General features: G+C 61.5%; 46 protein-coding genes (1 of these 46 running past the window's edge). 30 read left to right on the forward strand and 16 right to left on the reverse strand.

What is annotated here, in order from left to right; translation table 11 throughout:
• The first annotated feature begins 9 nt into the window (after window positions 1-9).
• The 3 genes from A0257_03725 to A0257_03735 all read left to right on the forward strand — a co-directional run bounded on the left by A0257_03725 (window position 10) and on the right by A0257_03735 (window position 4,825).
• A complete protein-coding gene (locus A0257_03725) occupies window positions 10-1,275 on the forward strand; it encodes an asparagine synthetase B (GenBank protein AMR26290.1) in 1,266 nt (421 codons plus the stop codon).
• 207 nt (window positions 1,276-1,482) lie between these two features.
• Window positions 1,483-2,586: a hypothetical protein gene (locus A0257_03730; GenBank protein ID AMR26291.1), complete on the forward strand. Its 1,104-nt coding sequence runs from the start codon at window positions 1,483-1,485 to the stop codon at window positions 2,584-2,586.
• Between the two features lie 175 nt (window positions 2,587-2,761).
• Window positions 2,762-4,825 carry a hypothetical protein gene (locus tag A0257_03735; protein ID AMR26292.1) on the forward strand — a complete coding sequence of 688 codons (2,064 nt, stop codon included), beginning with the start codon at window positions 2,762-2,764 and terminating at the stop codon, window positions 4,823-4,825.
• A 48-nt stretch (window positions 4,826-4,873) separates the two neighbouring features.
• Here the strand turns inward: A0257_03735 and A0257_03740 are convergent, their stop codons facing one another.
• Both A0257_03740 and A0257_03745 read right to left on the reverse strand, forming a co-directional pair.
• Window positions 4,874-6,112, reverse strand: a complete 1,239-nt coding sequence (locus A0257_03740) for a hypothetical protein (protein AMR26293.1) — start codon at window positions 6,110-6,112, stop codon at window positions 4,874-4,876.
• Window positions 6,113-6,385: 273 nt separating this feature from the next.
• Window positions 6,386-7,954 (reverse strand): two-component system response regulator, encoded by a 1,569-nt coding sequence (locus A0257_03745; protein AMR26294.1) that lies wholly within the window; start codon window positions 7,952-7,954, stop codon window positions 6,386-6,388.
• Window positions 7,955-8,177: 223 nt separating this feature from the next.
• Here A0257_03745 and A0257_03750 point away from each other — a divergent pair, with 223 nt between their 5' ends.
• Complete coding sequence (locus tag A0257_03750) at window positions 8,178-9,413, forward strand: phosphohydrolase (protein ID AMR26295.1); 1,236 nt, start codon at window positions 8,178-8,180, stop codon at window positions 9,411-9,413.
• Here the strand turns inward: A0257_03750 and A0257_03755 are convergent.
• From A0257_03755 to A0257_03780, 6 genes are all read right to left on the reverse strand, one after another.
• Complete coding sequence (locus A0257_03755) at window positions 9,410-9,886, reverse strand: hypothetical protein (GenBank protein ID AMR26296.1); 477 nt, start codon at window positions 9,884-9,886, stop codon at window positions 9,410-9,412. The two genes, A0257_03750 and A0257_03755, sit on opposite strands and share 4 nt — an antisense overlap.
• Window positions 9,887-9,924: 38 nt before the next feature.
• Window positions 9,925-11,460 carry a chromosomal replication initiation protein DnaA gene (locus A0257_03760; protein AMR26297.1) on the reverse strand — a complete coding sequence of 512 codons (1,536 nt, stop codon included), beginning with the start codon at window positions 11,458-11,460 and terminating at the stop codon, window positions 9,925-9,927.
• Between the two features lie 154 nt (window positions 11,461-11,614).
• Window positions 11,615-12,541 carry a metallophosphatase gene (locus tag A0257_03765; protein AMR26298.1) on the reverse strand — a complete coding sequence of 309 codons (927 nt, stop codon included), beginning with the start codon at window positions 12,539-12,541 and terminating at the stop codon, window positions 11,615-11,617.
• Between the two features lie 103 nt (window positions 12,542-12,644).
• Window positions 12,645-13,394, reverse strand: a complete 750-nt coding sequence (locus A0257_03770) for a hypothetical protein (GenBank protein AMR26299.1) — start codon at window positions 13,392-13,394, stop codon at window positions 12,645-12,647.
• A 400-nt stretch (window positions 13,395-13,794) separates the two neighbouring features.
• Window positions 13,795-14,223: a transposase gene (locus tag A0257_03775; protein AMR26300.1), complete on the reverse strand. Its 429-nt coding sequence runs from the start codon at window positions 14,221-14,223 to the stop codon at window positions 13,795-13,797.
• A gap of 65 nt (window positions 14,224-14,288) precedes the next feature.
• The gene (locus tag A0257_03780; protein AMR26301.1) at window positions 14,289-15,260 is read right to left on the reverse strand and encodes a hypothetical protein; all 972 of its coding nucleotides are present in this window, start codon (window positions 15,258-15,260) and stop codon (window positions 14,289-14,291) included.
• A gap of 150 nt (window positions 15,261-15,410) precedes the next feature.
• Between A0257_03780 and A0257_03785 the strand changes: the two genes are divergently transcribed.
• The 4 genes from A0257_03785 to A0257_03800 all read left to right on the forward strand — a co-directional run bounded on the left by A0257_03785 (window position 15,411) and on the right by A0257_03800 (window position 22,859).
• Window positions 15,411-17,219, forward strand: a complete 1,809-nt coding sequence (locus A0257_03785; GenBank protein AMR26302.1) for a hypothetical protein — start codon at window positions 15,411-15,413, stop codon at window positions 17,217-17,219.
• 151 nt (window positions 17,220-17,370) lie between these two features.
• Window positions 17,371-19,608, forward strand: coding sequence for a methylmalonyl-CoA mutase (locus A0257_03790; protein ID AMR26303.1), 2,238 nt, complete (start codon window positions 17,371-17,373; stop codon window positions 19,606-19,608).
• 969 nt (window positions 19,609-20,577) lie between these two features.
• Entirely contained in the window at window positions 20,578-21,960 is a 1,383-nt protein-coding gene (locus tag A0257_03795; protein ID AMR26304.1) for a hypothetical protein, read from the forward strand.
• Between the two features lie 113 nt (window positions 21,961-22,073).
• On the forward strand, window positions 22,074-22,859 hold the full coding sequence (locus A0257_03800) for an oxidoreductase (protein AMR26305.1): 786 nt from the start codon (window positions 22,074-22,076) through the stop codon (window positions 22,857-22,859).
• Between the two features lie 76 nt (window positions 22,860-22,935).
• Here A0257_03800 and A0257_03805 read toward each other — a convergent pair whose 3' ends face one another.
• Together A0257_03805 and A0257_03810 are read right to left on the reverse strand one after the other, a co-directional pair.
• Complete coding sequence (locus A0257_03805; GenBank protein ID AMR26306.1) at window positions 22,936-23,427, reverse strand: hypothetical protein; 492 nt, start codon at window positions 23,425-23,427, stop codon at window positions 22,936-22,938.
• A 33-nt stretch (window positions 23,428-23,460) separates the two neighbouring features.
• A complete protein-coding gene (locus A0257_03810) occupies window positions 23,461-24,924 on the reverse strand; it encodes a carboxypeptidase (protein AMR26307.1) in 1,464 nt (487 codons plus the stop codon).
• 239 nt (window positions 24,925-25,163) lie between these two features.
• On the opposite strand from A0257_03810, the gene A0257_03815 reads away from it, so the two are divergent.
• On the forward strand, window positions 25,164-25,604 hold the full coding sequence (locus A0257_03815; protein AMR26308.1) for a hypothetical protein: 441 nt from the start codon (window positions 25,164-25,166) through the stop codon (window positions 25,602-25,604).
• 4 nt (window positions 25,605-25,608) lie between these two features.
• Here A0257_03815 and A0257_03820 read toward each other — a convergent pair whose 3' ends face one another.
• Complete coding sequence (locus A0257_03820) at window positions 25,609-26,778, reverse strand: hypothetical protein (protein ID AMR26309.1); 1,170 nt, start codon at window positions 26,776-26,778, stop codon at window positions 25,609-25,611.
• 144 nt (window positions 26,779-26,922) lie between these two features.
• On the opposite strand from A0257_03820, the gene A0257_03825 reads away from it, so the two are divergent.
• The 5 genes from A0257_03825 to A0257_03845 all read left to right on the forward strand — a co-directional run bounded on the left by A0257_03825 (window position 26,923) and on the right by A0257_03845 (window position 33,861).
• On the forward strand, window positions 26,923-28,761 hold the full coding sequence (locus tag A0257_03825; GenBank protein AMR26310.1) for a glycoside hydrolase: 1,839 nt from the start codon (window positions 26,923-26,925) through the stop codon (window positions 28,759-28,761).
• 757 nt (window positions 28,762-29,518) lie between these two features.
• Window positions 29,519-30,625, forward strand: a complete 1,107-nt coding sequence (locus A0257_03830; protein AMR26311.1) for an ATP-binding protein — start codon at window positions 29,519-29,521, stop codon at window positions 30,623-30,625.
• Between the two features lie 100 nt (window positions 30,626-30,725).
• Window positions 30,726-30,953 (forward strand): hypothetical protein, encoded by a 228-nt coding sequence (locus tag A0257_03835; protein AMR26312.1) that lies wholly within the window; start codon window positions 30,726-30,728, stop codon window positions 30,951-30,953.
• A 165-nt stretch (window positions 30,954-31,118) separates the two neighbouring features.
• Entirely contained in the window at window positions 31,119-32,429 is a 1,311-nt protein-coding gene (locus A0257_03840; protein ID AMR26313.1) for a fumarylacetoacetase, read from the forward strand.
• Window positions 32,430-32,781: 352 nt separating this feature from the next.
• On the forward strand, window positions 32,782-33,861 hold the full coding sequence (locus A0257_03845; protein ID AMR26314.1) for a heptosyltransferase: 1,080 nt from the start codon (window positions 32,782-32,784) through the stop codon (window positions 33,859-33,861).
• Between the two features lie 125 nt (window positions 33,862-33,986).
• On the opposite strand, the gene A0257_03850 is transcribed toward A0257_03845, so the two are convergent.
• The 4 genes from A0257_03850 to A0257_03865 are packed head-to-tail and all read right to left on the reverse strand — an operon-like array spanning window position 33,987 to window position 37,670.
• Window positions 33,987-35,186 (reverse strand): hypothetical protein, encoded by a 1,200-nt coding sequence (locus tag A0257_03850; GenBank protein ID AMR26315.1) that lies wholly within the window; start codon window positions 35,184-35,186, stop codon window positions 33,987-33,989.
• Window positions 35,183-35,956: a lactam utilization protein LamB gene (locus A0257_03855; protein AMR26316.1), complete on the reverse strand. Its 774-nt coding sequence runs from the start codon at window positions 35,954-35,956 to the stop codon at window positions 35,183-35,185. The genes A0257_03850 and A0257_03855 overlap by 4 nt, the downstream gene beginning before the upstream one ends.
• The gene (locus tag A0257_03860) at window positions 35,950-36,954 is read right to left on the reverse strand and encodes a hypothetical protein (protein ID AMR26317.1); all 1,005 of its coding nucleotides are present in this window, start codon (window positions 36,952-36,954) and stop codon (window positions 35,950-35,952) included. The genes A0257_03855 and A0257_03860 overlap by 7 nt, the downstream gene beginning before the upstream one ends.
• The gene (locus tag A0257_03865) at window positions 36,951-37,670 is read right to left on the reverse strand and encodes a kinase inhibitor (GenBank protein AMR26318.1); all 720 of its coding nucleotides are present in this window, start codon (window positions 37,668-37,670) and stop codon (window positions 36,951-36,953) included. Before A0257_03865 ends, A0257_03860 begins: the two co-directional genes overlap by 4 nt.
• 227 nt (window positions 37,671-37,897) lie before the next feature.
• Between A0257_03865 and A0257_03870 the strand changes: the two genes are divergently transcribed.
• From A0257_03870 to A0257_03895, 6 genes are all read left to right on the forward strand, one after another.
• Entirely contained in the window at window positions 37,898-40,483 is a 2,586-nt protein-coding gene (locus A0257_03870; protein AMR26319.1) for an aminopeptidase, read from the forward strand.
• 110 nt (window positions 40,484-40,593) lie between these two features.
• On the forward strand, window positions 40,594-41,829 hold the full coding sequence (locus A0257_03875) for a zinc protease (GenBank protein ID AMR26320.1): 1,236 nt from the start codon (window positions 40,594-40,596) through the stop codon (window positions 41,827-41,829).
• Between the two features lie 132 nt (window positions 41,830-41,961).
• On the forward strand, window positions 41,962-42,429 hold the full coding sequence (locus tag A0257_03880; GenBank protein ID AMR26321.1) for a hypothetical protein: 468 nt from the start codon (window positions 41,962-41,964) through the stop codon (window positions 42,427-42,429).
• Window positions 42,430-42,522: 93 nt separating this feature from the next.
• Window positions 42,523-43,167, forward strand: a complete 645-nt coding sequence (locus A0257_03885; protein ID AMR26322.1) for a methyltransferase — start codon at window positions 42,523-42,525, stop codon at window positions 43,165-43,167.
• Between the two features lie 151 nt (window positions 43,168-43,318).
• Window positions 43,319-46,234: a hypothetical protein gene (locus A0257_03890; GenBank protein AMR26323.1), complete on the forward strand. Its 2,916-nt coding sequence runs from the start codon at window positions 43,319-43,321 to the stop codon at window positions 46,232-46,234.
• A gap of 153 nt (window positions 46,235-46,387) precedes the next feature.
• Complete coding sequence (locus A0257_03895) at window positions 46,388-48,214, forward strand: hypothetical protein (GenBank protein ID AMR26324.1); 1,827 nt, start codon at window positions 46,388-46,390, stop codon at window positions 48,212-48,214.
• A 242-nt stretch (window positions 48,215-48,456) separates the two neighbouring features.
• Here the strand turns inward: A0257_03895 and A0257_03900 are convergent, their stop codons facing one another.
• Entirely contained in the window at window positions 48,457-49,935 is a 1,479-nt protein-coding gene (locus A0257_03900; protein AMR26325.1) for a hypothetical protein, read from the reverse strand.
• A 151-nt stretch (window positions 49,936-50,086) separates the two neighbouring features.
• Here A0257_03900 and A0257_03905 point away from each other — a divergent pair, with 151 nt between their 5' ends.
• From A0257_03905 to A0257_03950, 10 genes are all read left to right on the forward strand, one after another.
• A complete protein-coding gene (locus A0257_03905) occupies window positions 50,087-50,902 on the forward strand; it encodes a 3-methyl-2-oxobutanoate hydroxymethyltransferase (GenBank protein ID AMR26326.1) in 816 nt (271 codons plus the stop codon).
• A 15-nt stretch (window positions 50,903-50,917) separates the two neighbouring features.
• Entirely contained in the window at window positions 50,918-51,127 is a 210-nt protein-coding gene (locus tag A0257_03910; GenBank protein ID AMR26327.1) for a hypothetical protein, read from the forward strand.
• The gene (locus A0257_03915; protein ID AMR26328.1) at window positions 51,124-51,843 is read left to right on the forward strand and encodes an RNA pseudouridine synthase; all 720 of its coding nucleotides are present in this window, start codon (window positions 51,124-51,126) and stop codon (window positions 51,841-51,843) included. The genes A0257_03910 and A0257_03915 overlap by 4 nt, the downstream gene beginning before the upstream one ends.
• A gap of 182 nt (window positions 51,844-52,025) precedes the next feature.
• Entirely contained in the window at window positions 52,026-52,799 is a 774-nt protein-coding gene (locus A0257_03920) for a fatty acid desaturase (protein AMR26329.1), read from the forward strand.
• Window positions 52,800-52,987: 188 nt separating this feature from the next.
• Window positions 52,988-53,542 carry a 30S ribosomal protein S16 gene (locus A0257_03925; protein AMR26330.1) on the forward strand — a complete coding sequence of 185 codons (555 nt, stop codon included), beginning with the start codon at window positions 52,988-52,990 and terminating at the stop codon, window positions 53,540-53,542.
• A 101-nt stretch (window positions 53,543-53,643) separates the two neighbouring features.
• Window positions 53,644-54,210 (forward strand): 16S rRNA processing protein RimM, encoded by a 567-nt coding sequence (locus A0257_03930; protein AMR26331.1) that lies wholly within the window; start codon window positions 53,644-53,646, stop codon window positions 54,208-54,210.
• Between the two features lie 84 nt (window positions 54,211-54,294).
• Window positions 54,295-54,969, forward strand: coding sequence for a tRNA (guanine(37)-N(1))-methyltransferase (locus A0257_03935; protein ID AMR26332.1), 675 nt, complete (start codon window positions 54,295-54,297; stop codon window positions 54,967-54,969).
• Window positions 54,970-55,129: 160 nt separating this feature from the next.
• Complete coding sequence (locus tag A0257_03940; GenBank protein ID AMR26333.1) at window positions 55,130-55,510, forward strand: 50S ribosomal protein L19; 381 nt, start codon at window positions 55,130-55,132, stop codon at window positions 55,508-55,510.
• Window positions 55,511-55,937: 427 nt separating this feature from the next.
• Complete coding sequence (locus tag A0257_03945; protein AMR26334.1) at window positions 55,938-56,816, forward strand: hypothetical protein; 879 nt, start codon at window positions 55,938-55,940, stop codon at window positions 56,814-56,816.
• 32 nt (window positions 56,817-56,848) lie between these two features.
• Window positions 56,849-57,671, forward strand: partial view of a hypothetical protein gene (locus A0257_03950; protein AMR26335.1) — the 5' portion only. 38 nt of this gene lie beyond the right edge of the window; only the first 823 of its 861 coding nucleotides appear in the window; it begins with the start codon at window positions 56,849-56,851; the stop codon falls past the right edge of the window.

The following is a 57,671-nucleotide window of genomic DNA, read 5'->3' on the forward strand; positions in this document are numbered from 1 at the left end:
CTCAAAAGTATGTTCTTAAAGCGTTTTGTCCTGCTGCTGGTCCTGCTGGCCCCTACCCTGGCGGCCCGCGCCAACCATATTTTCATCCCGATGGATGATACCCAGAAGGAATGCCTCAAAGCTTACGGCCTGTGCTACTGGGCGTTGAGCAAGCAAATTGAGATTGATTGGCTGCTGAATTACCGCGGCGGCTCGTTTGCCTGCGAATCGCAGCCGGCCCTCGAAAATGAGCTGAACGTGCGCGGCATCACGTTCCAGACCATCTCGGAGGCGCAGTACACCAGCATTTTGCAGCAGATAGCCGACCCCAATGCCAATATGGACGTGATGAAGCTGGAAAAAGTCCCCAAAATTGCGGTGTACACGCCCAAGGGCAAGCAGCCCTGGGACGATGCCGTGACGATGGTGCTGACCTACGCCGAGATTCCGTACGATAAAATTTACGACGATGAAGTACTGAGCGGCGTGCTGCCCAAGTACGACTGGCTGCACCTGCACCACGAAGATTTCACGGGCGAGTATGGCAAGTTTTACAGCGCCTACCGCTACTACCCCTGGTACCAGCAGCAGGTGCGCGATGCCGAAGCGGCCGCCAAGCGCAATAACTTCAAGAAAGTGAGCGAGATGAAGGCCGCCGAGGTCGTGAAGATGCAGGAATTTATCGCGGGCGGCGGGTTTATGTTTGCCATGTGCTCGGCCACCGATAGCTACGACATTGCGCTGGCCGGCCTGGGCGTGGACATGGTGGGGCCGATGTACGACGGTGACCCCGCCGACCCCAACGCCCAAAGCAAGCTCAACTTCAACCGCACGCTGGCTTTTCAGAATTTTCACCTGAAGACGAACCCGCTGGAGTACGAATATTCCGACATCGACATGCAGCCGCAGGAGCGCGGTTTATACGAGCAAAACGATTATTTTCAGCTCTTTACCTTCTCGGCCAAGTACGACCCGGTGCCGACCATGCTGACCCAGGACCACGAGCGGACCATTCACGGCTTCATGGGCCAAACCACGGCGTTCCGCAAAAGTCTCATCAAGCCCGACGTCGTTATCATGGGCGAAACCAAGCAGGATGGGGAGGTGCGCTACATGCACGGCACCCTCGGCAAAGGCACCTGGACTTTTTACGGCGGCCACGACCCGGAGGACTACCAGCACCTGGTGGGCGAAGAGCCGACCGACCTCTCGCTGCATCCCAATTCGCCGGGTTATCGCCTCATTCTGAACAACGTACTATTTCCGGCGGCCAAGAAGAAGAAGCAGAAAACCTAAACCCGGCTGGCTACTGCTCCCTACCCCCCTCCCTCCCGCTGGCGTTGTCAGCGGGAGTTTTTTTGTGAATAGGCTGCCATTTTACCAATCTAAGAGCCAGAAAATTATCAATAAAATACCATAATTATTTTAAATGTACAATTTTGTAAATTACATGGTTATCTTCGCGGCAGTACTATCCGCGTCCTACCCCTATTCCATTACGTTATGCGAGTTTTTACTACCCTGCTCGGCTGGGGCTGGGGCCTGGCCGCCGTGCTGAGCGCCGCGTCGGCGCGGGCTCAGGTTGACAGCGTGCGGGCCAGCACGCTGCCCGGCCGGCAAGTAGCCGAGAAGGCGTACAATGCCGGCCTGGCGTTTTTCACGGCCCAAAACTACCCGGCGGCGCTGGCCAGCTTCGACCAGGCCGTGACAACCAAGGCCGATTTTGCGCCCGCCTACGCCAATCGCGCCGCTACTCAGCTGGCCCTCAGGAACTACCCGGCCGCCGTGGCCGACTACGACCAGGCCCTGAAACTGGAGCCGGGCGCCTTCGCCAGCTACTACGGCCGGGGCCAGGCCCAGGAAGCCGCCGGCCAGACCCCGGCCGCCGAGGCCGACTACGGCGCGGCCCTGCAAGCCAACGCCGCCTACGCGCCGGCCTGGTACCACCGGGGCGTGCTGCGCTTCGAAAAGGGTGAATACCAGGCCGCCCACGACGATTTTGACGGGGCCGTGAAGGCCGACCCGGCCTACGCTTTTGCCTACCACGACCGCGCCAGCACCAGCCTGCGGCTGGGCAACTACCCGGCCGCCGTGGCCGATTATTCGCGAGCGCTGGAATTGCAGCCCACGCTGCTACCCGCCCTGCTCAACCGGGCGGCCGCCGAGCGCCACACCAACCAGCTGCCCGAAGCCCTGCGCGACTACGACGCCTACCTGACCCAGAGGACCGATAACCCGCTGGCTTTCACCAACCGGGGCAACGCGCGCTTCGAGAACAAGGACTACGCCGGGGCGGTGGCCGACTTTGACCGCGCCTTGGCCCTCGACCCCAAATACGCCTACGCCTGGAACAACCGCGCCGCCGCCGAGCTCAAGCTCAAGCAATACGCCAAGGCCAACGCCGACGCCACCGAGGCCCTGCGCCTGGCACCCCGCTACGCCGAGGCTTATCTCAACCGCGGCCACGCCCGCGAAATGCTGCGCCAGGCCGACGAAGCCTGCCAGGACTGGCGCCAGGCCGCCGCGCTGGGCCTGCGCGCCGGCAATAGCTACGCCGCCGCCGCCGGCTGCGCGGGCGCGGCTGCCGAAGAAGTGGGGGATAAATAGCCGCTAGGCCGGACCAGGAATCGGCTCGAAAGAAGAACGGTCATGCTGACGAAGGAAGCATCTCTACCGCTTCATTGACCAGTTCTGATGAAGCGGTAGAGATGCTTCCTTCGTCAGCATGACCGTTCTTCTGGGTCTGAATTTATAAAACAATTTTATAAAATATTTACCTTATATGAAACGGATATTTTTATCTAGTATTTTACTAACCATCAGCTTACTAGCAACCGAAACCCGCGCGCAAAGCGTCGATTTTTCCAAGGACGAGTTTGGGGCCGACAAGCAGGGGCTGAGGGAAGCGCTGCGCGAGCTGAAGGCCGGCGACGAGGCCTACCAGGCCGACCCGGCGCACTACGGGGCGGCCCTACCCCACTACCTGGCCGCCCAGCAGTTCAACGCTAATAACGCCGGGCTGAACGTGAAAATCGGCGATTGCTACCTGCATTCGGGCACCAAAACGCTGGCCCTACCCTACCTGCAAAAGGCCAAGACGCTGGACCCGGCCAGCGACCCGCGCCTGCACTACCTGCTGGCCCGCGCCCTGCACCTGAGCGCCAAGTGGGCCGAAGCCAGCAAAGAATATCAGCTCAGCAGTCCCACCAGCGCCCGCGACCAGGCCCGCGAAAGCGAGCCCGTGACGGCCGAGGACCTGGCCCGCCGCATCCGGGAGTGCCACAATGGCCAGGAGCTGGCGAAGAACCCGGTGCGCGTGTTTATCGACAACGCGGGGCCGGCCGTGAACTCAGCTTACTCCGACTACGGCCCCGTGGTGTCGGCCGATGAGGCGCTGCTGCTCTTTACCTCGCGCCGCCCCAACGGCCCCAACGCGCCCAAAGACCCCGCCAGCGATGGCTATTTTGAGGATATTTACCAGACCACCGCGCGGGGCCAGGACTGGCAGCCCGCCACCAACCTGGGCGCGCCCGTGAACACTGCCGGCCACGACGCCACCGTGGGCCTCGCCCCCGACGGCCAGCGCCTGCTGGTGTACGCGGACGAAAACGGCGGCGACCTGCGCGAAACCGAGCTACAGGGCACCACCTGGACCAAGACCCAGCGCCTGCCCGGCCGCATCAACTCGAAGTACCACGAGTCGTCGGCCGCGTACTCGCCCGATGGGCGCTACCTCTACTTCGTGAGCGACAAGCCCGAGGGCAGCCGCGGCGGCCGCGACATCTACAAAGTGGACCTGGCCGGCAAGGGCCTGCCCGAAAACCTGGGCCCGGTCATCAACACGCCCTACGGCGAGGAGGCCGTTTTTTTGATGCCGGACGGCAAAACGCTCTACTTTTCGTCGGAAGGCCACAATTCGATGGGCGGCTACGACATCTTCAAATCAACGCTGCGCGAGGGCAAGTGGAGCGAGCCCGAAAACCTGGGCTGGCCCATCAACACGCCCGACGACGACGTATTTTTCGTGACGTCGGCCTCGGGGCGGCACGGCTATTATTCCTCCGACCGGCCCGGCGGCCTGGGGGGTAAGGATATTTACCGCATCACGTTTTTAGGTCCCGAAAAGCCGCCCGTGCTCAGCGAGGAAAGCCCACTACTGGCCTCGCGGCTGGCCCCGCTGGCGCAGCCGCCGCTGGCCCCGCCGGTGGCGGTGGCCACGGCCCAGGTCACTATTCTGAAAGGCACCGTGACGGACGCGTTAACTAAGCAGCCGTTATCGGCTACTATCGAGCTGGTGGATAACACTACCAGCCAGACTATTGCGTCGTTTCATAGTAATGCCACATCGGGCAAATACTTGGTGAGCCTGCCCTCCGGCACCAACTACGGCATTGTGGTGCGGCAGGATGGCTACCTGTTTCACTCCGAAAACTTCGACCTGCCCGCCGGGGCCGCCTACGCCGAGGTAGTGAAGGATATTCCGCTGAAGAAGCTGGAAGTGGGGGTAGTCATCGTGTTGAATAACATCTTCTTCGACACCGGCAAAGCCATTCTGCGCCCCGAAAGCACCGCCGAGCTGGAGCGCCTGCAAGCCCTGCTGGCCGACCAGCCCGCCATTCGGCTAGAAATGGCCGGCCACACCGACAACGTGGGCAAGCCCGCCGCCAACCAGGACCTGAGCCAGCGCCGCGCCCAAGCCGTGGTGAGCTACCTCACCGCCCACGGCATCGCCGCCGACCGCCTCACCGCTGCCGGCTACGGCGACACCAAGCCCGTCACAGCCAACACTACCCCCGCCGGCCGCCAGCTCAACCGCCGCACCGAATTTAAAGTAACGGGCAAGTAGGCAGTATTTTAGCTAGCACTGACGTACGCTACCTGATGGATTAAGCACTCAAAACGACAGCTGGTCCCAGAAGACCACTTTGCCATCCTGGTTGTGCACGAACTGCACGTTGCCATCCTGCGACACCAGGATGGCCAGGCACTCGGGCGCGGCCAGGCACAGGCGGTAGGCGGCCCGGTGCCGGGTGCCGCCGTGGTCGGCCGGCACGGGTTGCAGGGTCTGGCCCTCCATATCCAGGGCGCGATATACCTGGCTGAGGGGTACCTGCGTGGCCTGAATTTCCACCCCAAAGCCCACCAGGTCAATCTGCTGGGTAAACATCAGGGCCCCATCGACGGCACCCATGTCGGCGATGCAGTCGGCAAAACGGTCTATTTCGGTCGCCAGGGCCAGCAGCTCCGGGTCGCGTGAGCATTGAAAGTGCGCCCAGCTCAGCTCGCCCAGCTCCAGCAAGCGCCGCACGCAGGCTTGTATCAGCGTGCGAAAGCGGGGGCCGGGTCCGGTAGATAGCAGCCGGTATTTGGGCCGCAGCACGCCGCCCGGCGCGGTCAGCGCGTCCGCCCGATGCGTGGGCACCAGCACCACCAGCACCCCGTGGCCGCTGGCCCGCGAGCGCGTGAGGGCCCGGCGCTGCATGTGCAGCACAAACCGCATAATGCATTCTTCCTGGGTGAACGTCCATTCGAGCCCGGCCGCCGCCGGCCCCGCCAGCTGCTGGTTCTCGAAAAACCGCCCCTCGCCCCAAGCCATCGGAAACTGCAAAAAGCCGTGCCCGTCGATGCGCCCGCGCTGCAAAGTGAGCAGGCGCTGGCCGCCGTAATAAAACACGAGGCTGCCCGGCCCACTCACCTGCACCAGCAGCGCCGACGGGGCGGCGGCCAGCTCCTGGCGCGAGCTGTCGGGCACCCGGTCCCATTCGTGCCCACTAAAAAGCATGCCCCACAGCCGAAGCTCCCCGTCGGCCGCGGCCTCTACCGCCAGCAGGCTACCGCTGTGCTGCACGGCGGGGCTAAGCCGGCGCACTTCCTGCTCGTTCCAGGCCCGCACCTCGTCAAAGCGCACCAGGTGAAAATCCGTTAGGGCCACCGGCTGCGCCTCTAGCTGAGCCTGCCCGGCCAGCACGGCGTGGCACTCTACGGCCCGGCCCTCCTCAAAAAGCAGGCTGGCCTGGTAAAGCACCGAGACGAACCGCGTGAGCACCTCCGGCGTCGGCAGCGGCGTGGCCCCGGCCGGCCAACGCAGCTGCAGGGCACCGGCCAGGTCACTTGGGTAGTAGTGCGTGGTCATTAGCGCGAGGTTATGCAACGTAAAAAGAGGTTACGCAAGGTAGGAGCAATAGGTGCCCTTTCGCTTTGCGTAACCTCTTTTTACTTTATTAGGACTTACGCAAATCGTCTGTCATTGCGAGCAAAGCGAAGCAATCGCCCCAGAACGACACCCGCGCCAGAACGACACCCGCGCCAGTCGTTCTGGGGCGATTGCCGCGACCTTGCTTAATGCGCAACATGCTCGCCATGACAGACGTCTTTTGCGTAAGTACTATTTATGCAGCTTCGCGTACTACCCCTTGGCCGTCAGGGTAATATACGGAATAATGCATTCCTCCAGCGATACGCCGCCGTGCTGGAACGTGTCCTTGTAGTAGTTCACGTAGTAGTTGTAGTTATTGGGGTAGGCGAAGAAATAATCGCCGAGCGTGAAGACGTAGGCCGTGCTCACATTTTCGCGGGGCAGGAAAATGCTTTCCGGCTTGCGCACCACAAAGATGTCGCGGCTCTCGTCGAAGCCCAGGTTGCGGCCGTGCTTGTAGCGCAGGTTGGTGTTGGTGTTGCGGTCGCCCACGATTTTGTAGGGGCGCTTCACCCGAATGGTGCCGTGGTCGGTGGTGATGATGAGCTTGCCTTTCTTCTCCGAAATAGTCTGGAGCATCTCGTAGAGCGGCGAGTGCAAGAACCACGAGCGCGTGAGGCTGCGGTAGGCGCTTTCGTCGGCGGCCAGCTCGCGTATCATCGCCATATCGGTGCGGGCGTGCGAGAGCATATCCACGAAGTTATAGACGATAACGTTGAGCTTGTAGTTGTTGTGCAGGTTAGCCATCTTGCCCAGCAAGTCCTTGCCAGCCTGCAAGTTGGTTATCTTGTGGTAGCTATGCTTGGCCTTCTGGTTGTTACGCTGGAAATTGATTTCCAGGAACTCGGCCTCGTGCAGGTTTTTGCCCTCCTCGTCCTCATCCCACACCCACAGGTTAGGATATTTTTTCTGAATTTCGCCGGGCATCATACCCGCGAAGATGGCGTTACGGGCGTAGGCCGTAGTGGTAGGCAAAATGCTGTAGTATAACTCCTCCGAATCGACGGTAAACAGCTCGGCAATAATGGGTTCGAGCACCTTCCACTGGTCGTAGCGCAGGTTGTCGATGAGCACGAAATACACCGGCGTGTCGCCGGTTTGTTTCATCAGCGGGAATACTTTGTCCTTGAAGAGCTGGTGCGACATCATCGGCGCGTCCTTGTCGCGGCCGTTCACCCAGTCTTCGTAGTTCTCCATGATGAAGCGGCCGAAGTAGGTATTCGCCTCGTCCTTCTGCATGTTGAAAACCTCGGCCATGCTCTTGCCCTCGGTTTCGTTGATTTCCAACTCCCAGTACACCAGCTTCTTATACACATCCACCCACTCCGAAGGCGAGAGGCGGTCGGAGAGTTGCATCCCCAACTGGCGGAAATCGCGCTGGTAGCCCGAGTTGGTGGCCTCGGTCACCAAGCGCTTGTTATCCAGCACTTTCTTCACCGACAGCAGAATCTGGTTCGGGTTGACGGGCTTGATGAGATAGTCGGCGATTTTCGCGCCGATGGCACCCTCCATAATGTGCTCTTCCTCACTTTTGGTAATCATCACGACGGGCACCGTGGGGCGCACTATCTTGATTTCGGTGAGAGTTTCGAGGCCGGTGAGGCCGGGCATGTTTTCATCGAGAAAAACCAGGTCATAAGTATGTTCCTGCACCTCTTCGAGAGCATCGGCCCCGGAGTTGACGGGCGTCACATCATAGCCTTTATCCTTGAGAAAGAGGATGTGCGGCTTGAGCAGGTCAATTTCGTCGTCGGCCCAAAGAATGGAGTAGCGTTGCATAAGCAGGGGCGCGCCAAAGGGGCGCGCGAAGAGAAAAATGGTAAGCGGTAACGGCTTTAACGGCCGGGCAGGCCAGGCTAGTATCTGGGGGGTAGGCAGGCCGTCCGTAGCTTTACCGGAAAACCGGGGTTTGGGTTCCTGAATGCGGAGCTTAGTCGGCCAACCGGCCCCAAACCCCGGCCAATGACCCCCTACCCCCCCCGCTTGGCCGCGCCCGCCTGCGATGAATAAAAAGAAGATTTTCAACGACCCGGTGTACGGGTTCGTGACCGTGCCGACCGAGCTGCTGTTCGACCTCATCGAGCACCCGTACTTCCAGCGGCTGCGGCGCATTCAGCAGCTGGGGCTCACTAACTTCGTGTATCCAGGGGCGTTGCACACGCGCTTTCACCACGCGCTGGGGGCCATGCACCTCATGCAGCTGGCCCTGCGCACGCTCAAAGACAAGGGGGTAGGGATTTCGGCGGCCGAGGGCGAGGCGGCCCAGATTGCCATTCTGCTGCACGACATCGGCCACGGCCCGCTCTCGCACGCGCTGGAAACCAGCATTTTCCAGGATGTGCCCCACGAGCAGCTGTCGCTGTATCTGATGCAGCGACTCAACGAGGAGTTTGACGGCAAGCTGAGCCTGGCCATCGAGATGTTTCAGGGCAGCTACGGGCGCGATTTTTTTCACCAACTGGTTAGCTCCCAATTGGATATGGACCGGCTCGACTACCTCAACCGCGACTCGTTCTACACCGGCGTGCAGGAGGGTAGGCCGGGTGCCGACCGCCTCATCAAGATGCTGCAAGTGGTGGACGAGCGTCTGGTGCTGGAAGAAAAAGCCGTGTACTCGGTCGAGAATTTCCTGGTGAGCCGGCGGCTGATGTACTGGCAAGTGTATCTGCACAAGACCGTTACGAGCGCCGAGCAAATGGTGATTCGCACCATGCAGCGCGCCCGCGACCTGGCCCGCGCCGGCGTGGCGGTGCCGGGTAGCAGCTGCCTCACCTTTTTCCTGGGCCACGCCGTGACGCTGGCCGAATTCGAAACGGATACCGACATTCTCAACCACTTCGTGGAGCTGGATGATACCGATATCTGGTCGGCCATCAAAAGCTGGAAAGGCCACCCCGATAAGGTTTTGAGCTTCCTGGCCAAGAGCCTGATAAACCGCCAGCTGTTCAAAATTATCATCGCGCCCGAGCCCTACGACGAAGAGTTCCAGCTAGGCATCGTGGAGCTGATTGCCGAGCGCTTCGACCTCACGCCCGCCGATGCGCGGCAGCTGATGATAACCGGCCGCCTCAGCAACACCGCCTACGACCCGGCTAGTAATGAGACGATTAACATTCTCACCAAGCTCGGCAAGGTCGTGAACGTGGTGGAGGCGTCGGATTTACCCAATATTCGGGCGCTGAGCCAGAAAGTGCAGAAGTACTATATCTGCTACCCCAAGGAGATTTTGCGGGACTAACTGAATAGTGGCGCTAGTTCCAACTCGATGCCGGTGGCGGGGTCTACTAATGTTTTGTGACGGTCGAATGACTGATAATCACCCACTTGAGTAGAAAGCACAATACTTTTAAACTCAGGTAGTACTATCCAACACGATTTGATACCAGCTTGCAAGTAACGCTCCGCTTTGGCCGTCAACTCAACAATACTCTGTGATGGCGAGATAATTTCAACGGCGGTAAGCGGCAGTTGGGTGGCAAACTGCTCATCATGTTCCAGAAACCTGGGAGTTCCCGCATACAACGCTAGGTCGGGCACAAGTTTTTCGCCGCCTATCAACAAATTCAACTCTGGTAGTGCGAAGAACTTTCCTTGGTAATTAAAGGCAATTCGTAATAGAATGCCTTGTTGAAGGAAAGCATGATTGAGAGTGGGCATAGGCTTTCCGCGTTCCAGCTCGTAATCGGATTTGACAATTTCCAGCGTTTCCATAGGGGCGGGGCTTTTGCTAAATATAACGCGGGGGCTGCCTACTTCTGCACGAATTTCTTGCGTAGCTCGCCAATCTGTTCCTTGAACTTCCGGTCCGAATCAATCAAATCGGATACCGTTTGCACCGAGTGGATGACGGTGGCGTGGTCCCTACCCCCGAAGTGGTAGCCGATGGTTTTGAGCGAGTGGTTGGTGTGCTCCTTGGTGAAATACATGGCCACCTGCCGGGCCGTAACTATCTCTTTCTTACGGGTTTTCTCCTTCAGCAAAGCCACTGGCACGCTGAAATAGTCGGCCACCGTTTTCTGAATGAAGTCCACGTTGACTTCGGCTTCGACCTCCTCGATGATGTGGCGCAGGGCACCTTTGGCCATTTCGAGGTCGATGTCGCGGCGGGTTAATACGCTCTGAGCCAGCAGGGTAGTGAGCACGCCTTCGAGCTCGCGCACGTTGGTGGGCACAGAGTGGGCTAGGTATTCCACCACCTGCGGCGCGATTTCCATGCCGTCTTGCTGGGCCTTGTTCTGAATGATGGCGATACGCGTCTCAAAATCAGGGCTTTGCACGTCGGCCGTGAGGCCCCACTTGAAGCGCGAGAGCAGGCGGTCTTCGAGGCCGCTTAGCTCGCGCGGGGGGCGGTCGGAGGTCATCACAATTTGCCGGCCGCCCTGGTGCAAGTGGTTGAAGATGTGGAAGAACATCTCCTGCGTCTTGCCCTTGTTGGCCAGAAACTGCACGTCGTCGAGGATGAGCACGTCCACGAGCAGGTAGAAATTGGCGAAGTCCTGCACGGCGTTGCGTTGCAGGCTCTCGATAAACTGGTTGGTGAACTTCTCGGCCGACACGTAGAGCACGAATTTCTCGGTGTTCGTGGCCTTGATGTGGTTGCCGATGGCTTGCACGAGGTGCGTTTTGCCCAGCCCTACCCCCCCGTACACCATCAGGGGGTTGAAGGCGGTGGTGCCGGGCTTGTTGGCCACGGCCAGGCCGGCCGAGCGCGCCAGGCGGTTGCAGTCGCCCTCTACGTAATTATCAAACGTGTAGGTGGTGTTGAGTTGCGAGGGCACGATGTTGCGGTCCATCGTTTTGACGGCCTCGAAGGGGTTGCGCAGCGTGTTGGCGGCCACCTGGGCGGCGGTAGCAGTGTTGCCGCCCGGCACCAGGTGGCGCGCCTGGGCCACCGGCCGGTTGGGCTGAATGCCGCCGGGCGCCGTGCCGTAGTTGGGGTGCGGGCGGCCTTCGGGGGGCACGGCCAGGCTGGGCGCCGTTTTGCGGGCGGGCGGCAGGTGCATGGTTTTGGCCGAAGCCTGGGCGTTGCCCTGGTCCACGACTACGCTGTATTCGAGGCGACCTTCGGGGCCAAGCTCCTGGTAGATAGCGCGTTTGAGCTCTTCTACGTAGTGCTCTTCGAGAAATTCGTAGAAGTAAACGCTGGGTACCTGAATGGTGAGCACCTTGCCTTGTAGCTCGATTGGCACCACGGGCTCAAACCAGGTGCGGAAGCTCTGCTCGCCCACCTCGGCGCGGATAACACGCAGGCAATTAGCCCAAACAGTGCGGAAATCCTGCGACATGAGGTGAAAGAAAAGAGAAGCGGGTGAGCGGCCGGCGGCGAAAAAACCCCCTCCAAATCGGGCCGGAGAAAAAGCCGGCCCGACTCGGGGGGGACAAATTTGCGCAAAAACCAGCAGACAAAAAAGCCGCCAAATGCTTGCTTTTATCGGGCCGCTAGCAGGTAGCACCCACGGGTAGCACCAGGGCCCCGGTAGCCCGCACGGGCTGGGCACCGCGGCGCAGGTCGTAGTCAATACGGCCGAGGTTGATGCCCGACCAGCCAACTTGGTTAATCAGCGTTACGTGGCCATTGGGGCCGGTTATGGGCTCGGGGGCGGGCATAAACGTGTGGGTGTGGCCGCCCAAAATTAGGTCGATGCCCCCGACCTGAGCGGCCAGTTTGCGGTCGTCAATTTTTTCACCTTCGTACTTGTAGCCGAGGTGCGAGAGGCAGATAACCATGTCGCAGCGCTCGCCCTGGCGCAGGCGCTGCACCTGGGCCTTAGCCACAGTTACGGGGTCGAAGTACTGGGTAGTGCCGAAGTTTTTGTCGGCCACCAGGCCTTTCAATTCAATGCCCAGGCCGAAAACGCCGATGCGCGCGCCGCCCTTCTCAAACACCTTGTAGGGCGCGAAGCGGCCGGCCAGCGGCGTGCCGCCGAAGTCGTAGTTGGCGATGAGAAAGGGGAAGCCGGCGTTGGGCAGCTGCTTTTGCAGGCCTTCGAGGCCGTTGTCGAAGTCGTGGTTGCCGAAGGTGCTGGCGTCGTACTTCATGCGCGACATCAGCTTGTACTCCAGCTCGCCCTGGAAGAAGTTGAAGTACGGCGTGCCCTGCCAGATATCGCCCGAGTCGAGCAGCAGCACGTTGGGCTCTTGCTTACGCACGCTCTCAATGAGGGCCTCGCGCCGGGCCATGCCGCCCAGCCCGGCCCACTGCGGGGCGTTGTCGGGGAACGGCTCGATACGCGAGTGCATATCGTTGGTGTGCAGAATAACCAGCCGCGACGAGCTGCCGGCGGCGTTGGCTACGAGGCTGGAGCCCAGCAGGCTGAGGCCAGCCGTGCCAACCAAGGATTTCTGAAGAAAGTCGCGGCGCTGCATACTATCAGTGAGTAATTACTAGTGAGTAGTGGACAGGTAGATAGACAAATAATTTATCAATGACTGTTCACTGCTCACTGATAATTGTTTCCTGATAAGCGATTTACCGCACCCTACCCTCCACCTGGGCCGTGACGGGCTGGCCGGCGGCGGTGAGGGCCTTGATGTGGTCGATGATGACGGTGCGCAGCAGCAGGCCGGTGTGGCGCAGCTTAGCGGCCTTGAGGAAATCCATGTGGTCGCCGCCGCCGCCCAGGTAGTCCGAAATGGCGATGCTGTAGGTGCGGGCCGGGTCGAGGGGCTGGCCGCCGATAAGGATGGCCTGGGGCTTTTTGTCGGGGCCCACCGTGTAGGTGGCACCCGAAATGGCCATGCGGATGGGCGCGGCGTAGTCGAACAGCTGCTGCACCACCGGGCCGGGCGCATCGAGCACAATCAGCTCATTCTCAAAAGGCATAAGCTCGAACACGTTGCCCATAGTGATAGTACCAGCGGGCAGCGCGTTGCGCATGCCGCCGTTGGTCATCACGCCCAGGTCGATGGGCTGGCCCTTGAAGTACTGGCTGGCGGCGGTGCGCTGCAGGTCGGCCACGAAGTTGACGATGGGGTTTTCGCCGGGGCTTTTGCCCAGCGCCACCGGGGCCGTGCCGATTACCTGTTGCATCTGGCGCTCGACCTGCTCGTGGTAGGGCTTGATGTAGTCGGCCGCGCCGGCATCGGGGGCGATGGTGCGGCCCACGGGCTGGCTGGTGCTGGGGGCCAGGTGGGCCGTGGCTTGCAGGGGGGCGCGCTGGCAGGCCGTGGCAAGAGTAAGCAGCATAAAGCCAGCAGCTACCGGGCGAAATGAGCGCATAAGCAAAAAAGCTATCCCAGGCCAATTGGCAGCCCAGGATAGCCAAAGTTACGCGTCAGGCACCGTGGGTTGCATAGCTGCCGCAAAACAGACGCCTCCTTATGGTTTGGTCAAATCGAAGCTTAGCAGCACTGACAGGCACGTATTCGTGCTACTTGTCATGTTAAAACTAGTCAGGCTCTTGGCCGTGGTCACGCGCGCTACTACGCCTAGCCGGCGCGGCGCGGCCACAGGAAAACTCGCGCCTACCCCCGCCACAAATCCGAACTGTCCGGTTTGGACGGGGTTGGTATCCTGCGCGTGCACTAAAAGACTATGGACTGTAAGTCCATAGGTTTAAGGGCGAATGAAATTCGGCGGTTTCGGCTAAAGCCGACTGAAAGCCAGCTACTAAAGTAGGTTATTCCAGAATGAAATTCTCGTCCCCGTTGGGCTGGTCTTTGTGATGGTTTAAATACGCCTCCAAGATGTCATCCGTGATATTTCCTACGCTCCACGCTCCGTAGCCAATACCCCAAAAATGCCCGCCCCAATACCGACGCTTGAGTTCGGGAAATTCCTGCAACAGGAGCTTGGCGCTTCGTCCTTTTAGCCGGCGCATGAGGTCACTCACACTCAAGAAAGGCGGATACGACACATGTAGATGAATATGGTCTTTGCTCACCACCCCTTTGAGAATCTGCACATCCAACGTATTACAGGTTTGCCGCAACAAGTCCCGACAACGCAGTTGCACCTCCCCCACCAAGACTTTGTAGCGGTACTTCGTGCTCCAGACCAAATGCACATCTAGCTTATGAACCGAGTGACTACCTGTGCGCTGCTTCATGCCGCAAAGCTACCCAACTGCCAAAAGGGAGTAGCAACTAAAGTCTTGCCCTAAAGGGCATAGCTTTAACTAGCGTACCTGAAAAGTAAATACGAATACACAACGCCGGCTTCGGCAAATGGGCGAATTACCCGGTTCCGCAGTAGCGTGTAGCGCAATTGCACGGGCAGGCTCAGATAGCTTTGGTTGAACTGGGTCTGCTTATACTGCTCGGCGCTATACAATGCTTCCAGGCGCACGCTAACGGTTTGCCGCGTGTGAGGCAAGGCCAGGCCCAACGCCAGGCCTCCTACTGGCCCCTGATGATTAAAAGAAGTTATCAGTGAGCCACTTCCGAACGATAAACTCCCGTACTGGTAGCCGCCGAGCAGGCTGAGCACGGGCCCGCGCGCGCGCGGGGCAAGCCGGGTAGAAACAGCGGCCGGACCACCCACGCACTCATTATAGCGCGTGATAACCCGGCCCAGGGCTGCCTGCTGAAAGGGCAACCGGGGCAGCGATAGCTGCACCGCGGGGCAGGCGCGCAGGGCGGCCGCCAGCGTATCGCGGTAGAGCGAACGGGTTTCGTAGGCCTCAAAGCCGTTGCTGAACGTCTTGACCCGGCGCTCGGCCAGCTCGCGCAACCGGGCACCGGCCGGCCCAACGGCCACGAAGTAGCGCGTGTGACCGTGGTCGCGGCACGTGTAGAGCTGGGCGGCGCCGCTCACCAGCACTTCTACGAAGAGCAGCGTGGGGGTAGGGCGGGCCGAATCGGCGGGCGGCACGAGCCGCGCCTCATACCGGGCGCTGCCGGTGAAGCCGTAGGCCCGCGCCGCGGTGGGCGCGTAGTCGGTGGGGGTAGCGGCCGGGCCGGGCCGGAAGCGGCAGGCGAGCGAGTTGCGCAGCTCGCTGAGCTCCTGCACCTCGCCGCGCAGGGTATCGCCGGCCAGCGGCACCACGTAGCCGGGCCGGAAAGTGGCTTGGGCGCGGGCCACCAAGGACCCGCTCAGGGTCAGGGCAATGCCAATAAGAACCTGGGTAAAGTACGTTTTTTGCATGGGCAGAAAAAAGGAGAAGAGGTATTTTATTCGGGCAAAGATATAGCCCTACCCCTACCTTTTTAGCCAGGCAGCGTATGCGGCAGGCACGGTATCTTGCAGGCCGCAGCGGGCTGGCTAGGCCTAGTGCGGCGCTAGCCGTTGACCCTTATGACTGACCCTTCCCCACCCGTTACCCCGCCGGTTTCGTTTCCCGAGTTTTCGCCCGTGAGCACGGCGCAGTGGCAGGCCCAGCTGGCCCGCGAGCTGAAAGGTGCCGACCCCGCCAGCCTGCGCTGGACCATGCCCGATGGCCTGGTGGCCGAGCCCTTCTACCACCGCGAAGCCCTGACGGCCCTCGGCGGGCCGCCCGCGCCCCTACCCCCCCGCCCCGTGCCCTGCCGCAACGTGGTGGCGCTGGCCGTGCCGGCCGGCACCGACGGCCGCCTGCAAATTGAGCAGGGTGCCGACGCGCTGGCGCGCGGGGCCGAGGGTCTGCACTTCAACCTGCAGGGTGACCCCGCCACCTTTGCCGTGGCCGAGCTGGCCGCCCGCCTACCCCTGGCCACTACCTGGCTGGGCTACTCGGTGCCGCAGCAGCCCGAAGCGCTGCTGGAGCGGCTGGCGGCGGCCAGCGGCGGCCAGCCGCTGCGGGGCTTCCTGCGCTTTGTGCCGCCTGCCGTGCCCGAGGGGGGCGAAATGCTGCCGTTTCGGGCGATGCTGCGGCGCTGCCTGGCGCTGGCCCGCGACTGGCCCGAGTTTTCGGCGCTGGCCGTCAATGGCATGTACTTCGGCAACCGGGGCGGCACGCTGACGCAGCAGCTGGCCTTTAGCCTGAGCACGGCCGCCGCCCTGCTGGCCGAGCTGCCCGACGAGGCCAGCGGCCTCAGCCTGGCCGACGTGGCGCGGGCGCTGCACCTCGACTTGGCCGTGGGGCCCAGCTACTTTCCCGAACTGGCCCGGCTGCGGGCCGCCCGCCGGCTGTGGGCCACGCTGCTTCATGGCTTTGGCCTACCCCCCCAAGGCGCGGCCACGCTGCCCATTCACGCCGCCACTTCGACCTGGACGCAGACGACCCTCGACCCGCACACCAACCTGCTGCGCCACACCACCGAGGCCATGAGCGCGATGCTGGGCGGGGCCGATTCCATTCAGGTCGCGCCGTTTGATTGTCTTTACCAGGCACCCAACGAGTTTAGCGCCCGCCTGGCCCGCAACCTACCCGTGATTTTGCAAGACGAGGCCCACCTCGACTGGGTGGCCGACCCGGCGGCGGGCTCCTATTTTATTGAAACCCTGACCGATGAGCTGGCCCGCGCCGCCTGGGCTGAGTTTCAGGCGCTGGAGGCCCAGGGCGGCATGGCGGCGGCCCGCGGCCGCGCCCTGGAAGCCGTGAGCCAGGCCGGGCTCGATAAGTTTAAGCGCGTTGCCACCGGGCAGGATGTGGTAGTGGGCACCAACCGCTTCCAGAACTTACAGGAGAAATTCGACTTCCAGCCCAAGCAATTGCTGCGCTCGCGCGAGTTTGACACTACCCGCGCCACCTACCCCAGCGAGGTGCTGCGCCTGGCAACGGCCCTGCACTTCGAGCGCCGCGCCAACCAGGACAAGCAGGCGACTCTCGTGCTGCTGGGCAACGCCCGCGTGAACGAGGAAATCGCCGAGGCGTTCCGCCAGCTCCTGCACCCCGGCCCGACGGCCGCCCTACCCCCTGCCGCCGAGGCAATCGCGCCCGACTCTTACTCGGTGCTGTTTTCCAAGCCCGACGAGGCCACGCTCATGTACGCCCGGCCCGAGCAGTTCGACCACCTGGCGCGGGTGGTGCAGCAAGTGCCGGCCGGCCACGTCTTCGACATTCCCTCGCTCATTACGTCCGATTTAGCCACGCTGTTGGAGGCCGTGCGGGTGTTTGGGTTCAAGGAATTCGTGGTGGAAGGGCATCACACGGAAGAGGTTTTGGCACGGTTGCAGGGGCGGTAGCGCGTATAGATAGAAAGCAAAAAGAACGTCATGCTGAGCTTGTCGAAGCATCTCTACCACGCCGATTGATTACTAAATTAATCGGCGTGGTAGAGATGCTTCGACAAGCTCAGCATGACAGACGTTATTCAAATCATTTCAGAAATAAGCTATGCGTCCCAATTTCTCCACTATCCCCTACGACGCGGCCGCGCTCCCTACCCCCCCTAAGCCGGCCGACTACCCCGCGGCCGGGCCGGCCGTGTACACGGCCGCCGACGTGGCGCAGCTGCCACACCTGGGCTTCGGGGCGGGCATAGCGCCTTATCTACGAGGGCCTTACGCCAGCATGTACGTGCGCTCGCCCTGGACCGTGCGGCAGTACGCGGGCTTTTCGACGGCCGAGGAGTCGAACGCTTTTTACCGGCGCAACCTGGCCGCCGGGCAGAAGGGCCTGAGCGTGGCCTTCGACCTAGCCACGCACCGGGGCTACGACTCGGACCACCCCCGCGTGGTAGGCGACGTGGGCAAGGCCGGCGTGGCCATTGACACGGTGGAGGATATGAAGATTCTCTTCGACCAGATTCCGCTGGGCGAGATGTCGGTGAGCATGACCATGAACGGGGCGGTGCTGCCCATTCTGGCCTTTTATATCGTGGCGGCCGAGGAGCAGGGGGTAGGGCCGGAAAAGCTCACAGGCACCATTCAGAACGATATTCTGAAGGAATTCATGGTGCGCAATACCTACATCTACCCGCCCGCGCCGAGTATGCGGCTCATCGCCGACATCTTCGCCTACTCGGCCGAGTTTATGCCGAAGTTCAACAGCATCAGCATCTCGGGCTACCACATGCACGAGGCCGGGGCCACCGCCGATATCGAGCTGGCCTACACCCTGGCCGACGGCTTGCAGTACGTGCGCGCCGGCCTGGCGGCGGGGCTGAAGATTGACGATTTCGCACCCCGGCTGTCGTTTTTCTGGGGCATTGGGATGAATCATTTTCTGGAAATTGCTAAGCTGCGCGCCGGCCGCCTGCTGTGGGCCAAGCTCATTCAGCAATTCAACCCGCAGAGCGCCAAGAGCTTGATGCTGCGCACGCACTGCCAGACGTCGGGCTACTCGCTCACGGCCCAGGACCCGTTCAACAACGTGGCCCGCACCACCGTGGAGGCGCTGGCCGCCGCGCTCGGCGGCACCCAAAGCCTGCACACCAACGCCCTGGACGAGGCCCTGGCCCTCCCCACCGATTTCTCGGCCCGCATCGCCCGCAACACGCAGCTGTACTTGCAGCACGAAACCGACATCACCAGCGTAGTGGACCCCTGGGGCGGCTCGTACTACGTGGAAAGCCTCACCGCCGACCTCGCCAACCAGGCCTGGGCGCTCATGGAGGAGGTGGAGGCCCTCGGCGGCATGGCCGCCGCCATCGAAACCGGCCTGCCCAAGCTGCGCATCGAGGAAGCCGCCGCCCGTAAGCAGTCGAGCATTGATACCGGCCAGGAGGTGATTGTGGGCGTAAATAAGTTCTTGGCTCCCGAGGGCGAGGCCCCGCTGGAAGTATTACAGATTGATAATGATGCGGTTAGAGAATCGCAGGTGGCGCGGTTGAAGCAAGTGCGCGCCGACCGTGATAATGCGGCCGTACAGGCGGCGCTGGCGGCGATTACGCAAGCGGCGCGGGCGGACCTCACCCCCCTAGCCCCCCTCTCCCGTGGAGAGGGGGGGACTAGTTCTAGTCCTAATTTAGAGCTAGAAGCTAGTCCCCCCTCTCCACGGGAGAGGGGGCTAGGGGGTGAGGTAAGCGCGGAGGGCGACCCCCAAAACCTCCTCGCCCTAGCCGTGACCGCCGCCCGCGCCCGCGCTACCCTCGGCGAAATCTCGGATGCGCTCGAAGCGGCCTGGGGCCGGCACCAGGCCACCAGCCGCACCGTGCAGGGCATTTATCAACAGGGCATGAGCGACAACGCCGACTTCGCGCAGGCCCGCCGGGCGGCCGAAGCCTTTGCCGCCGCCCACGGCCGCCGCCCCCGAATGCTGGTGGCCAAAATGGGCCAGGACGGCCACGACCGGGGCGCGAAAATCATCGCCACCAGCTTCGCCGACGTGGGCTTCGACGTAGACCTGGCCCCCCTCTTCCAAACCCCCGCCGAGGTAGCCCGCCAGGCCGTGGACAACGACGTGCACGTGGTGGGCGTGAGCAGCCTCGCCGCCGGCCACAACACCCTGCTGCCCCAGTTAATCAAAGAGCTGGCGAACGAGGGTCGCCCCGATATTCTGGTCATCGCCGGCGGCGTTATCCCGCCCCAGGATTACCAGCAATTATATAACGCGGGCGTGGCTGGTATTTATGGGCCGGGCACGGTGATAGCCAAGGCCGCACTGGAGATTTTGGGGAAGTTGGGGGAATAGTTTATATATTTTTAACTTTAAAAATCCTTCACGATGTCTGGCATAGTTGACCTTTATTCCAAAAATAATAATTCCCAGCAGGCAGTTATTAACTATGGACCATTACCTGAAAAGCTGAAAATACAAATAAATTATATTTTGCAGGACTTCTTCGATAAATTAAGTGATAGGTGGGGTAGTAAAGAAGATATAGGCACTCAGTTTTGGGACGAAATAGCAAGCACTCTGAGACGCGAGCACGGTCTTGAAACACTTTACTCAGAACCACTTAGGCGGTTAATGTCATGGTATAAGGTATGTCAGTATTTTAAAAATCTTGATGACATACAATACGAATTAGATGTTATACATGCAGCGTGCCTGAGCATTGAGGCATGTATAAATCCCGAACTAGGCTTGGGCTCTAGCTACAGCCCACAGCAGGCTTTGGCGGATATTAATACCCGTCTACAAGAGCACGGTGTAGGCTACCGCTATCAAGAGAAAGAAATAATTAAAGTGCCTACTGAATTTACCTATGAACAAGCTATTCAGCCTGCTTTAATACTACTCTATCAAGTAGGCTTTGAAAATGCTCAACAAGAGTTTATGAGCGCATTTGAACATTATAAGAAGGGGATTTCGGAGTATGAAGAGGCTTTAACAGATTGCCTAAAAGCAGTTGAAAGTACAATCAAAATTATTGCAACAATAAGAGGTTGGAAATTTAACCAAAATGACACTGCTCAGCCGCTTATCAAAGTAGCCTTAGACAATGGTCTTGTTCCTACATACTCTGTAAATTTCTTAAGTGGTGTTCGCAACACGTTAGAAAGCGGTATTCCTACCCTTCGCAACAAATTAGGTGGACATGGTAAGGGAGCAGAAATTAGAATTGTGGATGAGGCTTCAATGCACTATTGTATTAACCTTACTGCTGCTGTGATTTTATATCTGGTACAACGTCACCAAGAAATGCCATAAATTCTTATGTCCCTCTTCGCCAACCTCGACCGCCTGCGCGCTGACCTCGATGCCCTGCGCCCGCTCGCGCCTGAGCAGGAGGCGCGGGTGCTGCAAAAGTTTCGGCTGGAATGGAATTACAACTCCAACGCCATTGAGGGCAACTCGCTGACGCTGGGCGAAACCCGCTCGCTGCTGTTGCACGGCCTCACGGCGGCCGGCAAGCCCATGCGCGACCACCTCGACATCAAGGGCCACAACGAGGCGGTACACGCGCTGGAAGATTTCGTGCGGGCCGAGCGGCCCCTCACCGAGCACTTCATCCGCGAGATGCACCAGGTGCTGCTGGGCGAGGCGTATGAGGTGCCGGCCCAAACGCCGGATGGCCAACCCACGCGCAAGCTCATTCAGCCCGGCCGCTACAAAAGCAGCCCCAATAACGTGCTCACCACCACCGGCGAGATGTTTTACTTCGCCAGCCCGGAAGAAACGCCGGCCCGCATGACCGACCTCGTGGACTGGTATCGGCAGCAGGAGCCTACCCCCGCGCTGCCCCCCGTGGCGCTGGCCGCCGAGTTTCACTACCGCTTCGTGCGTATCCACCCGTTTGACGATGGCAACGGCCGCATGGCGCGCCTGCTGATGAACCTGATTCTGCTGCGCCACGGCTACCCCATGACGGTCATCAAAGCCGCCGACCGCAACCGCTACCTGGCCGCGCTCGCCGCAGCCGATGCGGACGAGTTTGAGCCGTTTTTAAGTTTTATTGCAGAGAACGTCGAGGATTCGTTGCGGCTGATGATTCGGGCGGCGCGGGGCGAATCTATTGAGGAGCCGAGTGATTTAGATAAGAAGCTGGCGCTGCTGAAAATTGAAGTGGAAGGCTATAGTGAGCATCCTCGTCGGATATGGAATGAGACTACACAAGCCAAATTCGCTCATTCTTTCTTATTGCATTGGTTTGACGATTTAATGGTTCAAACGGGAAAATTCGACTTTGCTTTTGAAAGCAAAATATTTAGACTATCTGCTTCTGAAACTGATTCTTATGATGTTGTTGGGTCAAGTATGTCCCCTTCATCTAAAGGTATTCGGAATCTTCTTGAACCACGTTTAAACTCAGGCAATATTCTTAATAACCTTGCGTTCTATATTGTATGGGATGTTTTTAAAAAAGAAAGCGCATTAATTGACCTCACATTGGGGATACGCTTCCGTTTTAATAGAAGAGAATTTTATATTTCTTATTCTTTGCTTATGACTGGCTCAAAAGAATACTATGGTTTTGATGATAGTCTACAACTTTTCGCCTCACCTTATCTTATCGAATACGACCACGCCCAAATTCACGAAATCAACCTGCAACTCGCTAACAAAGTCTATGACTTCATCGCCGCCAAGCTAGCCTAGGCCGATACGCCACCCGCCTAACAATCAGGCCCGCCCAACCCGGCGGACCTTTTCAATTAATCAAAATCCCTACCCCACCCGTTTACAGCCGAACCAACCCCCTACCCCCCCGCATGGACCTCGAACTCACGAACAAAACTGCGCTTGTCACCGGCTCCACGGCGGGCATTGGCCTGGCTATCGCGCAGCGGCTGGCGGCCGAAGGCGCGGCCGTTATCATCAACGGGCGCACGCAGGCGCGGCTGGATGCGGCCAGGGCGGCTATTCTTCAGGCAACGCCGGGGGCGGCGGTGCGGGGCGTGGCCGTCGATTTTGGGAAGGTGGATGAAGTGGATAACCTGCTGCGGGAAGTGCCGACGGTGGATATTCTGGTCAACAACGTGGGCATTTTTGAGCCTAAGCCGTTTGTTGAAATCCCGGATGCCGACTGGCTGCGCTTTTTTGAGGTGAACGTGCTGAGCGGGGTGCGGCTGGCGCGGCAGTATTTCCCGCTGATGCTGAAGCAGAACTGGGGCCGCATTATCTTCATTTCCAGCGAGTCAGCTTTGCAGATTCCGGCCGAGATGCTGCACTACGGCACCACCAAAACGGCGCAGCTGGCCGTGGCCCGCGGCCTGGCCGAGCTGACGAGGGGCACCGCCGTCACCGTCAACTCGGTGCTGCCCGGCCCCACGGCTTCGGAGGGGGTAGCGGACTTTTTGCAAAAAATGAGCGGCGATAAAAGCCCCGCGGAAGCTGAAGAGGCGTTTTTCCGCGACGTGCGCCCCTCGTCCCTGTTGCAACGCTTCATCACGCCCGCCGAGATTGCCAACACGGTGGTTTATCTGTGCAGCCCGCTGGCAGCGGCTACCAACGGCGCATCGGTGCGCGCCGATGGCGGCGTGGTGCGGCACATTTAAGAATGAGTGATGAGTAGTAGGTAATGGGTAATGTCGTTCTTATAGCCAAACGGCATTACCCATTACCTACTACTCATTACTCATCATCTTCCCCGCCACCAAGCAGCGTCCAGGCTTCTTCATTGCCTTGCTGGCCGGCGAGGTGCAGGGCGGTGAGGCCTCGCATATCGCGCAGGGAGGCATCGGCACCGGCTTCTAAAAGCAGCTTTACCAGCTCGTTGCGGCCGAAGAGCGTGGCGAACATGAGGGCCGTGCCGCCGTTGCCGTTGGTAAGATTGAGGGCCGCGCCGCGCTCGATGAGCAGGCGGGCGATGGTGGGGTAGCCCTTGAAGCTGACGCCCATCAGGGCCGAATTGCCGCTGGCATCCTGCACGTTGGGGTCGGCCCCGGCGTCGAGCAGGGCGCGGGCGGCGTCGAGGTGGTCGTCGTAGGTGGCCAGGATGAGGGCGGTGTAGCCCTTGCCGTTCTGGCCGTTGAGGGCTAGCTGCGGGTCTTGCAGTAGCTGCCGGATGGCGGGCACGTCGCCGCGCCGGGCGGCCTCGTGGAGTAATTCTAGGGATTGGGGCATGACGTTTTTTTGGGCCTTACTACGAAAAGAAGCCTACCCTACGTTGCGAATCAGGGCGGCGTAAAACCGAATTAAAGTCAAATACGCGGCCGGGCTCAGGCGCTCGTTCGTGCCGTGCAGGCTTTCGATGGCGGCCTGGTCCATCAGCACCGGCATGAAGCGGTAGGTGGCCTGCGGGCAGAGGGCGGCGTAGGCGCGGGCATCGGTAGCCCCGACCACCACGTAGGGAGCCACCAGCGCCGTGGGAAATATGCTTTTAATGGTGCGGTGCAACGCCGCGAACGCCGCGTTATCGGTGCCCGACACGGGCGAGGCGTCGCGGCCCTCGCCGAGCATTTTCAACTGAATTTGTGGGTCGTTGATGATTTCCCGGACCCGCCGCACCACCGCGCCGACCGAGTCGCCGGGCAGCAGCCGGAAATTGACGGTGGCCGTGGCGCGGGCCGGCAGCACGTTGTCCTTGTCGCCGCCGCGGATGATGGTGGGCGCGGTGGTGGTGCGCAGGGCGGCGTTGCCGGAGGGGGTAGCAGCCAGCGACTTCCTAATCAGACTGCCAAATAGCCACTGATTGGCAAAAACCAGCCGCTTACTGAATGGCACGGCCGGAGCCAGGTAGGCCAGCAGGCCGCTCACGCCGCCGTCGAGGCGGGCCAGAAACGGCTGCGCTTCCAGCCGGGCCACGGCGGCGGCCACCCGGCCCACGCTGGTCAGGGCCGGCGGCATGGACGAGTGGCCACCCGCCCCGGTGGCCGTCAGCTCCAGGCTGAGGTAGCCTTTTTCGCTCACGCCCACTAGCGCCACGGGCTGCGCGAGGCCCGCTACCCCGTCGGCTTTCACCAGGCCGCCTTCATCGAGCATCATTTCCAGGCGGGGGTAGCGTTGCTGGATGAGGGCGGCCAGGGCGGTGGCCCCGCGTCGGCCCTGCGTTTCCTCATCGTGCCCAAAGGCCAATAGCACCGTGCGCCGGGGCTGGTAGCCGGCGCGCAGCAGCGCCTCCACGGCTTCGAGCTGGCCCACGAGGTTGAGCTTGTCATCGAGCGCGCCGCGACCGTAGAGGTAGCCGCCCGCCTGCTGCCCCGCGAAGGGCGGCCGCGCCCACTGCGCCTCGGTGCCGGGCAGCACGGGCACCACATCCTGGTGAGCCAGCAGCAGCAGCGGCTTCAGCGAGGCATCGGTGCCGGCCCACTCGTAGAGCAGGCCGTAGTGATTGACGGTCTGTAATTTAAGCCGCTGTTGCACGAGCGGAAACGTGCGCTCCAAATACGCCGCGAGCTGGTCGAAGGGTAGGGAATCCGTTTCGGCGTACACGGTGCGCGACACGGTGTGAATGCGCAGCGCGCCCGCCAGGTGCGCCGTCATCGAGTCGGGCACGAGGGGTAGGGCCGGGGCGGCGGGCACCGCGGCCAGCTGATGGTTGGGCAGGCGGAAAGTATTGGCCAGCAGCACGGCGGCGAGGCCCAGCAGCAGCAGCAGAAAGAGGCGAAAAATCAGACACATGAGGAAGAGCCTGGCCGCGACATTCGCCGTCAGCCGCCCTAAGTTTACGCGACTGGTTACTTTTGCGCCCCTATCCCCTGCTCCGGCTACCCACCCTACATAGGATTGGCCTGCTAATTCAGTACAAATACTGACGTCAGAATAGTACTAACCCGCAGTTAATAAGCGGGAAGTTTTCGTCTCCTTTGCCTTACTAAAATTTTTTTAAATAAGCTAATTTTACTTCATACCTTTGCCCAATGCTAATTAGCTCGTTACCAGACCGTGACGGCAGCCGCTGCACGCTTACGCTCGACGAAGAAGCGCATTGGATGCGCGCCACCTGGCGCGGCTTTATCGACCCGGAGGAAGCTTTGCGAGGCGCCCAGAATTACCTCGATAAACTAGCTGGTTTTCGCTGCCCCTTGCTACTCAACGATAATACCGCCCTGTGCGGACCCTGGTTTGACAGCCTGGACTGGCTAACGCGGGTTTGGGTGCCGCAGGCCGCAATTCTGGGCCTGCGCTACGTAGCCCACGTGGTGCAGGCTGATACGCTGCACGACGTCATTACAGAAACACCGCGCTATTCAGCCGCGTGCTTTTTTAATTTGCAGGTATTCGACCAGGTAGCCGAAGCGGAGGATTGGCTGCACCAGTGCTGGGCCGCCACCCAGCTCACCGGCGTTGCCGGCCACTAGCTCCCTACCCCACCAGCCGCCGCGCCCAGCGGCCCAGGCCGGGCAGGCGGGCCAGGCGGGTGCCCAGGTTCAGGAGCCACGGGCGGGTGCCCAGCAGGCGCATGAGGCGGTAGCTGCGCGCCAGCTGCGGCCCCAGCTGCTGGTGCAGGGCCGCATCATAACGCTGCATTTGCTCGGCGCTAAAGTCCTGGCTTGCCACGCATTGCTTTGCCTGCTCCGCCGCCAGAATGCCGCTGCGAATGGCCAGGTCGATGCCGTGGCCCTGCAAGGGGTCGATGAGCGAGGCCGCGTCGCCGCACAGCAGAAAGCGCGCCCCGCTGGCCGGCCGCTGCCGCCCGCCCCCGATGGGCAGCCCAAAGCCGCGCACCGGCCCCAGCTGCCGCGCACCGGCAAAGCGGCCGGCCAGCGCGGGGTGGGTAGCGAGGTTGTCGAGCAGCAATTGACGCAGGTCAATCTTGTGCTTGGAAACCAATTCTGACAACATGCCCAGGCCCACGTTGTAGCGCCCCGCCCCCACCGGAAACAGCCACAAATAGCCCGCCAGGTGGCTGCGGCTAAAGAAAAACTCGGTGGTGCCGCTTTCGCTACCCCCCACGTTTTCGAAGTAGGCGCGCACGCCGGCGCAGTGGTGAGCGCGGGCCAGGCGCGCCTCGGGCAGCAGCCGGCGGCCCACCACCGACTGCGCGCCGTCGCAGCCGATAACGAGATGGGCCGTGATTTCAGAGCCGTCGGCCAGCCGCAGGTGGGCGCAATCGGGCGTTATTTCCACATTTTTCAGGGCGGCGTTTTCCCGAATTTCGGTGGTGGTGTGCTGCCGCACCAGGGCCAGCAGCGCGGCATCGAAGTCGAGCCGGGGACTGTTGAAAGTGGGCAGCTTCCAGTGCAGGTAGAAACTGCCGCCGCCGGGCGCTACGAGGCGGCTGCGGCGCACATCGTCGCGCGGCTGCAGCTGCCACAGCGCCTCGGTGTAAATGGGGTCGAGCTGGCGCAACGCCTTGAGGGCGTGGCCGGGAATGGCATCGCCACAGATTTTATCACGCGGAAAAACCGCTTTATCGAGCAAGACTACCCGCAAGCCGCTGCCCCGCAGGGCCAGCGCGCAGGCCGTGCCCGCCGGCCCCGCCCCCACGATGGCCACGTCGTATTCAGGCAGGAAATTTGTAACAGGCAGCACCGGACAAAGGTAGGCCGCCGCCCGTTTTTTGGCAGTAAGTTTGGCCCGCGCTACGTTTAGTAAACTTACTTATCGCACGTATTTTTTCTAACTTTTATCCTGGTTGGCACCTTATTAACCTTCGCCAACCGTTATCCTAACGCAATGGAAGAATTCACCCCCGCCAACTTCGGCCTTTCGGCAACCCCCGAAGCCGAGCTGGCCCAAGAAGCCGACAACGAGCTGCCCCGCGCCGTGCTGCGGCCGGGCCACCACTTCTTGCTCGACGGCACCTGGCGCTTCGCCATCGACCTCGACGATATTGGCCTGACCGAAGAATGGGAGCAGGGCTACGACTACCACCACACCGCGCAGTGGCCCGGCTCAATTGAGGCCCACATGGCGGCGGCTCACACCGGCGGCTCCACGGCTTGGCAAGACAAGATAGTGGCCTGGTACGAGCGCGCGTTTACGCTGCCCGAAGTCGCGGAAAACAAGAGCCGAACGCTTTTTCAGCTCACCTTTGGGGCCTGCGGCTACGAAACGCGGGTGTGGCTCAACGGCCATCTGCTGACCACCATCGAGGGCGAGGCCGTGCATTACGGCGAGTACACGTCCTTCACCTACGAGCTGCCCGAGGAGCACCTGCGCGCCACCAACCGCCTCACCGTGCGCATCGCCGACACGATGGATGCCGAAACGACCCGCGGCAAGCAGGAATCGCGCGTGTACAAGCGTGGTGGCATCTGGTACCAGACGCAGTCGGGGGCCGTGCGCTCGGTGTGGCTCGAAACGGTGGAGCGCAACCGCCTGCGCTCGCGGGTGGGGGTAGTGAGCACGATTGAGGACTGCCTGGTGCGCTTCAACCTGACGCTGCGCATCCACGACGCGGGCGACTACCAGGTGCGCCTGCAGGTATTCGGGACCGATGGCGCGACCGGCACCGCGCCGCCGCTGGCCACCTCCGACTTTCCCCTTACCCTGGCCGAGGGCCAGCACGAGCAGCGCCTGAGCCTGGAGGTGCCGGGGGCCGAAGTCTGGTGCCCCGAACATCCCCACCGCTACCGCCTGGTGGCCCAGCTGATTGACAACACCGGCTACGCGGCTCAGATTGAGGCCCGCTTCGGACTGCGCAAAATCGAGGCGCGCGGCCGCAAGGTGTATCTCAACAACGAGCCGATTTACCTCGACGGTATTCTCTACCAGCCCGGCACGGCCACCTACGCTGAGATGCGCCGCCACATGCACGCCATGAAAAAGCTGGGCTGCAACCTGGTGCGGGTGCACATTGCCGGCATCGACCCGCGCATCTACAACCTGGCCGACGAGCTGGGCCTGCTGCTGTGGGTAGAAGTGCCCAGCCCGCACAGCAGCACGCCCCGCAGCCGCGAAAACCACCGCGCCGAGCTGCTGCGCATGCTCAGCCTGATGGAAACCCACCCCAGCATCATCATCTGGAGCCTCTATAACGAGGACTGGGGCGCCCAGGACATTGCCACCAACCCGGCTACCCAACGCTACATCGTGCAGATGTACAACTTTATGCAGCTGGCGCACCCGCAGTTTCTGGTGATTGACAACGACGGCTGGCACCACATTTCCTACCAGGGCCAGCTGAAGAGCGACCTGCTCACGGCCCACCTCTACACCCCCGACCTGGGCCGCTGGCGCGAGCTGCTCGACCGCCTCATTCACGGCGAGCTACAGGGAACGGCCGCCTTCCCGCTGGTCGTCGGCGACCCTTATTTCTACCGCGGCCAGCGCCCGCTGCTGGTGAGCGAGTGGGGCGGCTTCGGCTTCTCCGACTACGGCGGCCCGCAGGATGCCGAGGCCCGCACCAACAGCATCTGCGATTTCAAGCGCGAGCTGCGCGCCCGCCCCATCGCCGGCGACGTCTATACCCAGGCCACCAACATCGAGGACGAGCGCAACGGCCTCATCGGCTTCCACTCGGGCGAATTGGAGGTGCCGGCCGGCCTGCTGCACTCGGAGCCGGGGCAATAGGGGTAGAAGATTTTAACAAGGAATCTTTAAGACGAACTCGTAAAAAGCAATGACCTAAAGTCGTCGCTTTTTACGAGTTCGTCTTTTTCCAATAAATCGTTGGTTGGCAAACAACTAACAAAAACCGAAAAAACATGCCTGATTATTATAGATAAGGAAAATTTATTTAATTTCCTTGTAGTATCTAACTCATTCTTCAGCAATTTTTTATATCATAAAACATAAAGAGTTACTTTAAAATTTTTGCTACCTTCATTAGCATTATAGAAAACTGCCTTATTTTTCTTAACAGACTATGTACTTTTGACATATCGCACGGTTACTTCACCTCACCACACGGCTATCCCTGAAAAGGTGAAGCCCGACTGTGGGGACAGTCGGGCTTCGAGAAGCAGGTGATTCAGCACCTAACTTCTTTCCGGCAATGAAAAAAGAACGTGCGAAACCGGAGTTTGATTTCAAAGTCAGACTCCGAATGCCACCGGAGCTAGCTAAATGGCTCCTGTGGTTTCTAATGGGTGGCAGTGCCGTGACGGCCGCCGCCCATTGAATTAAGTAGGTTGCAGAGGCCGTGCCGCGAGGTGCGGCCTCTGTTTTGTGAAATCTACGAACAAATCTAAGCAATGTTTACAGAATTCTGTAAACATTGCCCCAACCTATCGAGACAGCAATAAGCTAACAGACCAAGGGCCCCCGAAACCCCTACCCCCCTGCCTGGGTTACCTTTGCAGCTACGCCCCTTGCGGCGCACTTGCTTATGCCCGAACTAACAATAGATGCCGTCCGCCACGCCCTGAGCTTCGTGGAAGAGCCCGATTTGGGCCAGGACCTGATTACGCTCAACATGGTGGAAGACATTAAAGTAGAGGGCCGCACGGTGTCCTTTACCGTGGTGCTCACTACCCCCGCCTGCCCGCTCAAGCAGCTCATCCACGATGCCTGCGAGCGGGCCGTGCACACGATGGTAGATAAAGACGCTCAAGTAGTTATCACCATGACGTCGCGCGTGACGACCATGCGTAACAACAACACCATCCTGCCCGGCGTGAAGAACATCATCGCCGTTGCCTCGGGCAAAGGGGGGGTAGGGAAAAGCACCGTGGCCGCCAACCTGGCCGTGGCCCTGGCCACCACCGGCGCCAAGGTGGGCCTGGTCGATGCCGACATTTCGGGGCCGAGCATGCCCACGATGTTTGGCGTGGAAGACGCCCGGCCGCACGTGTTTCAGGGGCCAGACGGCAAAAACCTCATTCAGCCCATCATCAAATATGGCGTGAAGCTGATGAGCATCGGCTTCCTGGCGCCGAGCGAAAACGCCATCGTGTGGCGCGGGCCGATGGCCTCGTCGGCGCTCAAGCAGTTTATTACGGAAGTGGAATGGGGCGAGCTGGATTACCTGTTGCTCGACCTGCCGCCCGGCACTTCCGACATTCACCTCACGCTGGTGCAGACCGTGCCCGTGACCGGCGCCATCATCGTGACCACGCCGCAGGCCGTGGCCCTGATGGACGCGCAGAAGGGTTTGCAGATGTTCCGGCAGCCGCAAATCAACGTGCCGGTGCTGGGCATTATCGAAAACATGGCCTGGTTTACGCCGGCTGAATTGCCCGATAACAAGTACTATATTTTCGGCGAAGGCGGCGGGCAGCGCTTGGCCACCAAACACGACGTGCCGCTGCTGGGCCAGCTGCCGCTGATACAAGCGGTGCGCGAGGCTGGCGACGACGGCCAGCCGGCTGTTATTCAGGACGTAAATTCGCCCCAGGCCGCCATTTTCCGCGACCTGGCCGAGAGCCTGGCCCGGCAGGTGAGCATTCGCAACAACGTGGCCCCCAAGACCTCAGTCGTTACGATGAATCGGTAGCAGCGCAGCGCTTAGATAGCTGACTAAAGCTACTGGCGCATTGCACACTCTGCCACCCAAAGCTGTTAATTGCTCCTTGTTACCTGTTAATTGATTGAAGATGGATTCTGTTCTGACTCGTGTGGAAGCTGCCCTTGACTCGCTGCGGCCCTACCTGGCCACTGATGGCGGCAACGTGCGCGTGGCCGAAATCACCGACGCCGGCGTGTTGAAGCTGGAGTGGGAGGGCTCGTGCGGCGCCTGCCCCATGTCGCCGATGACGCGCGCCGGCCTCGAAGATTCGGTGCGCAAGGCCGTGCCCGAAATCACGGCCGTGGAGGCGCGGTAAGTAATTCACGCTGATTGAATAAATTAGCTTAGTAGCGTATAAGAACGTCATGCGGAGCCCCGCGAAGCATCTCTACCACGCCGTTCAACGAATCGGTAGAGATGCTTGGCGGGGCTCCGCATGACGTTCTGCTTTCCTTCCTTAAGTTATTATTAGCCAGCATTTATGCCCGCTTCGCCCGCCAACGACCCTACCCTTCGCTCCTGGATTGATATTCGCCCCGGCGACGATTTTCCGATTCAGAACCTGCCCTTTGGGGTAATGGATGTGCCCGAGTGGGGCCCGCGCCTGGCGGTGGCCATCGGCGGCTACGCCCTGGATTTATACGCCTGCGCGCAGCTGGGCTATTTTGAGGCCATTGGCAACGATGTGCCCGAGCTGGGCGCGGCATTACCCAAGGTGTTTCGGCGGCGCTCGCTGAATGCGTTTTTGCGGTTGGGGCCGGCCGCGTGGCGGGCCGTGCGCGAGTGCGTGAGCGAGCTGCTGCGCCACGACAACCCCGCCCTGCGCGACAATGAGCTGGCCATGCGCACCTGCCTGCTGCGCCAGCGCGACGTAACCCTGCTGCGCCCGGTGAAGCCCGCTAACTACGTCGATTTTTACAGCAGCCTGGAGCACGCTACCAACGTGGGTGCTATGTTCCGGCCCGATAACCCGCTGCTGCCCAACTGGCGGCACCTGCCCGTGGCCTACCACGGCCGGGCCAACTCCATCGTGGTCGGTGGCACCGACGTGCGCCGGCCGCAGGGCCAGTATCGCCCGGCCGGGCAGGAAGCGCCCGTTTTTGGCCCGACCCAGCAGCTTGATTTTGAGCTGGAAACGGCTTTTATCGTGGGCCAGAGCACGCAGCAGGGCGACACGGTGCCCATCGCTGAAGCCGAGAGCCACATTTTCGGCCTCGTGTTGTTTAATGATTGGAGTGCCCGCGACATCCAGAGCTGGGAGTACCAGCCGCTGGGGCCGTTTTTGGGCAAGAATTTCGCCAGCAGCGTGTCGCCCTGGGTGGTCACGCTCGATGCGCTGGAGCCCTTTCGGGTGGCCGGCCCGGCGCAGGACCCTACCCCCCTCCCCCACCTGCAAGCCGAGGGCGCGCACCACTTCGATATTGAGTTGGAAGTATTGGTGCAGCCGGCCGGGGCCACGGCCGCCCCGCTGGTCATCAGCCGCACCAATATGCGGCATTTGTACTGGAGCATGGCCCAGCAATTGGCGCACCACGCCAGCAACGGCTGCCCGCTGGAGGCCGGTGACATTTATGCCTCGGGTACCATCAGCGGCCCTACCCCCGGCTCGCTCGGCTCTTTGCTGGAGCTGACGCAGCGCGGCACCGCGCCCCTGAACCTGCCGGACGGCTTGCAGATGGGCTTCCTGCGCGACGGCGACACGGTTATCCTGCGCGGCTTCGCGGAGCGGGAGGGCCTGCGCATCGGGCTGGGTGAGGTGAGCGGCACGGTGCTGTCGGCCCTGGATTTGTAGCTTTAGGACTCCGCTTGGACCGCGCGGCCTCCCACAATACTAGAGCAGTTCCCAGGTCGGTATATGTGGCGGGCTGCCGGCTTTTCGCCGGCTGTCCGCTCTTTGCGAGAACAAACGGCGCGCACGACGAGCGGACAGCCGGCGAAAAGCCGGCAGCCCGCCCCCTACACCGGCTTGGGAACTGCTTTAGCTGACAGCTCAGGTAAGCGAGATTTCATTTCACCCACGGCAGCGGCCGGCCGCGTGTGGCTGCTGCCCCGAGCGAAGCGGGCTGACGTGCTAAAGCCCGGCAGCGCCGGGCTTTTTGCAGCGGGTTCTTTTTACGGTCCAGGCCTACCTTTGGCTCCTGCCCATGCCTACCCCGCCGCCCGCTACCCTGCTCATCCAAACCGCCTTTATTGGCGATGTTATTTTGGCTACGGCGCTGGTCGAATACCTGGCCGCCCACGAGCCCGGTGCGCCGCTGGATGTGCTGGTGCGGCGCGGCAACGAAGGTTTATTGGCTGGCAACCCGCACATTCGGCGGGTTTTAATCTGGGATAAAAAGGATAAGAAATACCCGAATCTGCTGCGCCTGCTGCGGCAAATCCGGCAGGCAAAATACGGGCGCGTCGTCACGTTGCAGCGCTTTGCCAGCACGGGGTTTCTCACGGCTTTTTCGGGTGCGGCAGAGCGGGTAGGGTTTGCGGAAAACCCGTTCAGTCGGTTTTTTACGCGCCGCGAGCCGCACGTAATTGGCGACGGCACGCACGAGGTGGAGCGCAACCTTGCGTTAGTGAAGAGTGAAGAGTTAAGAGTTAAGAGTTTGGTGGAAAAAAACGCGCTTTTACCTCTCCGCTCTCCACTCTTAACTGATAAACCCCGCCTCTACCCTACCCCTGCCGATGAAGCTGCCGCCGCGCCCTATGCGGCCGTGGGCGAATATATCTGCATCGCGCCCACGTCGGTGTGGTTTACCAAGCAGTACCCGGCGGAAAAATGGCTGGAATTATTGGCGGCCCTACCCCTCTCCTTGCCGGTGTACCTGCTCGGTGGGCCGCCCGACACGGCCGCCTGCGAGCGGCTGGCCGAGGCGGCCCGGCCGGGACTGGTAAATTTAGCGGGTAAATTATCCCTACCTGCCTCGGCGGCGCTGATGCGCGGGGCCGTGCTGAACTACGTCAACGATTCGGCCCCGCTGCACCTGTGCTCGGCGGTGGATGCGCCGGTGTGCGCCGTTTTTTGCTCCACGGTGCCGCGGTTTGGGTTTGGGCCGCTGAGCACGTTTTCGCGCGTGGTCGAGCATCCGGGACCGCTGGCCTGCCGGCCGTGCGGGCTGCATGGGCACGCCCGCTGCCCGCTGGGGCATTTCCGCTGCGCGCTGGAGATAGAGATGCCGCAGCTGCTGGCGGCGCTGGCCGAGGCGCGGACGTGGCAGGCGCGGGCAGTTTAGCCTCGTCGCAAAGTCTTTTGTAGGGTGCGGGGCTTGCCCCCGCCCGTCGTTGAACGATTGGCGCGCGAGTCGTGCAACGACGGGCGGGGGCAAGCCCCGCACCCTACTTCGTGAAAAGCTATTTATCAGCCTAACAACATGCCCAGCTGCTCGCGAAAGACCACCACGCTCAGCCAGGCCAGGCCCAGCACCACTACCCCCCCCAGCGCGGCCAGCCAGCCCGGATGCCGGTAGCTACCCACGATAGCCGGCCGGTACGCCGCTACCAGGATGGGACCCAGCGTGAGCGGCATGATGAAGCCATTGAGCGCGCCGGCCAGCACCAGCAGGCGCACCGGCTTGCCGATAGTGATGAAAATTAGCGTCGAAATCAGGATAAAGGCGAGGGTGACCGGCCGCTCGTGCCGGCTGACGACCGGGCTCAGCGATTTCATAAACGACACCGACGTGTAGGCCGAGCCGATAACCGACGTGATGGCCGCCGAAAACATCACGACCCCGAACAATTTGTAGCCCAGCGGCCCGGCCGCCAGCCCAAACACCGACGCCGGCGGATTGGCCTTATCGATAATCAGCCCCTGGCTCACCACGCCCAGCGACGCCAGAAACAGCAGCACCCGAATAACGGAGGCCACCGAAATGCCCATAATGGCGCTGCCCGTGGCCTGCGGCACGGCGGCCGGCCCGCGCACGCCGGCATCGAGCAGGCGGTGGCCGCCGGCAAACGTGATGTAGCCGCCCACCGTGCCGCCCACCAGCGTGATGATGGCCAGCAGGTCGATTTGGGAGGGTAGGACCGTGCGGCGCAGCGCCTCGCCCACAGGCGGATGCGAGGTAACTACCACGTACACAATGACAAGGAGCATGAGCGCGCCCAGCGCCTGGGTGGCGCGGTCCATTGCCCGGCCGGCTTCTTTGACCAGAAAAATGGCGATGGCCAGGCCCGCCGTGAGCAGCGCGCCCACCGGCAGCGCCAGGCCAAAGAGCACGTTCAGACCCAGCGCCGCGCCAGCCACGTTGCCGATATTAAAGGCCAGGCCGCCGAGCACAATCAGCCCCGACACAAGGCCGCCCAGGCCGGGCAGCACCGCGTTGGCAATGTCGGACGCCCGGCGCTCGGCCACCACAATCACGCGCCAGATGTTGAGCTGCACCACGAGGTCAATCAGAATCGACACCAGAATAACGAAGCCGAAGCTGGCCCCGAGCTGCTGGGTGAAAACGGTGGTCTGAGTGAGGAAGCCGGGGCCGACGGCCGAGGTGGCCATCAGAAAAGCGGCCCCGAGCAGCACGCCCCAGTTTTTGGTGGGGGTAGGGGCGCTCATGAGCCGGGGGCGCGCACGTCCACGCTGGCGGCGGCGAGGGCCGTGCGCAGCTGCCGCGCAAACTCCAGGGCGTGCGCGCCGTCGCCGTGCAGGCACACCGTATCGGCCCGGATGGCCACTTCCTCACCGGACTGCGCGCGCACTGTGCCTTCGGTTATCATCTTGATTACCTGGCTTATGGCCGTGGGTGCACCGGTAATCAGAGCGTCGGGCTGGCGGCGCGGCGTGAGCGTGCCATTGGCCTGGTAGGTGCGGTCGGCGAATACTTCGTGGGCAGTTTTGAGGCCGATTTTCTCGCCGGCTCGGGTCAATTCGGAGCCGGCCAGGCCGTAGAGCGTCAGCTCGGGCTGCACTTTGTAGAGGGCTTCGGCAATGCTTTCGGCCAGCCGGGCGTTGGTGGCGGCCATGTTGTAGAGCGCGCCGTGGGGCTTGAGGTGGTGCAGCTGGCCGCCCTCGGCGCGCACCACGGCGGCCAGCGCGCCGAGCTGATACACCGTCATATCGAACGCTTCTTCGGGCGAAATATCCAGGTTGCGGCGGCCAAAGCCCACCAAATCGGGCAGGCCGGGATGCGCGCCAATCGCTACCCCCCGCGCCAGGGCCAGGCGCACGGTTTGGCGCATCACGCCGGGGTCGCCGGCGTGGAAGCCGCAAGCCACGTTGGCGGAGGTGATGAGGGGCATGAGGTCGGCGTCCTGGCCCAGGGTCCAGGTGCCGAAGCTTTCGCCCATGTCGCAGTTCAAATCAACGGTAGCGGGTGGTTTCAGCATAATGATTTCAGGTAAACCGCGCGCGTCAGGTGCCGCAGGCGCTGTTCCCGCGCAAGATACTGCGCCTGCGCCTCGGCCATCGCCACCAACTGGAAGCGCAGCCGCGCGCCCGGCAGCGCCTGAGCCAGCCGGCCCACATCGGCCCCGATAACCTGCGCCAGGCGGGGGTAGCCGCCGGTGGTCTGGCAGTCAGCCAGCAGCACAATGGGCTGCCCGCCCGCCGGCACCTGCACCGTACCGAACGTGACGGCGCTCGACAGCAGTTCCGCCTCCGTGGCGCGGTGCAGCGCCGGGCCGCTGAGCCGGCAGCCCATGCGGTCGGCCTCCGTGGTCACGGTGAAGATTTCCTCCCCAAAAGCCCGCTGGCTCGCCGGCGTGAATTGCGCGTATTCGGGGCCAGGCAGGGCGCGCAGCACCATTTCGGCGCCCGGCCGGGGGGTAGGGGCTACCGCGGTGCGCCACGGCGCGGCGGCCCAGCCAGCCGCCTGCGTTGGGGCAATTTGGGTAAATAAGCGCTGGCTGAGCGCCGACCACTCGCCCACCGGCAGCGCGTCGCCGGCCCGCAAGGCGCGGCCCGCGAGCCCGCCCAACCCGGCGCGCAGGTAGGTGGCGCGGCTGCCCAGCACGAGCGGCACGGCCACGCCGCCCGCCACCGCCAGCCAGGCCCGGCCGGCGACCGGCGCGGCCCCAAATGCCAGCACCGCGCCCGCCCGCACCGCCACCGGACGGCCGCGCGGCACCGGCTGGCCGTTGATAGTTGCTGCCAGGTCGGCCCCGGTGAGAGCCAGCAAAGCATCGACCCCAAACCGGAGGGTAGGGCCGCGCAGCGTACCCTCCAAACCCGCCGCAGTTTCGGCATTGCCCACCAGCAGGTTGGCGGTGCGCAGGGCCACGGCGTCGAGCGCACCGCTCACGACGAGGCCGGTTTTTTGGTAACCGAAGCGGCCCAGGTCCTGCACGGTGGTCAGCAGGCCGGGTTTTAGAACGCCGATGCTCATGCGTTCAAGCGTTGAAAATCAGCCGCCGAGATGGGCACGAAGCGCAGCCGGTCGCCGGCTTGCAGCAGGCTGGGCCGGGCGCGGCCGGCATCGAAGAGCCGGCGCGGCGTGCGCCCGATGAGCTGCCAGCCGCCCGGCGTGGGCAGGGAATAAATACCCGTTTGCAGCCCCGCGAGGCCCACCGCGCCGGCCGGCACCAGCGGCCGGGGCACGGCCCGGCGCGGGGTGGCCAGCCGCGCGTCGAGCCCGCCGAGGTAGGGAAAACCCGGCGCGAAGCCGACCATATACACCAGGTATTCGGCCGCCGAATGAAGCTGAATTACCTCCGCCGCGCTCAGCCGCGTGTGCTGCGCCACGGCCGCCAGGTCGGGGCCAAACTCGCCGCCGTAGCACACCGGAATTTCCACTAGCGGGCCGGGCGCGTAGTGGGCCGCGGCGGCCTGGGCGGCGGGCAGCAGACTTTGCAAGTAGCTGGCTACCTGGTCGTAAGGGGAATTTTCAGGGTTTTGACTTAATTGCCACGGGTCGTAGTACACGGTGAGCGTGGTGAAGGCAGGCACGTACTCGCGCAGGCCGGGTAGCGGGCTTTGGTCGAGCAGCCGCGCCAGCGCCTGGAGGAGCCGGTGCGTGGCGGGGTCGATGCGTTGGCCCAGCTCCAGCACCACGGCCGCGTCGCCGAGCGGGTACAGACGGATGGGGGGGGTAGGGTCGGCCATGCGGGGGAAGTTGCGGGAGAGTTGTATTTTTCGCGGAGCAGGCTGCGAAGAAGAACGTCATTTCGAGCTTGCCGAGGAATCTCGCGCGCGGTCGTTCGGGTTTCGTTCTACTGATGCGGGCGAGATTCCTCGGCAAGCTCGGAATGACGTTCTTTTTCGTGATTCACTTCGTAACGAGTATATCCTGACGTCAAGGGCGAAATTGCGCATAATATTCTTCCCTGCCCATGCCTTCGCTCCCTACTTACGCCGCGCTCGGCGGCCTGCTGCTGGCCGCCGCCTGCCAGCGCGCCGCCTACCCCACCACGGCCGCCCTGCCCCCCGCGCCGCCCGTGACGACCGGCGTGAGCCGCGAGCTGGCCGAGTTTCGCAAGCAAATCCTCAGCCGCGTGGCCTACGACCTGCGCCTGACCGTGCCCGGTAATAAAGCCGCGCCGGTGCGCGCCGAGGAAATCGTCAGCTTCCAGCTGCGCGACAACCGCGACCCGGTGCAGCTCGATTTCAAAGGCCAGGCGGGCCAGCTGCATAGCCTCATCATCAATGGCCAGCCCGCCGCCCCCGATTACCGCAAGGAGCATCTGGTGCTGCCCGCCGCCGCGCTGCGGGTTGGCCACAACGTGGTGCATATTGGCCTCGATGCCGGCGACTTATCGCTGAATCGAAACCCCGACTACCTCTACACGCTGCTCGTGCCCGACCGGGCGCGCACGGTGGTACCGGTGTTCGACCAGCCCAATCTGAAGGCGACCATTACGCTGTCGCTCACCGTGCCGGCGGCGTGGCGGGCAGTGGCCAACGGCCCGCTGCACGACTCGCTGCGCGCCGACGGGCAAACGACTTACCATTTCCTACCCTCCGACTCTATCAGCACCTACCTGTTTTCGTTCGCCGCGGGCCGCTTCACGCACGTGCGCCGCACGGTGGGGGGTAGGCCGATGAATTTCCTGCACCGCGAAACGGACTCGACCAAAATCCGCCTCAGTATGCCGGTTATTTTCCGGCTGCACGGCGAGGCGCTGGCTTTCTTGGAGAATTACACGGGCCTGCCCTACCCCTTCCAAAAGTTCGATTTTACGGCCATCCCCGACTTTCAGTACGGCGGCATGGAGCACGTGGGAAACATTGATTACAAGGCTTCTAGCTTGTTTCTGGATGAGGGCGCGACCAAGGACCAGCTGCTGGCCCGCCAGAACCTCATCGGCCACGAAACGGCCCACATGTGGTTTGGCGACCTCGTGACGATGCAGTGGTTCAACGACGTGTGGATGAAGGAGGTATTCGCCAATTTCATGGCTGATAAGATGAATCCTGAGGCGTCGGCCGGCCCGGCGCAGCTGCTCAAATTCGTGACCGACCACTACCCCGCCGCCTACGCCGTGGACCGCACGGCCGGGGCCAACCCCATTCGCCAACCCCTTGATAACTTGCAGGATGCGGGCTCGCTCTACGGCAACATTATTTATCATAAAGCGCCCATTATGATGCGGCAGCTGGAGCGGCTGATGGGCGAAAAACCCTTTCAGGACGGCATCCGGGAATACCTCAAAGAGTACGCCCACGGCAACGCCACCTGGCCCGACCTCATCGCCATTCTGGACGCCCACACGCCCGCCGACCTCGTGGCTTGGAACCAGGTGTGGGTGAACCAGCCCGGCCGCCCGGTGTTCGACTACGAGCTACAACCAGCAACTAATCAGCTCGTTATTCGGCAGCACGCCGAGGATGGCTCGGACCGCCTCTGGCCCCAGCAGTTTGAGGTGACGGCCATGTACCCCAGCGGCCCCAGGGAGCTGACCGTGAACATGAACCAGCGCGAGGTGCGCGTGCCGCTGCCCGCCGGCCAGCCCGCGCCCAGCTACGTGCTGCTCAACTCGCAGGGCCTGGGCTACGGCGTGTTTCCGGTGGCCCTGGCGGTAGCCGACCACCTGGCCAGCCTCACCGACCCGGTGGCGCGGGCCAGCACCTACATCGCGCTGTATGAGAACATGCTGGCCGGCCGCGGCCTGGCTCCGCGCCCGCTGCTCGACCGCTACCTGGCCCAAACCGCCCACGAAACCAATGACCTCAACATCAAGCTCCTGACCAATCAGCTGAGCGATATTTTCTGGAAGTTCCTACCCCCCGCCGAGCGCGTGGCCCTGGCCCCGGCCGTGGAAAAAGCCCTCTGGCAGGCCATGCAAAACCAGCCGCGCCCCGGCGAGCAAAAGCTCTATTTCAAAGCCTACCAGAGTATTGCGCTCACGCCCGAAGCGCAAAAGCGCCTCTACGGAATCTGGCTTTCGCAACGAGCGCCCGGCTTGGTGAAGCTGACGGAGGACGACTACACCAGCCTGGCGCTGGCGCTGGCCGTGCGCGATTACCCCGCGCCGCAACTCATTCTTAGCCAGCAATTAGCGCGTATTAAAAACCCCGACCGCCGCCAGCGGCTGGAATTTATGATGCCCGCGCTCTCGCCCGACGTGGCGACCCGTGATGCCTTTTTTGCCTCACTCAAAGACGAGAAAAACCGCGAAAAAGAAGCCTGGGTTACGGCCGCGCTCGGCTACCTGCACCACCCACTGCGCCAGGCCACGTCGGAAAAATATTTGCCCGCAAGCCTCGACCTGCTGGCCGAAATTCAACTGACGGGCGATATATTTTTCCCGGCCTCGTGGCTGCAAAGCACGCTCGGCTACTACCAGTCGCCGGCGGCGGCGCGGGTGGTGCGCGAGTTTCTGGCGGCGCACCCTACCCCCGGCTACAACCCGCAGCTGCGCGCCAAGCTGCTGCAAGCGGCTGATGATTTGCTGCGGGCCGAAAAGCTGGCGCCGTAGCGCGGACTCCGCGCGTCCGCGCGGGGGTTTGGTTGGCCTTGTTCACGCGCGGACGCGCAGAGTCCGCGCTACGGGCGCGAACTTTGTCTCTTTCGCCGGTTATAGCATCCATGTCTGATTACCACCAATTCGAATATCCCAACGGCATTCGCCTGCTGCACAAGGAAGTACCACACACTAAAATCGCGCACTGCGGCTTTTTGCTCGACATCGGCTCGCGCGACGAGCAGGCGCACCAGCAGGGGCTGGCCCATTTTTGGGAGCACATGGCCTTTAAGGGCACCCACAAGCGCAAGTCGTTTCACATCCTGAATCGCCTCGAAACCGTGGGCGGCGAGCTGAACGCCTACACTACCAAGGAGAAAATCTGCTTCTATGCCACGCTGCTGAGCACGCACTTTGAGCGCGCGTTTGAGTTGCTTACTGACCTGACGTTCAACTCGATATTTCCCGAAAAGGAAGTCGAAAAGGAGCGCGGCGTGATTCTGGAGGAGATGAGCATGTATCAGGATGCGCCCGAGGATGCCATCATTGATGACTTCGACGCCGTTATCTACGGGCAGCACCCGCTGGGCATCAACATTCTGGGCACCCGCGAGAGCGTGAGCGGCTTCCAAACGGCTGACTTTCACACGTTTTACGACGAGAACGTGCGCACCGACCGGCTGATTTTCAGCTCGGTGAGCAACCTGCCGTTCAAGGAAGTGAAGCGGCTGGCCGACCAGTTTCTGGCGCCCATTCCGGCCCGGCTGGGGCCGCGCGCGCGGCTGCCGTTCAGCGGCTACGTGCGCCACGACCGCACCGAAACGCGGCCCATCTCGCAGGCGCACTGCCTGGTGGGCGGCCCCGCCTACCCCCTCACCGACGAGCGACGGGTGCCGTTTTTCATGCTCAATAATATCCTGGGCGGGCCGGGCATGAACTCGCGCCTCAACCTGGCCGTGCGCGAAAAATACGGCCTCGTGTACACCATCGACAGCTCGTACTCGCCCTATACCGACACTGGTTTGTTTGGCATTTACTTCGGCACTGAGGCCAAGCAGCTCAACCGCACGCTGGGCCTGGTGCAGAAGGAACTGAAACTGCTGCGCGACAAAGACCTGACCACCAGCCAGCTGCACGTGGCCAAAAACCAGCTCATGGGCCAGCTCGCCATGAGCGAGGAGAGCAACTCGGGCCTGATGCAGCTGCTGGGCAAAAGCACCCTCGACCTGGGCCGCGTGGAGCCGCTAGCCGAGATTTTTGGCAAAATCGAGCGCGTCACGGCCGCCGAGTTGCGCGAGCTGGCCAACGAGGTGCTGACCGAGGAGAATTTGAGCATTCTGCAATACGTGCCGGAAAAGTAGCGCGAACTTTCCAGTTCGTGCGCGAGCGCAGCGAGCAACTCGCGCACGAAGTCGCTTGATACCGCCTGCTCGCTGCTGATACCGCCTGCTCGCTGCGCTCGCGCACGAACTGGAAAGTTCGCGCTACTTCTTATGTCCCTACCCCCCTTCGGCCACGTGGGTTCGGCCCGGCCGGGCGACTTGTTTCATTCGCGGCTGGAATTGTCGCTTCTTAAGCAGCACCGGCCGCCGCGCGCGGGCGTGTGCGCCACCGCTGCTGCCGGCGCGGAAAGTATTATTCTGGCCGACCAGTACGAAGACGATGAAATTCACGAGGACTATTTCTGGTATGCCGGCCACGGTGGGCGCGACGTGCAGACTGGCCGCCAGGTGGCTGACCAGCAACTCGATGCGCGCAACCAGGGCTTGCTGCGCAGCCAGGAAACCGGCCGGCCGGTGCGCGTATTTCAGCGCATCAACGTGGCCCCCGCGCCGTGGCAGTTTCGCTACGAAGGGCTGTGGCGCGTGGTGGCGCACGCGTACGTACCTGGCAAATCGGGCTTCCAGGTGTACCGCTTTCGGCTGGAGCCTTTTCGAGTTGAAATAGAACGGTCATGCTGAGCTTGTCGAAGCATCTCGCTCGCATCACCCGGACGACTCACGCGAGATGCTTCGACAAGCTCAGCATGACCGTTCTATAGTTTTGACTTTCTTATGACTGACGACGCTATTCAAGCCTACGCCGACCAGCACTCCGAGCCCGAACCACTACTGCTGTACCAGCTCTGGCGCGAAACGCACTTGCAGCTGTTGATGCCGCGCATGGCCACCGGCCACTGGCAGGGCCGGCTGCTGAGTATGCTTTCGCATCTTACGAAGCCGCGTAAGATACTGGAAATCGGCACGTTCACGGGCTACGCTACGCTGTGCCTGGCCGAGGGGCTGGCCGAAGGCGGGCACCTGCACACGCTCGAAGTCAACCCCGAGCGCGAGCGCCGCATCCGGCGCTACGTGGCGGCGGCGGGGCTTTCGGCGGCCATAACGCTGCACCTCGGCACCGCGCGCGATAGTTTGGCGGGGTTGGTCGGCGAAGTGTGGGACTTAGTCTTTATTGACGCGGATAAAATCAACAATAACCTTTACTTTGAGCTAGTAATCAACCAGGTGCGGCCGGGCGGGCTGCTCATCGTGGACAACGTGCTTTGGGGGGGTAAGGCGCTATCGACTTATTCGCTCAAGGCCAACGACCACGATACGCGGGCCGTGCGGGCTTTTAATGACCAGGTGCAGCACGACCCGCGCGTGGTGCCGCTGCTGCTGCCCGTGCGCGATGGGCTGCTGCTGCTGCGCCGGGTATAAATAATGAAATCGGTTGTCATTGCGAGCGAAGCGCGGCAATCTTTCCTAATCGTTGGATTAGTAAACCACATGATGCAAACGACAAGGAAGAATTGCCGCGCTTCGCTCGCAATGACAACCGATTATTGTTTCAAAAATAAATTTATTCCTTATGCGCATTCTACTCCTCACTGGCCTGGCCTGGCTCCTGACATTCAGCGCGTTCGCGCAAAGTGCTGTGCGGGGGAAGGTGCTCGATGGCAAGGACCAGAGCCCGCTTATCGGGGCCAACGCGGTGCTCATTCACCTGCCCGACTCGGTGCGCACGGGCACGGCGGTGGGGCCTGATGGCAGCTTCCAGCTGGATAACGTGGCGCCGGGCCGCTACGTGTTCGTGGCGTCCTACATCGGCTACCAGGACCAGCGCCAGCCGGTGACCGTGCCGGCGGGCGGCGCGCCCGTGACGGTGGGCAGCGTGGCGCTGCGATCCGGCGGCGTGACCCTCAAAACGGTAGTGGTGACCGGCCAGGAAGTGGCGGCCGTGCAGCACGGCGACACCACCAGCCTCAATGCCAAAGCCTTCAAGGTGAACCAGGATGCGACAGCCGGCGACCTCATTGGCAAGATGCCGGGCATCTCGGTTGATGCCTCGGGCAAGACCCAGGCCCAGGGCGAGCAGGTGCAGCAGGTGCTGGTGGATGGCAAGCCGTTTTTTGGCACTGACCCCGACGCGGTGCTCAAAAACCTGCCCGCCGAGGCCATCGACCGGGTGGAGATTTTTGACCAGCAGAGCGAGCAAAGCCGTTTTTCAGGCTTCAACGATGGCAACACGCAGAAGACGCTGAATATTATTACCAAGCCCTCGTTTCGCAATGGGCAGTTTGGGCGGGCCGTGGTGGGCGCGGGCCCCGACCGCTACAAGGCCAGCCTGAACCTTAACGACTTCCACGGCGACCGGCGCACCACGGTGCTGGCCCAGAGCAACAACGTGAACGAGCAGAACTTCGGCACCGACGACCTGCTGGGCGTCATCGGCAACTCGGGCGGCGGCGGGGGGGGTAGGGGCGGCCGGGGCGGCGGCGGGGGCGGCGGGGGCGGCAGCGCGGGCTCGAACCCCGGCGACTTTCTGGTGAACCAGAACGGCGGCATCAGCAAAACCACGGCGGCGGGCCTGAACTTCTCAAACACCTGGAACAAAAAGACCGAGCTGACGGGCAGCTACTTCTTCAATCACTCCAACAACACGCTCAACAGCAATACTTTGCGCCAATACGTGCTGCCTGGACAGAGCAACACCACGTACCGCGAAACCTCACTGTCGGGCAGCACCAACACCAACCACCGGGCGAATGTGCGCCTCGACCAGAAAATCGATTCCATGACCTCGGTGCTGTTTCGGCCCCGGCTGTCGTGGCAGCAAAACGACGCCAGCCAGACGCTAACCGGCCTCACGGCCCGCCAGGGCGTGCCGCAGAGCCAGATTAATACGCTGTATGGCGCTAACAACCAGGGCACTAACCCGGCTGGTGACTTACTGCTGCGCCGCAAGTTGGGCCGCCGCGCCGGGCGCACGCTCTCGCTGAGCCTCAACGGCTCGTACAACTCGCGCACCGGCACTTCGCTGCTGAACACGACCAGCGCGGGCGGCCCCGGCACCAACCTCAATCAGCAGGCGCTGCTGACCCAGCACAGCAACACGCTGGCTGGCAACCTGTCCTATACCGAGCCGGTGGGCAAGCACGCGCAGCTGCAGGCCAACTACTCGCTGAGCTACGCGCCCAACAACTCCGACAAGCGCACCTACGACTTCAACACCGGCGACCAGCGCTATTCGCGCCTCGACACGGCGCTGAGTAACGTGTTCAACAACTACTACTTAACGCAGGGTGGCGGCCTGAGCTACCGCTACAACACGCGCAAGATTCAGGCCTCAGTGGGGGCCAGCGCGCAGGTGGCGCGGTTGGAAGGTAACCAGACGTTTCCAAGGCCCGGCCCGGTCAACTATACTTTCTGGAACGTGCTGCCCCAGGCCAACCTGACGTGGCGCGTTGACCGCTCGCACAACCTGCGCCTGTTTTACCGCACCAGCACCAACGCGCCGAGCATCAACCAGTTGCAGGCGGTGGTGAACAACTCCAACCCCTTGCAGCTGACCATCGGCAACCCGGCGCTGCGCCAGGAATACGCCCACAACCTGGTGGCCCGCTACACGGCCAGCCGCGCCGATAAGAACAGCAATTTCTTCGCCCTGCTCGCGGGCAGCTTCACCCAGAACCCGATTTCGAGCCGCACGCTGGTGGCCATCCGCGACACGTCGGTGGTGCCCACCGGCACGGACCGGGCTCTGCGCCTGCCCGCCGGCGCGCAGCTCACGCAATCGACTAACCTTCAGCAGCAATACACGCTGCGGGCGCTGGCCAACTACGGGCGGCCGCTCACGGTTATTAAGTCGAATGTGAACGTGACGGCCGGCGCTACGTTCAGCCAAAACCCTGGCCTGGTGAACAATGCGCTGAACTACGCCCGCACCCCGGCCCTGACCGGCGGCCTCACGCTGAGCAGCAACATCAGCCCGCAGCTCGACTTCACGCTGTCGTCGAACTCTACCCAGAGCTACGTGCGCAACACGCTCAGCACGCAGCTCAATAACAGCTACTTCAACCAGCTCACCCGCCTGAAATTTACCTGGATAGTGGGGCCGGGTATTACGTTTCAGACCGACGTAGCCCACCAGCTCTACCGCGGCCTGAGCGCCGCCTACAACCAGAACTACGTGCTCTGGAACGCCTCGATTGGCAAGAAGATTTTTCCTGGTCAGCGCGGCGAAATCAAGCTCTACGCGTTTGATATTCTCAAGCAGAACCGGGCCATTCAGCGCAACGTGAGCGTGGCTTATTACGAGGATGTGCAAACGACCGTGCTTCAGCAGTATCTCATGCTCATGTTTACCTATAACATTCGTTCGGCCAACATGACGACCCTGCCCACCGCGCCCGAAGACGGGCGGCGCGGGCGTGGCGGCTACGATGGCCCGCGCGGCGGGGGCAGGCCCGGCGGGGGCGGCTTTGGTGGCCCGCCCGGCGGCTAAGCCCCACTGCATACGCCTGAATGAAAGCAGAATAATACCAGCCTGGCGAGGTCGTTAAGGCACCCAGCGGGGGCCGGCGTTCAGTCGCTATTTCAGTTTTCTGGGCTAACTTGCCACCCTGCGCTTCAGGAAAACCTTGACTGGCTTCTCGTTATGAAAAAACTGCTCCCGGCTTTGCTGTTGGGGCTGGCTGGCCGGTCGGGGTTGGCGGCCGTTCCGCCCACCGTGCCTACTTCGCTTGAGTTGGTGGGTATGCACCTCACCCTTGATGAAGATGCCCGCCAGCTGGTGCAGGCCAAAGTGAACAGCTTGTGCCGCCACCAGGTATCGCTCGATGCGCGCGTGGCCTTGGCCGAGGCCGCTTTTCCGCTCATCGACCAGGTGCTGGCGGAGGAGGGCGTACCGAGCGACTTTCGCTATTTGACGCTCCAGGAAAGCGCCTTGCAGGGTAACGCCGAGAGCGCGCACGGGGCCGTGGGCTACTGGCAGCTCAAGCGCGAAACGGCCCTCAGCCTGGGCCTGACCGTGAACGGCAGCATTGACGAGCGCCGTCACCTCACGGCCAGCACCCGCGCCGCCGCCCGCTACCTCAACCGCAACAACGCGACCCTGCATAACTGGGCCAACGCCCTGCTGAGCTATAATACCGGGCTGGGCGGCGTGCGCTCCTACACCCAGCCCGCCGATGCCGATGCCCGCGACGTGCGCTTTACGCGCCGCACTAACCAGTATCTGCTAGATTTTGTGGCCCAAAAGATAGTGTTTGAGCCGGCCTGTGCGCAACAGACCGTGGCCTTCGTGCCGTGGCGCGAAGTGCCCGCCGCCGCCGGCCAGACCCTGGCGCAGCAAGCCGCCGTGCTGGCCGCCGACCCGGCCGCCGTGGCCCAGCTCAATCCCTGGCTGCTGGCCCGCACGGTGCCCGAAGACGGCCACGCCTACACGCTGCTGATTCCACAGGCAGGAGCCACGCCGGTGGCCGCGCGGCCAGCGTACACGCCTACCCTGCCCGCCGCCGCGCTCCCTACCCCTACCTATCTGCGTATCAATGGGATAAAGGTCCTGCTGGCCCGCCCCGGCGAAACGCCCGCCGCCCTGGCCGAGCGGGGCGGGGCCAGCCTGAGCTTCTTCCAAAAAGTTAATGAGCTGGCTGATAACGAAGCCTTGCAGCCCGGCGAACCCTACTTCTTTCAGCGCAAAAAAGAAACGGCCGATGAGGATTACCACGTAGTGGCTCCGGGCCAGACGCTGGCGGCCGTGGCCCAGCACTACGGCGTATTGCGCCACGCCCTGCGTCAGTATAATCACCTGGCCGACGATGAGGCCGTGCGGCCCGGCCTGGTGCTGTGGCTCAGCCATATGCGGCCGCGCAGCGTGGCGGCCGAGTATCAATCGGTGCCTACCTCCCGGCCCGTAGCCGCAGCCCCGCGCCCGGCACCGCCCCGCCCTACCCCCCCGCCAGCCCCCGAAAAGGACACGACCGCCGATGAGCTGGCGAAACTAAACGATTTGCCCACCGAAGTGCCTGGCCCGCCGGTGCAAAGCCTCCCCACGCCCCGGCCCGTGGTGGCTGCGGTGGCCTACCCCACCCGGCCGGTGGCAGTGGCCCCGGTGCCGGTGCGCCCGGCCCCTACCCCCCGCGCGCAGGTCAGTCCCGACTTTTCGCACCTGTACCTGGTAGCTCCCGGCGAAACGCTGTGTGCCCTGGCCCGGCGCGTGGGCGTGCGGCCCGCCGAGCTGGCGGCTTGGAATAACCTGCCTTCTAATGCGCCACTACGCGCGGGCCAGGCTATGCACCTGAACCCGCCTGCCGCCGAGCCGGTGCTATTCAATGCGTCCGATGGCTCCTACGTAGTATCGCGCGGCGATACGTTTTACAGCATCGCGCGGCGCTACAACTGCACCGTGGTGGCCCTGCTGGCCCACAACGACCGCCCGCATATGACGCTGCACGTGGGCGAAACACTGCGCGTACCGCAGTAATAGCAGTGCAAGTGAGTGGCAAACAGAACGTCATTCCGAGCTTGCCGAGGAATCTTGCCCGAGGTCGTTCGGGTTTCGCTCAACGATGCGAGCGAGATTCCTCGGCAAGCTCGAAATGGCGTTCTGTTTGCAGACTTCACTACGAATACTATATCAACCAACCTACTACCAAAAACAGTCCGGCCCCCGACGTTAGCTAACGTCGGGGGCCGGACTGTTTTTGGTACTTACTACCCCTTATTTTAAAGCTTATTGAGCGCAACGGCGCGGTAGGCGGCGGCCCGGCCAACGGCGGCTTTCAGGTCGTCCTGCAAGGGGCGGCTGCTGATGTTGCGCGGGTGCAGGTCGAGCAGCGTACCATCTTCGGCCAGCAGCACGGCGGTGGGAAGCCGGTCGATGCCATAGGCCTGCCGGACTTCGGCCCGGTGGCTGGCGGGCAAATACGTCTGCACGCCGGTGAGGGCGGGGTTCGCGCAGGCTACTGTCTGCTGCCAGGTGGAGATGTTTTCATCCAGCGCCACCATTACGATGGCTATTGGCTGGTCGGCCAGGGCGGTAGTCAGTTCCTTGAGGTAGGGAATCTCCCGCTGGCCGGCGGGGTAGCGGCTATCCCAAAACATCAGGTACACCAGCTTGCCGCGCAGGCTGGCCAGCGTCAGGGGCTGGCCATTGGCCAGGCGCAGCGGTAGCTCAGGCGCGGGGCTGCCGATGGCAAACGACTGGTGGTCGGCCAGGTCGGTGCGCAGCAAGGCTATCCAATTAGCGGGGGCTTTGGCCGTGGCGGCGTAGGTAGCCAGCAACGCCTGGGCGTGGGCCACGTGGCCTAGGCGAATGGTTTCGAGCACGATGCGGCCCAGCACTACCGGCCGGGCTTCGGCTTGCAACAGGCTATCGGCCAGGCGGTAGCAGGTCGGAAAGTACGCGGGGCTGGTGGGTTGGTACCCAATGGCACGGGCCTGGTAATGCACGTAGTCGAGCAGAAAATCCTGGTAATGAGGGCTCGTAACGGCCACTTCATTACCGGGCAGCAAACCTGGCTCTTTCAAAAAATCATAGTACTCCGCCGACAGCTGAACGCGGGGCTGGCCGGCCACCGTCTGCTCGCGCAGGTCAGCGTAGGTGAGGCGGTCTTCGGCGTAAGTATAGGCAATGTCGGCTTCGGCGTAGGCTTGGAAAGCGGGCGTGAGGCTGCCGCGCCGGTTGGCCTGCTTGAGCAACGTGCGCTCCCGGTCGCGCCGATAACCCAGAAAAGTCAGAAAGCCTCTTTCCAGCAGTTTGATATTCTCAGGCAGAATCTGGTAGTCGTCGTTGTTAACAAACCGCCGGCTATATTCCTGTAGGTAGTTATTTGCGGCGGCGGCGGGCCGGTGGGCCGCGCCATCGCCCGAGTCGAACCGGGCCGTGGCGGCCAGGTCGGGAGCATCGCCGTGCAGGTCGAGCACGTCGCCCGGCTCCAAAAACACCGTCATTTCCTCGTCACCGTAGCTTAGCTGCGCCAGCATGGGCTGGGCCACCGGCACCGTCAGGTCAAAATTACCTTCGGGCGTGACGTGCACGGCGCGTTGCTGCTCGTGCGTAGCCAGGGGCTGGCCCCACCACCTTATCAGCAGTTTTTCAGTACCCGTATTCACTAAGTGACCATGCAATTTGGCAGTAGTCTGCGCGGCTGCGGGTCCGGCCAGGAGAATAAAGCCAGCAAGCCAGAGCGGTAGTACTTTCATTCAGAAGGGGTAAGGTGGAGGGCAACCTGGCGGCGAAGTTAACCACTGCCACTTTAGAATACGTCCTTTCGGCCCTGGCCGTTCCAAAACCGTAGGCATTTCCAAATTTCTTGCCAGCTTTGCGGCCCCAATCCCCTTATTTTCGACCCTCATGTCGCAGCACAAAGAAATCAAGCTCGTTACTACCCACCAGATGCTGGCCATGAAGCAGCGGGGCGAGAAAATATCCATGCTCACCGCCTACGACTTTTCGATGGCTCAGATTCTGGACGGTGCCGGGGTGGACGTGCTGCTCGTGGGCGACTCGGCCTCCAACGTGATGGCGGGCCACGAGACTACCCTGCCCATTACCCTCGACCAGATGATATACCACGCCCAAAGCGTAGTGCGAGCCGTGAAGCGGGCTTTTGTGGTGGTCGATATGCCCTTTGGCTCGTACCAGGGCAACAGCAGCGAGGCGCTGCGCTCGGCCATCCGCATTATGAAGGAGAGCGGCGGCCACGGCGTGAAGCTCGAAGGCGGTGCCGAAATCAAAGACAGCATCGTGCGCATTCTCACGGCCGGCATTCCGGTGATGGGCCACCTGGGCCTTACCCCCCAAAGTATCTATAAGTTTGGCACTTACAACGTGCGGGCCAAGGAAGAAGCCGAGGCGCAGAAGCTAGTGGAGGACGCCCACCTGCTGCAGGAAATCGGCTGCTTCGGGCTGGTGCTGGAGAAGATTCCGGCCACCCTGGCCAAGCGCGTGGCCGAGGAGCTGACCATCCCGGTTATCGGCATCGGGGCCGGGCCCGACGTGGACGGTCAGGTGCTGGTGGTGCATGACGTGCTAGGCATCACTAAGGAGTTTCAGCCCCGCTTCCTGCGCCGCTATGCCGAGTTGCACGACATCATGACCCAGGCCGTGCAGCACTACGTGGCCGACGTAAAGAGCCGGGATTTTCCCAGCAAGGAAGAAGGCTATTAATTTGTAATCGCCTCGTTGTCAACTATTTTCTTCCCTACCCCCCTCCTCGCCGACCAGGCGCATTGGGCGTGCGGCCTTACCTTCACCGGCAGCAAGCTGAATCGTTCGGGTACTGCCACCAGCGCTGAACGCGCCTGCCTTGGCGCGGGCCAGGCTGCTACTTGCTTTTTGGTGCTTAAGAATTACTTTTTCCGCGGCCCGCGCCGCGGCTCTTTTGCTGCGTGAATCGTCCGAACCTGTGGGCCGAAGGCCAGGAAATAATTTTTGAAGACAATCACCTGCTGGTGATTAATAAGCCCGCCGGTATCTTGGTGCAGGGCGATGCGACCGGCGACGAGCCGCTTTCCAAAAAAGCCGAGGAGTACCTGAAATTCAAGTATAAAAAGCCGGGCGCGGCGTTCGTGGGCGTGTGCCACCGCATCGACCGGCCGGTGTCGGGCATCGTGGTGCTGGCCAAAACGAGCAAAGCACTGAGCCGCCTGAACGAGATGTTTCGGGACAGCCAGATGAAGAAAACCTACTGGGCGCTCATCGGCAAGCCGCCCGTGCCCGAGCAGGGCAAGCTGGTGCATTGGCTGGTGAAAGACCCCATGCGCAACGTTACCAAGGCCTATACCGATAAGCACGGCCAGGGCCAGCGCTCCGAGCTGAGCTACGAGCTGCTGGGCCCGGCGGCCAACCGCTACCTGCTGCAAGTGAACCCCGTAACGGGCCGGCCGCACCAGATTCGGGTGCAGCTGGCCACCGGCCTGGGCACGCCCATTGTGGGCGATGTGAAATACGGCTTCCTCAACCCGCTGCCCGACGTGAGCATTGCCCTGCACGCCCGCCAGCTGGAGATGCAGCACCCAGTTACGAAAGAAGCCCTGAAACTAGTGGCACCCCTGCCCGACGCCCCGCACTGGGATGCGGCGCGAGCTTTCGGTGAGGTGGTGAAATAGTGAGGTAGTGAGTTTACCTTACAGAAACTCACCACCTCACCGTCGGTGTAACATTATGGCATTGTACAACTCCGGGGCAATTTTGGCTAAACAACGGCCGTAATTTTGTCTTAACGGTGAACTATGCCCCACGGGAATAACTTTTGCGGGCAGCGCAATTCTCACGCTTATTTCATTTCCGAATGGCCATTCTGGTTTTTTTCGTTGCCCATTACTACTTGTCGCTGTTCACGCAGACATTTTACCTGCATCGCTACGCGGCGCACAAGATGTTTACGATGAACAAGTTTTGGGAGCGATTCTTCTTCCTGTTCACCTATATCTGCCAGGGTAGCAGCTTTTTGTCGCCGCGCGCCTATGCGCTGCTGCACCGCATGCACCACGCCTACTCCGACACGGAGCTGGACCCGCACTCGCCGCACTTCTCGAACAACGCGTTCGATATGATGTGGAAGACCAAGGTCATCTACAACGATGTGGTGAACGATACCCACGAAGAAGCCAAGCGCTTCGAAGGCGACATTCCGGAGTGGAAAAGCCTGGAGGCTTTTGGCGGCACCGTGTACTCGCGCCTGGGCTGGGGCACGGCCTACGTGCTCTTCTACATTGGCTTTGCTACGGCGTGGTGGCAATATCTGCTCCTACCCATCCACTTTTTGATGGGTCCGATTCACGGCGCTATCGTGAACTGGGGCGGCCACAAATACGGCTACCAGAACTTCGATAACCACGACAAGAGCAAGAACACGCTGGCCCTGGACTTCCTGGCTTTCGGCGAGCTGTTTCAGAACAACCACCACAAGCTGCCGATGCGCGTCAACTTCGGCGTGAAGTGGTGGGAGTTTGACCCGACCTACGTGGCCATCTGGACGCTGGATAAGGCCCGCGTTATCAAGATTAAGCGCAAGAACGTGCAGCCCAAGCAGCGCACGAAGAAGCTGGCACAGGCTGCGTAGTTGGCTGTAGGGTAAGCTTTAGCTTGCCTTCGTTCAACAAAACGGCAAGCTAAAGCTTACCCTACACAAAAAGGCCGAAGTTTGACTTCGGCCTTTTTTGTTGCGCTGATGCGCCGTACCTTTGCGGCCCCAAACAGGGAAATATTTCACCCAGATGCACGAGTTGCATCGCACAACCCCCAAGGTTTATGGCAGTTAAAATCCGCCTCGCCCGCCGTGGCCGCAAAAAGGCCGCGACTTACGATATCGTAGTAGCCGACGCCCGCGCTCCCCGCGATGGCCGCTTCATTGAGAAGCTCGGTACCTACAACCCTAATACCAACCCCGCTACCATTCAATACGACGGTGACCGCGCTTTTTACTGGGTAATGAACGGCGCGCAGCCTACCGAAACGGTACGTGCTATGCTGGCCTACCGCGGCGTATTGCTGCGTCGTCACTTGCAGCTTGGCGTTACGAAAGGCGCGCTGACGCAAGACGTGGCTGACCAGCGCTACCAGGATTGGCTGAGCGAGAAAGACACTAAAATCGAAGCCAAAAAGACTGGCCTCGTTGACACCAAGGCCGAGACGCGCAAGCAACAGCTTGCCGCCGAAACCAAGGTGAAGGAAACCCGCTCTGCTGCCCTGGCGCAGAAGCAGGCTGCCGCCCTGGCCGCCGCTACCCCCGCCGCTCCGGCAGCTGAAGAAGCTACCGAAGGCTCGACGGAAACCGCCGAAACTTCGGCCGAAGCTGCCGCGTAGCTTTCGGGGTAACCCGCTAGAAAAGAACGTCATGTTGAGGTTTTCTCGGCATGACGTTCTTTTTTAAGTCCCTACCCCCACTCCCCTTATTCGAGCTAACCATGACTCTTGAAGAATGCTTTGAGCTGGGCTTCATTGTGAAGCCCCACGCACTGAAAGGCCAGATGGCAGCCCAACTTGATGTGGACGACGCCGCCACCTATGGTAAGCTGAAGACGGTGTACGTGGCCCTGGCCACTGCGCCTACCAAGCTCACCGCCTACCAAGTGGAGCGCATAAACCCGCAGGTCGGGCAGCGCGTGCTGCTCAAGCTGCGCGGTATCGAGCGCATTGAGGAGGCCGAGCCACTGCGAGGCTCCAAGCTGTGGCTGCCGCTGAGCGAGCTGCCGGAGCTGAAGGACCACCAGTTTTACTTCCACGACGTCATTGGCTTTCAGGTTATTGATGAGAAAGGGGGGGCGCTGGGCGTCGTAGAGAATTTCTACGAGCTGCCACAGCAAGACGTGCTGGCCATGCGCTACAAAGGCCGGGAAGTGCTGCTACCGGTGGTTGATGAGCTGGTGAGCCACGCCGATATGGAGGCCAAACAGCTTTTTGTGAATATGCCCGAGGGCTTGCTGGACATCTACCTGAACCCCGGTGCCCACAAAAACCCGAACGCGGATTAATTACCAGCAGCATCCTTAAAAACAGGTGGTCGTCCTCAAAATCCGACCAATCCGGTTAATCCGATAAATTCGTGGTTCAGACAGATGCGCATCGACATTCTTACCTGCCAGCCAGCGCTGCTCGAAAGTCCGTTTGCCCATTCCATTGTGAAGCGGGCGCAGGACAAAGGCTTAGTTGAAATCTACCTGCACCAATTGCGGGATAAAGCCATCAACAAGCACGGGCAGATTGACGATGCCGTGTTTGGCGGCGGGGCGGGCATGGTGCTGCGCGTGGAGCCCATCGCGGCCTGGATGGACGAGCTGCAAGCCCAGCGGCCCTACGACGCCATCATCTACCTCACCCCTGATGGCGAAACGCTGCGCCAACCGCTGGCCAACCGGCTGTCGCTGCTGGGCAACATCATCGTGCTTTGTGGCCATTACAAGGGGGTGGACCAACGCATTCGCGACCAGTATGTTACGCATGAAATAAGCGTCGGCGACTTTGTACTGAGCGGTGGCGAGTTGGCGGCCGCGATACTTGTGGATGCCGTGGTGCGGCTGTTGCCCGGCGTGCTGGGCAACGAAGAATCAGCCTTGTCGGACTCGTTTCAGGATGATTTGCTGGCGCCGCCCGTGTACACCCGCCCCGCCGAATGGCGCGGACGGGCCGTGCCAGAAATTCTACTTTCGGGCAACACGCCCCTGATTGAGGAATGGCGCCACGAGCAGGCACTGGCCCGCACGCAGGCGCGCCGGCCCGACTTGCTGGGGTAATAACTGGCTATCATCCCTTCGCTATTCTCGCAATGACAGACATTTACTACCCCACCAGCTTGCATTTGCGCGGTTAATTTTCTATCTTTGCGCTCCGTTTCGCAAAATACCCAATCAGCGGGCAGCGGCGCTGCTCACTTTGTAATTCTTTTTTTTCGCCATGAGCGTATTACTCGATTTCATCAATGCCGAAGGCCAGGAGCGCCGCGCCAGCTTTCCCAAGTTTGCTGCCGGTGACACCATTAATGTGCACGTAAAAATCCGCGAGGGTAATAAGGAGCGCATTCAGCAGTTCCAGGGCGTGGTTCTTCAGCGCCGCAACCCCAGCAGCAACGGTGAGACATTCACCGTGCGTAAGATTTCAAACCAGATTGGCACCGAGCGGATTTTCCCGCTGCTGTCGCCCAACATCGACAAAATCGAAGTAATCCGCCGCGGCAAGGTGCGTCGCGCCCGTCTGTTCTACCTGCGCGGCCTGTCGGGCAAAGCTGCTCGCATCAAGGAGCGTCGCCGCGACATCGTGAAGGCAGTAGCTGCATAAGCGCTTCTTAATTATCAGAAAAAATCTAGCCGGCCTGCTACCTAGCAGGCCGGTTTTTTTGTATTCTTTAATTATTGGCAACTTCACCATGCATAAGCAGTTAGCGCCCTCGCTAGCCCGTGGTGCTAACGGGCAATTCGCGCCGGCGACGTAGCTTCGTTTTTGCGAAGGTTTATTTATTTCAGTGTACGTTCTAACGCCTATTTTGCCGGGGCAGCCGGCAGTTACCGACTTCTGGGCCTGCCTGGAGAAACGCCCCTTGCCTGGTGAACTGGCGGCTTATCTGCACGGGCACTGGTTACTAGGGCTGGCAGCGGCGCAAACCCACCTGGAGGCTACGCCCTTGCCACGTCACGAGTACCTGCGGCTGCATGTGTTTGGACGAGTATTGCATGATTTGGCCCGACAGGGGTGGCACTTTGTAGCGGTGGCTCCGGTGGTGCTGGGTGGGCCGCCGCGCCTGGGGGCTACTCCGCCCGACTCGGCCGACTGGGCGGGGCGGCCCCCGGAGGATACGGCGCGGCCTACCCGTGACGAAGTGAAAAAGCTATTGCAGCAGGCGCTGGTGGCGCATCGCGAAGAGCAATTGCTGGAGCCAGCCGTGCAACGCTTCGTGCGCCGCCTCGAACGGCCCCGCCGCCACGCCGGCCGCTTAGTGAGCGTACGTAGCCTCCTGGCCGACCCAAGGTTACTGGCCACTGACCTGCAAAATGCGCTGGCTGACCCTACCCCGGCCCAACGCGACGAGCGCCTGCTGAACCTGGTGCAGCCCTATTTGCAGGCCGCCACCGCCGACGATGTGGACGAATACACTGGCCTACCGCTGCTCGACATCTGGCGCTACTGCCGCTACACCTGGAGCCTGCCGTTTCAGACGCAGCCGGGCCGGCGGATGTTTTACCTGGTGCGCGACCGGGCGCGGCCGGGTCATCCCGTCATGGGCATCGGGGCGCTCGGGTCGTCGGTGGTGCAACTAACCGTGCGCGACGAATATATTGGGTGGAGCCTGGAAGCCCTGCGCGACTGCCCCGACCCGGCCCCGCGCCTGCGGGCGCTGGCCACCGAACTCAACCGCGCTATTGGCGAAATCTACCACCTGGATTTTTTGGCCGAGGGCGTGCTGCACGAAACCGACCTGGCCGCCCCTACCCCCGCCGCGCTCGACCGCTTGAGTGCCTACGCCAACCAGCAACCCCTGGCCAGCCGCGAACGTCAGAAACAACTGCTTGACTTGGTGGCCGAAGCCCAAACCCCGCTTTTTCGCCGTAAACGCGCCGAGACGCTGGGAGCGCTGCTAGCGGCGTAGCTTTAGGTGTTTTATTTCAACTAGCTGAATCCGTGCCGTTACTATATTATTGGAAGCCCGATAATTATTATCGTGACCTGGATTTTGGGGCTTCGTATCACCTCAACCAAAAAAATACACTACTGCACGAAATTGAGATTGGCGACAGCTTATGGGCCTTCACCCGTAGCAAAAAAACCGGACGCTATGTTCTGGCTGCTGAATTAGTTATCAAGGCTAAAACCTTCAACCCTGACACGTTCCGATATGGCAAGTACCGCGTTTGGGGTAGCCTTACTGCTTCGCGTTATTTTGACGTTGAAAACCAGCCCGATGCAGAGCCGATAATTCGAACGTTGGCTTCCATAAAAGCCAACGGAAAATACTTAGGACAAGCTTTCCAGGGCTACGCGGCCGTGCGGCGGCTAGCTCGGGCCGACCATTTGGTTTTACTGGAAGCTGCCCGGCATTATGCTTTGGAGCAGCGAGCGACTAATAAGATTTCCGAGCAGGATTTAGAAGAAAAGTTGCTCTACGGCCAGCCGCAAGATATTCAGAGCTTGGTTGAGGAAGAGGCTGTCGGATTGTCGCTGCTGCAGCGTGAGTACCTGTACACGCAAGCGCCATTTCGTAACCGGCAGTTTGCCGCGGAATTACAGACGCTCTACGCCGGGCGGTGCCAGATTTGTGGCTGGGACCCGCTTAGCATTTACGGTTTCTACCTATGCCATGCCCACCATATCCAATGGCTAAGCCGAGGTGGAGCCGACGGGTTGGAGAATATGATGCTGGTGTGCCCGAACCACCACGGAGCTATTCACCGGGGTGATGCGCCACTGGATTTTGGGAATGGCACGTTTGTGTTTGAGAGGCATA

It is taken from the genome of Hymenobacter psoromatis (assembly GCA_001596155.1).
Lineage (GTDB): Bacteria > Bacteroidota > Bacteroidia > Cytophagales > Hymenobacteraceae > Hymenobacter.

Bases quoted from the DNA above. Each gene is read 5' to 3' on its own strand.
- A0257_03725 (AMR26290.1), top strand. From the start codon at position 10: ATGTTCTTAAAGCGTTTTGTCCTGCTGCTGGTCCTGCTGGCCCCTACC.
- A0257_03730 (AMR26291.1), top strand. From the start codon at position 1,483: ATGCGAGTTTTTACTACCCTGCTCGGCTGGGGCTGGGGCCTGGCCGCC.
- A0257_03735 (AMR26292.1), top strand. From the start codon at position 2,762: ATGAAACGGATATTTTTATCTAGTATTTTACTAACCATCAGCTTACTA.
- A0257_03740 (AMR26293.1), bottom strand. From the start codon at position 6,112: ATGACCACGCACTACTACCCAAGTGACCTGGCCGGTGCCCTGCAGCTG.
- A0257_03745 (AMR26294.1), bottom strand. From the start codon at position 7,954: ATGCAACGCTACTCCATTCTTTGGGCCGACGACGAAATTGACCTGCTC.
- A0257_03750 (AMR26295.1), top strand. From the start codon at position 8,178: ATGAATAAAAAGAAGATTTTCAACGACCCGGTGTACGGGTTCGTGACC.
- A0257_03755 (AMR26296.1), bottom strand. From the start codon at position 9,886: ATGGAAACGCTGGAAATTGTCAAATCCGATTACGAGCTGGAACGCGGA.
- A0257_03760 (AMR26297.1), bottom strand. From the start codon at position 11,460: ATGTCGCAGGATTTCCGCACTGTTTGGGCTAATTGCCTGCGTGTTATC.
- A0257_03765 (AMR26298.1), bottom strand. From the start codon at position 12,541: ATGCAGCGCCGCGACTTTCTTCAGAAATCCTTGGTTGGCACGGCTGGC.
- A0257_03770 (AMR26299.1), bottom strand. From the start codon at position 13,394: ATGCGCTCATTTCGCCCGGTAGCTGCTGGCTTTATGCTGCTTACTCTT.
- A0257_03775 (AMR26300.1), bottom strand. From the start codon at position 14,223: ATGAAGCAGCGCACAGGTAGTCACTCGGTTCATAAGCTAGATGTGCAT.
- A0257_03780 (AMR26301.1), bottom strand. From the start codon at position 15,260: ATGCAAAAAACGTACTTTACCCAGGTTCTTATTGGCATTGCCCTGACC.
- A0257_03785 (AMR26302.1), top strand. From the start codon at position 15,411: ATGACTGACCCTTCCCCACCCGTTACCCCGCCGGTTTCGTTTCCCGAG.
- A0257_03790 (AMR26303.1), top strand. From the start codon at position 17,371: ATGCGTCCCAATTTCTCCACTATCCCCTACGACGCGGCCGCGCTCCCT.
- A0257_03795 (AMR26304.1), top strand. From the start codon at position 20,578: ATGTCCCTCTTCGCCAACCTCGACCGCCTGCGCGCTGACCTCGATGCC.
- A0257_03800 (AMR26305.1), top strand. From the start codon at position 22,074: ATGGACCTCGAACTCACGAACAAAACTGCGCTTGTCACCGGCTCCACG.
- A0257_03805 (AMR26306.1), bottom strand. From the start codon at position 23,427: ATGCCCCAATCCCTAGAATTACTCCACGAGGCCGCCCGGCGCGGCGAC.
- A0257_03810 (AMR26307.1), bottom strand. From the start codon at position 24,924: ATGTGTCTGATTTTTCGCCTCTTTCTGCTGCTGCTGCTGGGCCTCGCC.
- A0257_03815 (AMR26308.1), top strand. From the start codon at position 25,164: ATGCTAATTAGCTCGTTACCAGACCGTGACGGCAGCCGCTGCACGCTT.
- A0257_03825 (AMR26310.1), top strand. From the start codon at position 26,923: ATGGAAGAATTCACCCCCGCCAACTTCGGCCTTTCGGCAACCCCCGAA.
- A0257_03830 (AMR26311.1), top strand. From the start codon at position 29,519: ATGCCCGAACTAACAATAGATGCCGTCCGCCACGCCCTGAGCTTCGTG.
- A0257_03835 (AMR26312.1), top strand. From the start codon at position 30,726: ATGGATTCTGTTCTGACTCGTGTGGAAGCTGCCCTTGACTCGCTGCGG.
- A0257_03840 (AMR26313.1), top strand. From the start codon at position 31,119: ATGCCCGCTTCGCCCGCCAACGACCCTACCCTTCGCTCCTGGATTGAT.
- A0257_03845 (AMR26314.1), top strand. From the start codon at position 32,782: ATGCCTACCCCGCCGCCCGCTACCCTGCTCATCCAAACCGCCTTTATT.
- A0257_03850 (AMR26315.1), bottom strand. From the start codon at position 35,186: ATGAGCGCCCCTACCCCCACCAAAAACTGGGGCGTGCTGCTCGGGGCC.
- A0257_03855 (AMR26316.1), bottom strand. From the start codon at position 35,956: ATGCTGAAACCACCCGCTACCGTTGATTTGAACTGCGACATGGGCGAA.
- A0257_03860 (AMR26317.1), bottom strand. From the start codon at position 36,954: ATGAGCATCGGCGTTCTAAAACCCGGCCTGCTGACCACCGTGCAGGAC.
- A0257_03865 (AMR26318.1), bottom strand. From the start codon at position 37,670: ATGGCCGACCCTACCCCCCCCATCCGTCTGTACCCGCTCGGCGACGCG.
- A0257_03870 (AMR26319.1), top strand. From the start codon at position 37,898: ATGCCTTCGCTCCCTACTTACGCCGCGCTCGGCGGCCTGCTGCTGGCC.
- A0257_03875 (AMR26320.1), top strand. From the start codon at position 40,594: ATGTCTGATTACCACCAATTCGAATATCCCAACGGCATTCGCCTGCTG.
- A0257_03880 (AMR26321.1), top strand. From the start codon at position 41,962: ATGTCCCTACCCCCCTTCGGCCACGTGGGTTCGGCCCGGCCGGGCGAC.
- A0257_03885 (AMR26322.1), top strand. From the start codon at position 42,523: ATGACTGACGACGCTATTCAAGCCTACGCCGACCAGCACTCCGAGCCC.
- A0257_03890 (AMR26323.1), top strand. From the start codon at position 43,319: ATGCGCATTCTACTCCTCACTGGCCTGGCCTGGCTCCTGACATTCAGC.
- A0257_03895 (AMR26324.1), top strand. From the start codon at position 46,388: ATGAAAAAACTGCTCCCGGCTTTGCTGTTGGGGCTGGCTGGCCGGTCG.
- A0257_03900 (AMR26325.1), bottom strand. From the start codon at position 49,935: ATGAAAGTACTACCGCTCTGGCTTGCTGGCTTTATTCTCCTGGCCGGA.
- A0257_03905 (AMR26326.1), top strand. From the start codon at position 50,087: ATGTCGCAGCACAAAGAAATCAAGCTCGTTACTACCCACCAGATGCTG.
- A0257_03920 (AMR26329.1), top strand. From the start codon at position 52,026: ATGGCCATTCTGGTTTTTTTCGTTGCCCATTACTACTTGTCGCTGTTC.
- A0257_03925 (AMR26330.1), top strand. From the start codon at position 52,988: ATGGCAGTTAAAATCCGCCTCGCCCGCCGTGGCCGCAAAAAGGCCGCG.
- A0257_03930 (AMR26331.1), top strand. From the start codon at position 53,644: ATGACTCTTGAAGAATGCTTTGAGCTGGGCTTCATTGTGAAGCCCCAC.
- A0257_03935 (AMR26332.1), top strand. From the start codon at position 54,295: ATGCGCATCGACATTCTTACCTGCCAGCCAGCGCTGCTCGAAAGTCCG.
- A0257_03940 (AMR26333.1), top strand. From the start codon at position 55,130: ATGAGCGTATTACTCGATTTCATCAATGCCGAAGGCCAGGAGCGCCGC.